The sequence below is a fragment of the Flavobacterium agrisoli genome, assembly GCF_016522065.1.
In the GTDB taxonomy this organism is placed as follows: domain Bacteria; phylum Bacteroidota; class Bacteroidia; order Flavobacteriales; family Flavobacteriaceae; genus Flavobacterium; species Flavobacterium agrisoli.
In genome coordinates this window covers 461371-519041 of sequence record NZ_JAEHFV010000002.1, presented here as the reverse complement: position 1 = coordinate 519041, position 57671 = coordinate 461371, and the positions used below count along the sequence as shown (strand labels likewise).

At 33.8% G+C, this 57671-nt stretch carries 53 protein-coding genes and 1 tRNA gene (1 of these 54 running past the window's edge); 24 read left to right on the top strand and 30 right to left on the bottom strand.

Features of this window, described 5'->3' with window-relative positions; translation table 11 throughout:
• The 6 genes from I5M07_RS07330 to I5M07_RS07305 all read right to left on the bottom strand — a co-directional run.
• Window positions 1-1474: the 5' portion of a helix-turn-helix domain-containing protein gene (locus I5M07_RS07330; protein ID WP_200105568.1), read on the bottom strand. It extends 797 nt beyond the left edge of the window; 1474 of the gene's 2271 nt are visible here — the first part of the coding sequence; the start codon lies at window positions 1472-1474; the stop codon falls past the left edge of the window.
• 128 nt (window positions 1475-1602) lie between these two features.
• Window positions 1603-2190 carry an OmpH family outer membrane protein gene (locus I5M07_RS07325; RefSeq protein ID WP_200105567.1) on the bottom strand — a complete coding sequence of 196 codons (588 nt, stop codon included), beginning with the start codon at window positions 2188-2190 and terminating at the stop codon, window positions 1603-1605.
• Between the two features lie 232 nt (window positions 2191-2422).
• The gene (locus tag I5M07_RS07320) at window positions 2423-3283 is read right to left on the bottom strand and encodes a class I SAM-dependent methyltransferase (RefSeq protein ID WP_200105566.1); all 861 of its coding nucleotides are present in this window, start codon (window positions 3281-3283) and stop codon (window positions 2423-2425) included.
• 131 nt (window positions 3284-3414) lie between these two features.
• Window positions 3415-5286, bottom strand: a complete 1872-nt coding sequence (gene mnmG, locus I5M07_RS07315) for a tRNA uridine-5-carboxymethylaminomethyl(34) synthesis enzyme MnmG (protein WP_200105565.1) — start codon at window positions 5284-5286, stop codon at window positions 3415-3417.
• A 175-nt stretch (window positions 5287-5461) separates the two neighbouring features.
• Window positions 5462-5881, bottom strand: coding sequence for an rRNA maturation RNase YbeY (gene ybeY, locus I5M07_RS07310; RefSeq protein ID WP_200105564.1), 420 nt, complete (start codon window positions 5879-5881; stop codon window positions 5462-5464).
• Entirely contained in the window at window positions 5868-9209 is a 3342-nt protein-coding gene (locus tag I5M07_RS07305) for a coiled-coil domain-containing protein (RefSeq protein ID WP_200105563.1), read from the bottom strand. The genes ybeY and I5M07_RS07305 overlap by 14 nt, the downstream gene beginning before the upstream one ends.
• Before the next feature lie 111 nt (window positions 9210-9320).
• On the opposite strand from I5M07_RS07305, the gene gltX reads away from it, so the two are divergent.
• Both gltX and I5M07_RS07295 read left to right on the top strand, forming a co-directional pair.
• Window positions 9321-10826 (top strand): glutamate--tRNA ligase, encoded by a 1506-nt coding sequence (gene gltX, locus I5M07_RS07300; RefSeq protein ID WP_200105562.1) that lies wholly within the window; start codon window positions 9321-9323, stop codon window positions 10824-10826.
• Between the two features lie 118 nt (window positions 10827-10944).
• Window positions 10945-11946, top strand: a complete 1002-nt coding sequence (locus tag I5M07_RS07295) for an SPFH domain-containing protein (protein WP_233621978.1) — start codon at window positions 10945-10947, stop codon at window positions 11944-11946.
• A gap of 16 nt (window positions 11947-11962) precedes the next feature.
• Here I5M07_RS07295 and I5M07_RS07290 read toward each other — a convergent pair whose 3' ends face one another.
• The 4 genes from I5M07_RS07290 to I5M07_RS07275 all read right to left on the bottom strand — a co-directional run bounded on the left by I5M07_RS07290 (window position 11963) and on the right by I5M07_RS07275 (window position 15542).
• On the bottom strand, window positions 11963-12214 hold the full coding sequence (locus tag I5M07_RS07290; RefSeq protein ID WP_200105561.1) for a DUF6327 family protein: 252 nt from the start codon (window positions 12212-12214) through the stop codon (window positions 11963-11965).
• A 2-nt stretch (window positions 12215-12216) separates the two neighbouring features.
• Window positions 12217-12567 carry a competence protein gene (locus tag I5M07_RS07285; RefSeq protein WP_200105560.1) on the bottom strand — a complete coding sequence of 117 codons (351 nt, stop codon included), beginning with the start codon at window positions 12565-12567 and terminating at the stop codon, window positions 12217-12219.
• A gap of 129 nt (window positions 12568-12696) precedes the next feature.
• Window positions 12697-13026, bottom strand: coding sequence for a YtxH domain-containing protein (locus tag I5M07_RS07280; RefSeq protein WP_200105559.1), 330 nt, complete (start codon window positions 13024-13026; stop codon window positions 12697-12699).
• A 395-nt stretch (window positions 13027-13421) separates the two neighbouring features.
• A complete protein-coding gene (locus I5M07_RS07275) occupies window positions 13422-15542 on the bottom strand; it encodes a glutamine--tRNA ligase/YqeY domain fusion protein (RefSeq protein WP_200105558.1) in 2121 nt (706 codons plus the stop codon).
• 99 nt (window positions 15543-15641) lie between these two features.
• Between I5M07_RS07275 and folB the strand changes: the two genes are divergently transcribed.
• Together folB and I5M07_RS07265 are read left to right on the top strand one after the other, a co-directional pair.
• Window positions 15642-16016, top strand: coding sequence for a dihydroneopterin aldolase (gene folB / locus I5M07_RS07270; RefSeq protein ID WP_200105557.1), 375 nt, complete (start codon window positions 15642-15644; stop codon window positions 16014-16016).
• A gap of 77 nt (window positions 16017-16093) precedes the next feature.
• Window positions 16094-16164, top strand: a tRNA-Cys gene (locus I5M07_RS07265).
• A gap of 789 nt (window positions 16165-16953) precedes the next feature.
• Here I5M07_RS07265 and I5M07_RS07260 read toward each other — a convergent pair.
• Genes I5M07_RS07260 through rnr form a run of 3 tightly spaced genes read right to left on the bottom strand, consistent with a single transcriptional unit; the run spans window position 16954 to window position 20516 of the window.
• Window positions 16954-17631: a LysE family translocator gene (locus tag I5M07_RS07260; RefSeq protein ID WP_200105556.1), complete on the bottom strand. Its 678-nt coding sequence runs from the start codon at window positions 17629-17631 to the stop codon at window positions 16954-16956.
• A 12-nt stretch (window positions 17632-17643) separates the two neighbouring features.
• Entirely contained in the window at window positions 17644-18312 is a 669-nt protein-coding gene (locus tag I5M07_RS07255; RefSeq protein ID WP_200105555.1) for a head GIN domain-containing protein, read from the bottom strand.
• A gap of 20 nt (window positions 18313-18332) precedes the next feature.
• Window positions 18333-20516, bottom strand: coding sequence for a ribonuclease R (gene rnr, locus I5M07_RS07250; protein WP_200105554.1), 2184 nt, complete (start codon window positions 20514-20516; stop codon window positions 18333-18335).
• A 108-nt stretch (window positions 20517-20624) separates the two neighbouring features.
• On the opposite strand from rnr, the gene I5M07_RS07245 reads away from it, so the two are divergent.
• The 3 genes from I5M07_RS07245 (at window position 20625) to I5M07_RS07235 (ending at window position 23387) form a co-directional block, all read left to right on the top strand.
• Window positions 20625-20858 (top strand): DUF2007 domain-containing protein, encoded by a 234-nt coding sequence (locus I5M07_RS07245; protein WP_200105553.1) that lies wholly within the window; start codon window positions 20625-20627, stop codon window positions 20856-20858.
• Window positions 20859-21621: 763 nt separating this feature from the next.
• On the top strand, window positions 21622-22053 hold the full coding sequence (gene rpiB / locus I5M07_RS07240) for a ribose 5-phosphate isomerase B (RefSeq protein WP_200105552.1): 432 nt from the start codon (window positions 21622-21624) through the stop codon (window positions 22051-22053).
• A 191-nt stretch (window positions 22054-22244) separates the two neighbouring features.
• Window positions 22245-23387: an ATP-binding protein gene (locus I5M07_RS07235; protein ID WP_200105551.1), complete on the top strand. Its 1143-nt coding sequence runs from the start codon at window positions 22245-22247 to the stop codon at window positions 23385-23387.
• On the opposite strand, the gene I5M07_RS07230 is transcribed toward I5M07_RS07235, so the two are convergent.
• Entirely contained in the window at window positions 23377-23652 is a 276-nt protein-coding gene (locus I5M07_RS07230) for a DUF1294 domain-containing protein (protein ID WP_200105550.1), read from the bottom strand. The two genes, I5M07_RS07235 and I5M07_RS07230, sit on opposite strands and share 11 nt — an antisense overlap.
• Before the next feature lie 54 nt (window positions 23653-23706).
• Here I5M07_RS07230 and I5M07_RS07225 point away from each other — a divergent pair, with 54 nt between their 5' ends.
• Genes I5M07_RS07225 through I5M07_RS07215 form a run of 3 tightly spaced genes read left to right on the top strand, consistent with a single transcriptional unit; the run spans window position 23707 to window position 26725 of the window.
• On the top strand, window positions 23707-25830 hold the full coding sequence (locus I5M07_RS07225; RefSeq protein WP_200105549.1) for a Tex family protein: 2124 nt from the start codon (window positions 23707-23709) through the stop codon (window positions 25828-25830).
• A gap of 20 nt (window positions 25831-25850) precedes the next feature.
• Window positions 25851-26156, top strand: a complete 306-nt coding sequence (locus tag I5M07_RS07220) for a DUF6922 domain-containing protein (RefSeq protein WP_200105548.1) — start codon at window positions 25851-25853, stop codon at window positions 26154-26156.
• An 8-nt stretch (window positions 26157-26164) separates the two neighbouring features.
• On the top strand, window positions 26165-26725 hold the full coding sequence (locus I5M07_RS07215) for a nucleotidyl transferase AbiEii/AbiGii toxin family protein (RefSeq protein ID WP_200105547.1): 561 nt from the start codon (window positions 26165-26167) through the stop codon (window positions 26723-26725).
• A 40-nt stretch (window positions 26726-26765) separates the two neighbouring features.
• Here I5M07_RS07215 and I5M07_RS07210 read toward each other — a convergent pair whose 3' ends face one another.
• From I5M07_RS07210 to I5M07_RS07175, 8 genes are all read right to left on the bottom strand, one after another.
• Window positions 26766-27779, bottom strand: coding sequence for a hypothetical protein (locus tag I5M07_RS07210; RefSeq protein WP_200105546.1), 1014 nt, complete (start codon window positions 27777-27779; stop codon window positions 26766-26768).
• Window positions 27757-29385 carry an FAD-dependent oxidoreductase gene (locus I5M07_RS07205; protein ID WP_200105545.1) on the bottom strand — a complete coding sequence of 543 codons (1629 nt, stop codon included), beginning with the start codon at window positions 29383-29385 and terminating at the stop codon, window positions 27757-27759. The genes I5M07_RS07210 and I5M07_RS07205 overlap by 23 nt, the downstream gene beginning before the upstream one ends.
• A complete protein-coding gene (locus tag I5M07_RS07200; protein WP_200105544.1) occupies window positions 29360-30880 on the bottom strand; it encodes a polyamine aminopropyltransferase in 1521 nt (506 codons plus the stop codon). Before I5M07_RS07200 ends, I5M07_RS07205 begins: the two co-directional genes overlap by 26 nt.
• Window positions 30873-31088: a DUF350 domain-containing protein gene (locus I5M07_RS07195; protein ID WP_200105543.1), complete on the bottom strand. Its 216-nt coding sequence runs from the start codon at window positions 31086-31088 to the stop codon at window positions 30873-30875. The genes I5M07_RS07200 and I5M07_RS07195 overlap by 8 nt, the downstream gene beginning before the upstream one ends.
• 207 nt (window positions 31089-31295) lie before the next feature.
• Window positions 31296-32498 carry a DUF4178 domain-containing protein gene (locus I5M07_RS07190; protein ID WP_200105542.1) on the bottom strand — a complete coding sequence of 401 codons (1203 nt, stop codon included), beginning with the start codon at window positions 32496-32498 and terminating at the stop codon, window positions 31296-31298.
• Between the two features lie 3 nt (window positions 32499-32501).
• Window positions 32502-32864 carry an S-adenosylmethionine decarboxylase family protein gene (locus I5M07_RS07185; RefSeq protein WP_200105541.1) on the bottom strand — a complete coding sequence of 121 codons (363 nt, stop codon included), beginning with the start codon at window positions 32862-32864 and terminating at the stop codon, window positions 32502-32504.
• A 127-nt stretch (window positions 32865-32991) separates the two neighbouring features.
• Window positions 32992-34389: a glycosyl hydrolase family 8 gene (locus tag I5M07_RS07180; RefSeq protein ID WP_200105540.1), complete on the bottom strand. Its 1398-nt coding sequence runs from the start codon at window positions 34387-34389 to the stop codon at window positions 32992-32994.
• Between the two features lie 138 nt (window positions 34390-34527).
• A complete protein-coding gene (locus I5M07_RS07175) occupies window positions 34528-34704 on the bottom strand; it encodes a twin-arginine translocase TatA/TatE family subunit (protein ID WP_200105539.1) in 177 nt (58 codons plus the stop codon).
• A gap of 209 nt (window positions 34705-34913) precedes the next feature.
• Between I5M07_RS07175 and I5M07_RS07170 the strand changes: the two genes are divergently transcribed.
• The 5 genes from I5M07_RS07170 (at window position 34914) to I5M07_RS07150 (ending at window position 41269) form a co-directional block, all read left to right on the top strand.
• Window positions 34914-35417: a peptidase gene (locus I5M07_RS07170; RefSeq protein ID WP_200105538.1), complete on the top strand. Its 504-nt coding sequence runs from the start codon at window positions 34914-34916 to the stop codon at window positions 35415-35417.
• A 1-nt stretch (window position 35418) separates the two neighbouring features.
• Window positions 35419-36909 (top strand): GH3 auxin-responsive promoter family protein, encoded by a 1491-nt coding sequence (locus tag I5M07_RS07165; protein WP_200105537.1) that lies wholly within the window; start codon window positions 35419-35421, stop codon window positions 36907-36909.
• A gap of 104 nt (window positions 36910-37013) precedes the next feature.
• A complete protein-coding gene (locus tag I5M07_RS07160) occupies window positions 37014-38696 on the top strand; it encodes a DUF6909 family protein (RefSeq protein WP_200105536.1) in 1683 nt (560 codons plus the stop codon).
• A 42-nt stretch (window positions 38697-38738) separates the two neighbouring features.
• Window positions 38739-39722, top strand: a complete 984-nt coding sequence (locus I5M07_RS07155; protein ID WP_200105535.1) for a UDP-glucuronic acid decarboxylase family protein — start codon at window positions 38739-38741, stop codon at window positions 39720-39722.
• Window positions 39723-39916: 194 nt separating this feature from the next.
• Complete coding sequence (locus tag I5M07_RS07150; protein WP_200105534.1) at window positions 39917-41269, top strand: exopolysaccharide biosynthesis polyprenyl glycosylphosphotransferase; 1353 nt, start codon at window positions 39917-39919, stop codon at window positions 41267-41269.
• Here the strand turns inward: I5M07_RS07150 and I5M07_RS07145 are convergent.
• The 3 genes from I5M07_RS07145 to I5M07_RS07135 all read right to left on the bottom strand — a co-directional run bounded on the left by I5M07_RS07145 (window position 41266) and on the right by I5M07_RS07135 (window position 44967).
• Complete coding sequence (locus tag I5M07_RS07145; protein ID WP_200105533.1) at window positions 41266-42450, bottom strand: glycosyltransferase family 4 protein; 1185 nt, start codon at window positions 42448-42450, stop codon at window positions 41266-41268. The two genes, I5M07_RS07150 and I5M07_RS07145, sit on opposite strands and share 4 nt — an antisense overlap.
• A 109-nt stretch (window positions 42451-42559) precedes the next feature.
• Window positions 42560-43645 carry a non-hydrolyzing UDP-N-acetylglucosamine 2-epimerase gene (gene wecB, locus I5M07_RS07140; protein WP_200105532.1) on the bottom strand — a complete coding sequence of 362 codons (1086 nt, stop codon included), beginning with the start codon at window positions 43643-43645 and terminating at the stop codon, window positions 42560-42562.
• Window positions 43642-44967: a phenylacetate--CoA ligase family protein gene (locus I5M07_RS07135; protein WP_200105531.1), complete on the bottom strand. Its 1326-nt coding sequence runs from the start codon at window positions 44965-44967 to the stop codon at window positions 43642-43644. Before I5M07_RS07135 ends, wecB begins: the two co-directional genes overlap by 4 nt.
• A 151-nt stretch (window positions 44968-45118) precedes the next feature.
• Here I5M07_RS07135 and purD point away from each other — a divergent pair, with 151 nt between their 5' ends.
• Window positions 45119-46390 (top strand): phosphoribosylamine--glycine ligase, encoded by a 1272-nt coding sequence (purD, locus tag I5M07_RS07130; protein ID WP_200105530.1) that lies wholly within the window; start codon window positions 45119-45121, stop codon window positions 46388-46390.
• Window positions 46391-46419: 29 nt separating this feature from the next.
• On the opposite strand, the gene I5M07_RS07125 is transcribed toward purD, so the two are convergent.
• From I5M07_RS07125 to I5M07_RS07115, 3 genes are all read right to left on the bottom strand, one after another.
• Window positions 46420-46875 carry a PIN domain-containing protein gene (locus I5M07_RS07125; RefSeq protein WP_200105529.1) on the bottom strand — a complete coding sequence of 152 codons (456 nt, stop codon included), beginning with the start codon at window positions 46873-46875 and terminating at the stop codon, window positions 46420-46422.
• Between the two features lie 3 nt (window positions 46876-46878).
• On the bottom strand, window positions 46879-47151 hold the full coding sequence (locus I5M07_RS07120) for a hypothetical protein (protein WP_200105528.1): 273 nt from the start codon (window positions 47149-47151) through the stop codon (window positions 46879-46881).
• 118 nt (window positions 47152-47269) lie between these two features.
• Entirely contained in the window at window positions 47270-47500 is a 231-nt protein-coding gene (locus I5M07_RS07115; protein WP_200105527.1) for a DUF6341 family protein, read from the bottom strand.
• 132 nt (window positions 47501-47632) lie between these two features.
• Here I5M07_RS07115 and I5M07_RS07110 point away from each other — a divergent pair, with 132 nt between their 5' ends.
• Entirely contained in the window at window positions 47633-48562 is a 930-nt protein-coding gene (locus I5M07_RS07110; protein WP_200105526.1) for a DUF6427 family protein, read from the top strand.
• Here I5M07_RS07110 and upp read toward each other — a convergent pair.
• Window positions 48557-49210, bottom strand: a complete 654-nt coding sequence (gene upp, locus I5M07_RS07105; RefSeq protein ID WP_200105525.1) for a uracil phosphoribosyltransferase — start codon at window positions 49208-49210, stop codon at window positions 48557-48559. The two genes, I5M07_RS07110 and upp, sit on opposite strands and share 6 nt — an antisense overlap.
• Before the next feature lie 108 nt (window positions 49211-49318).
• Between upp and I5M07_RS07100 the strand changes: the two genes are divergently transcribed.
• Both I5M07_RS07100 and I5M07_RS07095 read left to right on the top strand, forming a co-directional pair.
• The gene (locus tag I5M07_RS07100) at window positions 49319-49924 is read left to right on the top strand and encodes a DUF4254 domain-containing protein (protein WP_200105524.1); all 606 of its coding nucleotides are present in this window, start codon (window positions 49319-49321) and stop codon (window positions 49922-49924) included.
• A gap of 53 nt (window positions 49925-49977) precedes the next feature.
• Window positions 49978-50982, top strand: coding sequence for a glycosyltransferase family 9 protein (locus I5M07_RS07095; RefSeq protein WP_200105523.1), 1005 nt, complete (start codon window positions 49978-49980; stop codon window positions 50980-50982).
• Window positions 50983-51017: 35 nt separating this feature from the next.
• Here I5M07_RS07095 and I5M07_RS07090 read toward each other — a convergent pair whose 3' ends face one another.
• Complete coding sequence (locus I5M07_RS07090) at window positions 51018-52070, bottom strand: ferredoxin--NADP reductase (RefSeq protein WP_200105522.1); 1053 nt, start codon at window positions 52068-52070, stop codon at window positions 51018-51020.
• 124 nt (window positions 52071-52194) lie between these two features.
• Between I5M07_RS07090 and I5M07_RS07085 the strand changes: the two genes are divergently transcribed.
• From I5M07_RS07085 to I5M07_RS07065, 5 genes are all read left to right on the top strand, one after another.
• Window positions 52195-53658: a DUF5687 family protein gene (locus I5M07_RS07085; RefSeq protein WP_200105521.1), complete on the top strand. Its 1464-nt coding sequence runs from the start codon at window positions 52195-52197 to the stop codon at window positions 53656-53658.
• Between the two features lie 25 nt (window positions 53659-53683).
• Window positions 53684-54379: an ABC transporter ATP-binding protein gene (locus I5M07_RS07080; RefSeq protein ID WP_200105520.1), complete on the top strand. Its 696-nt coding sequence runs from the start codon at window positions 53684-53686 to the stop codon at window positions 54377-54379.
• A gap of 87 nt (window positions 54380-54466) precedes the next feature.
• Window positions 54467-57055, top strand: coding sequence for a type IX secretion system periplasmic lipoprotein PorW/SprE (gene porW, locus I5M07_RS07075; protein WP_317191316.1), 2589 nt, complete (start codon window positions 54467-54469; stop codon window positions 57053-57055).
• A gap of 2 nt (window positions 57056-57057) precedes the next feature.
• Window positions 57058-57465: a bactofilin family protein gene (locus I5M07_RS07070; RefSeq protein ID WP_200105519.1), complete on the top strand. Its 408-nt coding sequence runs from the start codon at window positions 57058-57060 to the stop codon at window positions 57463-57465.
• A complete protein-coding gene (locus I5M07_RS07065) occupies window positions 57434-57661 on the top strand; it encodes an AtpZ/AtpI family protein (protein WP_200105518.1) in 228 nt (75 codons plus the stop codon). The genes I5M07_RS07070 and I5M07_RS07065 overlap by 32 nt, the downstream gene beginning before the upstream one ends.
• Window positions 57662-57671: the final 10 nt, after the last annotated feature.

The following is a 57671-nucleotide window of genomic DNA, read 5'->3' as shown; positions in this document are numbered from 1 at the left end:
TTTCGTTTTTATCTTGGTTGCTGTACACCAGATTACGCCATTCTTGTGTGAGATTTATCCAATCAAATGTGGTTACGAGATAGTGGTGCACGAAATTTTTAGTTTCTAAATGCAGCGATTGTTTTAAAATTTCTGGCGATGCTTTGTGTAAAGCGTACTTCATCACTTCTTCATCATTGGAAATTCCGTTCATTCGCAATGGAGAAAGCAAAATAAGCCCGTTTAAGGAACGCAAACGCGAAAAAGCTACATACGCTTGTCCAGGTAAAAAAACGTTTGATACATCGAGCGCAGCTTTGTCAAACGTCAACCCCTGGCTTTTGTGCACCGTAATGGCCCAAGCCAGTTTGATAGGAAAGTGTATAAAGGTTCCTAAAATTTCTTCTTCTACTTCCTTTGTAAGATTATTAACGGTGTACTTAATGTGTTGCCATTCAAAGCGTTCCACCTCTATTGTTTTGTTTTCTTCGGGAAAGTGCACGTGGATTTCTTCGGTGTTTAGTGTTTTAATGATTCCCATTTTTCCGTTGAAAAAATTTTTATCGAAAGACGCATCGTTTTTTACAAACATAACTTGAGCGCCTACTTTCAGTTGTAAAGTAGCTTCGAGCGGGAACATTTTTTCGGGAAAATCGCCCACAATTCGCGCTTCAAACGAAACTGTTTTTGCTTTTAACTCCTGCAAAGCCTCTTTGTTAATGGCATCGGCTTTGTGATTGTGCGTGGTCAAGGTAATATATCCTTCGTTCTTTTTTAGATCAAAATCAGGTTGTACGTATTGGTTTAATGTGGCAACATCTGCAGCCGTAATTTCATTGTTGCGTAAGTTGTTTAAAATGGAGATAAAACGACTATCCGTTTGTCTAAAAATTTTGTCTAATTCGATATACAAAGGCGGGTATTGTTGTATAACATGGGCGTGGAAAAAGAATTTGCCTTGGTAATATTTGCGTAGCGTTTGCCATTCTTCGTCTTTTACCACTGGCGGCAATTGTAGCAAATCGCCAATAAACAGCACTTGTACACCGCCAAAAGGTTGCGTATTTTTCCGAACGGTTTGCAGCATAAAGTCGATAGCATCCAGCAAATCGGCACGCAACATACTCACTTCATCAATTACCAATAAATCCATATTTCGGATAACGGCGCGTTTAATACGATTCATTTTAAAATGCCGTTGCAAGGTCCATTTGGTTTCGAATTTCACTTTTTCGTGAAGCAGTGATTCGTTATTATTGGTCGGAATAAAACCTGAAAAAGGCAATTGAAACATCGAATGAATGGTAACACCTCCTGCGTTTAAAGCCGCTATACCCGTTGGTGCTACTACAACGGTGTTCTTATGGGTAGTCGAAATGATTTCCCGCAATAAAGTCGTTTTGCCCGTTCCGGCCTTACCCGTTAAAAAAATAGAACGTTGCGTTTGGTTAATAAATTGGAGTGTGTAAGCGGCGGCGGCGGTACTATCTTGCATGAGGCGTATAAATTAAAAACGAAACTAGACCTTAAATATATTACATTATTTGTTTGGTTGTAAGGCTATTAAATGGAAAAAGCCCAAATCATTATTGATTTAGGCTTTCTTATTGTGTGTAAACTGCTTTATTTTTTTGTAGTTGTAGAATCGGCAGGTTTATCAGCATCTTTCCCTTCTGCTTTATCCCCTGCTTTGTACTTGTCGTTCAATTCTTTGATGATTTCTTTAGTAATGTCGTATTTTTCTTCAGCATATAAAACGGTAGCAGCATCTCCAGTTCCGTATATGTACGAATACCCATTTTTCTTACCGTAATCTTTGATGAATTTTTTAACGCCACTCACTAACGAATCCATTTCAGCGCCACTTTCTTGTTGCAATTGTTGTGCTAATTGTTGTTGTGCGTAACCTAATTGTTGCTCTCTTTTTTGTAATTCTGCACCTCTTTTTTGCGCCCATTCTTGTCCGTTAGCTTGTGCTTGACTTTGAAAGTTAGCCGCATCTTGCTTAAAACGGTTAATTTCAGCTTGTAATTGTTTGCCTTTTTCTTCTGCTTGCGCTTTGTATTTAGCCTCTAAGTCTTTTGCCTCGGTGTATTCTTTCATTAAAACCGAAGTATCTACATAAGCTGTTTTTACTTCTTTAACTTCTGTTGGTTTGTTACACGCAACTACCGAAATAGAAAGTGCGATAATTACTAATGCTTTTTTCATTTTGAGAATTTCTAATTTTTATGTGTTTGACAAAAATATAAAAAAATAGACAGCATCGACATAAAGTTTAAAAAATGCGTCGTATTTTATAGTATCAATTTTAGTGATTGTAATTGTTATTTGTGATAAAATATAGTTATTAAGTTCAAATAACATAATTGTGTTTTAAGCCATTTTTAGAAAAAAGTAATGTTTCTTATTATAAAACACCTCATTCAGCTCTTAAAACGTTCTAAAAATGGTTTTTTTGATTTTGAATGACATAAATTAAGGACGAATACATACCGGTTTGCCTTGCTTTCCAATTTGAAAGTAATCCCACTCGAATGGCATTAAAATAATTTATTTTTCCTGATTTGTATTTTTCGGAAAGCAAACTCACATAAAAAGCATCAAACTTCATAGGAAGAACTTGCTTTACTTCCATTTTGACTTTTGAAAATAAGTTGGCAATTGCTTTTTTGGAAAAGTGCCAAAAGTGAATCGGCACATCGTAGGCCGCCCAATATTCTTTATAATAACATGCATCGTAGGATTTGAAATTGGGTACTGCCACAATTAGCGTTCCTGTAGGTTTAAGTAATCTTTTCAGTTCTTGAATTTGCAATTCTAAATCCGGCACATGTTCTAAAACATGCCACATCGTAATCACATCAAACGAATGGTCTTGGAGTTCCATAATATGCGATACAAATTGAATGCCTTTTGCTTTTGCAATTTCTCTAGCTCTTGGACTTGGTTCTACTCCCAACGTTTGCCAACCATTGTTTTTTGCTGTTAATAAAAAATCGCCTGTACCAGCTCCAATATCCAGCAACATTCCTTTTTGTGGCTGTTGCTTATTGATTAAATTTAATTTGTTTTCTAAAGCAATACTTTTTACTACATGATACGCTTTTTCAAAAAGTGACCTTTTATTATCTGTATGCGAAATATAATCTTCGCTTTCGTAATAACGTGCTAATTCTTCTTCGTTGGGTTGCGGACTGGTAAAAAGCATGTCGTTTGCTTCGTCATAATACAATTCGAAAACCTCTTGTGAAACCGAATGATCTTTAACTGTAAGGAAAAGTTTTGTATTGTCTAAATTCATATATTTTATAGAATGGTACTATTTTTAAAATTAATTCTGAAACCATTTTTTATTTTAGTATTCGGCTTTTTTCTAGCAAACAAAGGTGTTCGCACCGTAGTTTCACGTGGAACACCTTTTTTAAGAATTTCCTATCTTCCCATATAAATAAGTAATACCGAAATATCACTTGGCGAAACACCACTAATACGAGAAGCTTGCGATATGGTAACTGGGCGGATTTTTTTTAATTTTTGTTTGGCCTCGATCGACATCGATTTTACTTTATCGTAATCAAAATTTTCTGGGATTTTGACTTCTTCTAAACGTGCCAACTTATCGGCATTATTTCGTTCCTTTTCGATGTAACCCGAATATTTAACTTGAATTTCCGCTTGTTCTAAAATTTCTTGATCTAAGCTATTTTCATTTAGGTATTCTTGGACTTTTTCAAATTTCAAAATATCCTCTAAATCCATTTGCGGTCTTGAAAATATTTTAAACATTTTATCACCTTGTATAATAGGAGCTGAATCTTTTGCTTCTAAGATTGGGTTCGTCTCTGCTACCGTTACACTTGTTTCTTTAAAAAAAGCTACCATTTTTTCTGATTCATTACGCTTGTGTTCCATCCTTCTCAAACGTTCTTCAGAAGCCAAACCAATTTCATACGATAAAGGTGTTAATCTAAAATCAGCATTATCTTGACGTAACAACGTTCTGTATTCAGCTCTTGAAGTAAACATACGGTATGGTTCTTCGGTACCTTTCGTAATAAGGTCATCTATTAAAACACCGATATACGCTTCATCCCTTTTTAAAATAAAAGGTGCTTTTTCGTGCACTTTTAAATGTGCATTAATTCCAGCCATTAACCCTTGCGAAGCTGCTTCTTCATAACCTGTAGTTCCGTTAATCTGACCAGCAAAATACAAACCTTCTACTAATTTGGTTTCAAGCGTGTGTTTTAATTGTGTGGGTGGAAAATAATCGTATTCGATGGCATAACCTGGACGAAAGAACTTCACTTTTTCAAATCCAGCTACCGAACGTAACGCTTTAAATTGTACATCTTCAGGTAGCGAAGTGGAAAATCCGTTTACATACACCTCACAGGTATTCCATCCTTCTGGTTCTACAAACAGTTGGTGACGTTCTTTATCTGCAAAACGGTTAATTTTATCTTCGATTGAAGGACAATAACGCGGTCCAATACTTTTAATACGCCCGTTAAACATTGGTGAACGATCAAAACCCGATCTTAAAATATCGTGAACATCCAACGAAGTATAGGTCATGTAACACGAACGTTGTTGTGTTAGTGGTTTGGTTATATCCGAATACGAAAATTTATCTGGCTTGGTATCACCTTTTTCTTCATTCATTTTCAAATAATCTAACGAGCGGCCATCCACACGCGGTGGTGTTCCCGTTTTCATTCGACCCGCTTCAAAACCTGCATTTACTAAATCTTCTGTAATTCCGTAAGCGGCACTTTCCCCTGCTCTCCCTCCACCAAATTGTTTATCTCCAATATGAATCAAACCATTTAAAAAAGTGCCATTGGTCAAAACAACTGATTTGGATCTGATCTCAATTCCAAGCGAAGTTCTAATTCCTTTTACTTTACCATTCTCGATTATCAAACCCTTCACCATTTCTTGATAAAAATCAAGATTGGGTGTTGCTTCCAACATCAACCGCCATTCTTCTGCAAAACGCATACGGTCACTTTGTACACGCGGCGACCACATGGCGGGGCCTTTTGATTTGTTCAACATTTTAAATTGAATGGCAGTACGATCCGAAACAATTCCGGAATATCCACCCAAAGCATCAATCTCACGCACAATTTGCCCTTTCGCAATTCCTCCCATAGCCGGATTACACGACATTTGCGCAATGTTTTGCAAACTCATCGTCACCAACAATGTTTTCGATCCCAAGTTGGCTGCCGCCGCTGCCGCTTCTGAACCTGCATGACCAGCACCCACCACAATTACATCGTATTCTTCTAGAAACATTTGATTTGTTTTTTTTTAGACTCTTGGTTTTTTCAACCAAGTTTATTTATTTTATTATTGTTCCACGTGAAACACTACATCTTTTCGACTAGAAACATGAAAAAACCTAACCTGGTTTGGATTTCTAATGTTCCACGTGAAACAAATACTATATTAAATAAAAAATAGTTTTTAATTAAAGTTCCACGTGGAACAATTTAATTTTTTCTTCTTCTTTCTTTCGCATTAAATCAGCATCGGCTTCTGTTTTATCTTTGTAACCACAATAATGCAAAATACCGTGCGCCATAACTCGCAACAATTCTTCTGAAAAAGGAACATTAAAATCTGTTGCGTTGTCGCGTACACGTTCAACAGAAATAAAAACATCACCGTTTAATTCATTACCCACCGTATAATCAAAACTAATAATATCGGTAAGCGTGTCGTGATTGAGGTATTCTACATTGATATTATGTAAATAATCGTCATCACAAAAAATATAATTTAATTCCCCTTCCTTTTTATTTTCAGAAAGAATGATAGTCGAAATCCATTTTTCGTAAGCTGATTCGTTGCTTAATTCAAACGCTGTTTCGTAATTAAAGTTGACCATTTTTATTAAAATATTCTTGAACTTTTTTATTAAAATTCGGCTGCAAAGGTAGTGATTGTCTGTTTAATATTTCAATGCTATTTAAATAATCTAAAAGCGAAGATGGTAATGCTTTGGATGGGTTCGTAAAGTTACTCTTGTTAGTGTTTGATTCTCTTTTTGCATCCTCGCCCTGTTGTTGAACCGCATTTTCTAACTTCAGTAATTCTTGTTGAATTTGTAACGTGCGGCGTAAATTCTCATTTCTAAATCCTTTATTTAAAAGTTCTTTTTCTAATTGTTTCATTTGGTTAACCGCATTGTTACCGTTCGGATTCAACCCGTTTTTAAGCAATTCCTTTTGCAAGGCTTCACGCAATTGGACTTGCTCTTTGTAAATTTCAAACAATTCTTTCGCGTTTCCTTCTCCATCGTTACCCTCTCCATCCTTTTGAGATTGACCTGATTTAGATTTATTACCTTCGCCCTGTTTGCCTTCTTGCCCACTCTTTTTCATTCCGTCTTGTAATTGCGCTCCAATACCTTGCTGTTTTTTGATAATATCTGGCAATTGCATCCCGCTTTGACCGGGTTTATTTTGCGGAGTACCTTCACCCGAACCACTCATTTGCATTTGCATTTGATTCAATACATCACTTAAAAAATCGGCTAGTCTATTCGAAGCGGCCACCGCATATTGTTGGTGAGCGATACCTTTTGGAACTTGTACTTCGGTTAATGTAGATAAAGCATTGTCAACATTGTATAAAACATTCCCTATTTCTTTGGTAACCTCTTCACCCACTTTTGGATTGCGTAAGGATAATGCAAACAAACTATCATCAATATGTTTGAATTGCTGTTTGAGATTTTGTTGCACTTTTATATTTTTATTATAGGCCGAAGAACCCAATTTGATTTTTTTAAATTGCAACATAATGTCTTCCTGCGAAAAAGAATACGCTATTAAATTATCTAATATTTGGCGCAACATGGCCACATCCTCCTCTAACTGTTCTTGTTCACCGCCACTCATTCCTTCTTGTAACTCTTTACTTAAAGCCTTCATTTTTTTAGAAGCTGCTTGTTGGTTTTGCTTGGCAGAAGAAGCATTATTTTTTTGTAAATTAGAAGAAGCCTTTTCTAAATCCGATTTAATATCCTCCGCTTTTGAATCTGATTTTGGAACATCTAAAGGAGCTTTTAAGTCTTTATTGTCTTTTTGTAAATTTTGTAAATCCTCTTTTATTTTATTAAAATCATTATTAATTTCATTTTGTTTTTGAGTTGCATTGGGTGATTTGTCATTGGTAAGTTTTTCTTGTTGATTAGCCAGTTTCTGTAATTCATCCGAAAGTTGCTTTGCTTTTTGTTGCACATAATAGCGTTTGGTTAACTCCACTAATTGTTCCAAACTTTTGGATTGATTTTTGGAATGTTGTTTGAACGATTCTAATTTTTCAAACAAATTTTCATTGTTCATCTTCGTATTCAATTCTTTCAACTCATCCAAAAGCTTTTGGTTTTTTTCAATTTCCTTTTCAGTGTTATCCAATCTTTTTTGTAAACTTTCCAGGTTTTCATCCTTTTTGTCAACTTTCATTTTATCTAAATTCTGATTCAATTTTTCAGCAAATTGTTTCATCATTTGGTCCTGATTTTGCTGTTTTTTTATAAAATCATCAATCTTTTGTTTTTCTTTAAAATCACTTCCAGAACTTGATTTACCCAATTTATCTAATTTATCCAACTCCGAAAATTGTTTGTTTTGTGTCGTTAATGATTTGGAAAAACCATTCAATAGCGACTGCTGTTCTTCAAATTGCAATTGTCTTACTTCCGAATCGGTAGCCACTCTATCGGAAAAGACAGCGGACTTCGCACTTTTAAAATGGTGCGGTGAATCGTTATCAAAAACCTCAAAATAAAAATCATAATTTATTCCACTTTGAACAGGCAAATTACTGGGGAAAGAAAACACAAAACGATCGTAGTTTTCGTGTTTAACGGGTAATGTTCCACGTTTGGCAGTTTGTGGTTTGTTGTGTTCGTAATAGACAACTTGTAATTTGGATAAACCATAATCGTCAGACAATTGACCCAACAAATAACCTTTGGCTAGCTTTAAACTATCAGGAGCCGTTGTAATTTGAATCGTAGGAAACTGATCTTTTACAACAGCAAGCTGATAAGTCAACTTTTCGTAGTTTTTTACAGAAGCATTTGAAGTAATTATTTGATATTCTGTATTTTGACTAATATTTTTAGTCAAACTAAACTCATTTTCGGCCTTACTAAAAGAGGAAACAAGATTATTGGCTTTAAAATCAATTTTTTGAGTGGCTGCTGTCTTCATTTTCCAAGTGACGGTTGTACCTTCAGGAATTATGGCATTGCCCGTTCCTTTAATCCACTCTGATTTTCTTTTCAAATAACTCGGAAATTGCAACAACATATCAAAGTTAGCAATGGTCGGCACAGCAACAACTTCCAATTTATAATCGTTGGATAGTACTTCATTCGCTTCAAAATGGAACGGAATCGTCGAACTTGGTTTTGTAATTCGGTACTCGAAAAAACCTGGTTTCGTATTTTCCATGAAATAACTGGCATCACCCAAATGAATGGTAACATTCTCTGGAATAATTTTTCCTCTTGATTCCATCCTAATGACAAAATCTTTATCTTGTTCAGTTTGCAAAGACGTATTTAAAATTACAAATTCGAACGGGGCCGGCTTAGCAAAAGAAGCAGAATAATGCACTACTCTATTAAAACTTTGAGTCAAAATAGTATTGTTGCCCGAAATATAAAACATTAAAAAAATCAAAATCGGAATTAACGCTAGGGGTACAAATTTTTTATTTTCTTTAAAATTTATCGCAGCATTAAAAGGAATGGGTTGTAATGAATTTGCTTTTTGTTCGATTGAGGCCAGAACCAAATCGGATCCATTTTGATGCTCATTTAATTTAGACAACTGCAAAAAATTGAGCAGTTTGTCTTTTACATCAAAAAAATGGTTTCCTATAATTTTAGACGCTTCTTCATAATCGATTCCTTTTTGGATTTTAAACAATTTAAATAGCGGAAAAAGAATTAATCGCACCGCTAGAAATACTTCTACTGCAATAAAAATCCAAAAAAGCAAGGTTCGAAAAGCTGGAGATAGCCATAAAAAATATTCAACAAATAAAGTAAAAAGTAAGTACAACAATCCCAATCCTAAAAAAAGGATCATTCCTTTAATGAGTTCGTTGGTATAAAACTTTTTGACAAAATTTTCTAATTTGCTAAATATTAATTCGGTTGCGCTCACTTCAAAAATGTACTTTGTTATATAACCCATAAATGTAGTAATTTAAAACATACGTGCTACTTAAATATAAATTGAGATAAAGCACGAAATGGCAAGAGCAAAATTGCGTAAAGTCGTATCTTTGCGGCAAAATTTAAAAAAATGGCTAAGCAAGTTCGTGTGCGTTTTGCACCAAGTCCAACGGGACCTTTACACATTGGCGGTGTGCGTACTGCCCTATTCAATTATTTATTTGCCAAAAAAAACAACGGAATTTTTTATGTACGGATTGAAGATACCGATCAAACTCGTTTTGTTCCTGGAGCTGAATCGTATATTATGGAAGCTTTAGAATGGCTTGGTATTGCTCCAGATGAAACCGTTGGAAAAAACGAAAAATTTGGTCCCTACCGTCAAAGTGATCGAAAAGATATTTATCAAAAATATGCCAATCAATTAATCGAAACTGGTTGGGCCTATTATGCTTTTGATACACCCGAAGCTTTAGATGCACATCGGAAAGAGCATGAAGAACAAGGAAAAACCTTTATTTACAACCACCACAATCGTGAAAAATTAGACACTTCATTAGGGCTTTCTAAAGGAGAAACCGATAAAAGAATTGCGGCAGGCGAACATTTTGTTATTCGTTTTAAAACACCTGTAAATGAAACTTTGCATTTACAAGATATTATTCGAGGTGATGTTAAGTTTGATACTAATTTGTTAGACGATAAAGTATTATTTAAAAGTGATGGGATGCCAACCTATCATTTGGCCAATATTGTAGACGATCATTTGATGGAAACGACACATGTTATTCGAGGAGAAGAATGGTTGCCTTCGCTCCCACTTCATCATTTACTATATCGCGCTTTTAAATGGGAAGCACCCGAATTTGCCCATTTACCCTTAATTTTAAAACCAATTGGAAATGGCAAATTATCAAAAAGAGATGGCGATAAATTAGGATTTCCTGTCTTCCCTTTAGAATGGAAAACCGAAGAAGGAATTTCATCCGGTTACAGAGAAAAAGGATTTTTTCCCGAAGCAGTTGTTAACTTTTTAGCCTTATTGGGTTGGAATGACGGAACCGAACAAGAACTTTTTTCGTTAACCGAATTGGTAGAAAAATTTGATTTGAATCGTGTGCATAAAGCCGGAGCCAAATTTGATCCTGAAAAAAACAAATGGTTCAATCATCAGTATTTAATACAACAAAATGATGCGGATTTAGCCAAAGCCTTCACTCCTATACTGGAAGAAAAAGGCTTTTCAACACCAATTGATCTAACCACTAAAATTGTTTCTTTGATAAAAGAAAGAGCCCATTTTGTTACTGAATTTTGGGAATTAAGCGATTTCTTTTTTCAAGCTCCAGCAAACTATGACGAAAAAGCGCGAAAAAACTGGAAAGAAGAAACACCACAATTAATGAGTAATTTAATTTCTGTTTTAGAAAATATAGAAGATTTTACAGCTGCTACTATTGAATTGACTGTAAAAGAATGGCTGACACAAAATGAAATCGGAATGGGTAAAGTAATGCAACCTTTTCGTTTGAGTTTGGTCGGTGCTTTAAAAGGACCACATTTATTTGATATAGCTGAAATTATTGGAAAAGAAGAAACCATTACAAGAATTCAAAAAGCAATAGCTTCTTTATAAAAACAATACTACTAACTAAACAACGCCAAGATGCCGATACCGACACTTGGCGTTTTTTAATGTAATAAATCGAAAGAAAATTCGTAATTTGAGCCTTCTTAAACTTAATCAACAAATTATGATACCCTTATTCGTTATTTTATTCCTTGGTTTTATTGTATTGCTTTCCTCCTTTTTTACCGTCAAACAACAATCGAGTATGATTGTAGAACGTTTCGGAAAATTTCACAGCATACGCCAATCGGGATTGCATTTAAAATTTCCATTTATTGACCGAATTGCAGGACGTGTCAACTTAAAAATTCAGCAGTTGGATGTCGTAATCGAAACTAAAACCAAAGACAATGTGTTTGTAAAATTGAAAGTTTCCGTTCAATTCATGGTCATAAAAGATAATGTATACGATGCTTTTTATAAGTTGGAATTTCCACACGATCAAATTACGTCCTATGTTTTTGATGTGGTGCGTGCCGAAGTTCCTAAACTAAAATTAGATGATGTTTTTGAGCGTAAAGATGATATTGCCATTGCCGTAAAACGCGAATTAAACGAAGCCATGACGACTTATGGCTACAACATTATCAATACATTAGTAACCGATATTGATCCGGATATTCAGGTAAAAAACGCCATGAACCGAATTAATGCGGCAGATAGAGAAAAAACAGTAGCCGAATATGAAGCAGAAGCCTCTCGTATCCGCATTGTAGCCAAAGCCAAAGCAGAAGCAGAAAGCAAACGTTTACAAGGTCAAGGTATAGCCGATCAACGTCGTGAAATTGCCAGAGGATTGGTTGAAAGTGTAGATGTTTTGAATAAAGTAGGTATTAATTCACAAGAAGCTTCGGCCTTAATTGTGGTTACACAACATTATGATACCTTACAATCTATAGGTGCCGAAACCAATTCAAATTTGATTTTATTACCCAATTCACCACAAGCTGGTAGTGAAATGTTAAACAATATGGTAGCTTCGTTTTCTGCTTCGAATCAAGTAGGGGAAATGATGAAATTAGGAAATGACAAGAAACCTAAATCCAAACGCATTGAACCCGATTATAATGAAACGCTAGAATTAAATAAAAGCGATGAAGAACAAGAAGAGGAACAAAATGAATAAGAAAAAAAGAGGTTTTTTAACCTCTTTTTCTATTTATAAACCAACCAATTACATACGGAATGGCTCTTTGCAGTATTTTAGTATAATTGTTTGAAAAGTACTCGGTGTAGGAACCTATAAAATTAGAAACCATTTTATCAGGAGCTAAAGATTCTTTCGTTTTTTGTACGCTTAAAACCAACTTTTGATAATTGATTTCTTTTTCTAATTTAAGAATTTCGAGATCCTTTTCAATTTCTGCATACGAAGCGTATTTTTTCTTTTCCATATTTAGTCGTTAAAAAAGATTTCTGAAAATTTCTCTAAAATAGGCCCTTCTACCATTTTATCTTTGATAAGCGATAATAATAAAGTAACTAAAAGATACATCCCTCCTACTGCTAAAAAACCGTAAGTATAACTGTTAAACAGTTCGCTGAGTGCAAAAGCCAACGCTATTGAGGCGAATAACATCACCATAGACAAGCATAATAAAATTAACGTAAACTTGAAAATCAATGTGGTTGATTTCATTGCTACTTTAAAGCCCCATAATTTATAATAGGCCAAATGACTTTCTACATATTTTTTAGCTTGATCCTGAACATTATCGCCATGTTCTTTTAATTCTTCAAAGGCCATATCTATTGCTTACAATTACATAACAAAACAAGCACAAATTTCGTTAATTATGCTGAAATTTCTTTAAAATTAAAGAAAAATAGCCATTAATAAAACGAATTTTGTGCTTGCCACTATTTTTTAAAAAAATTATTTCTGGTATTTCGTGTTTTTAGATTTTAAATCAGCTAATTTACTTTCTAAAAAAGAAATCACTTCTTCTGTTTTGTAACTCATGTTTGAAAGCAAATCTTCGTAAGTTCCTTCTGCATCTTTTTTAACATGACTTAATTTTGATTTTAATGCATCAGTTGTAGCCGCTATCGTATCTTTTAAATTATGCGAAGTATCATCTAAACCTTCTTTTAATTTTTTACGGGTTTCAGATCCTTTTGCAGGTGCAAATAAAATTCCAATTCCTGCTCCGATAGCCGCACCAGTTACCAATGCTAATACTGTTTGTCCTGTATTTCGTGACATAATCTATAATTTTTAAATTGTTCACTAAAGTTACGAAAAAATAAGGATTTAAACTATTGGTTTTAAATTGATTAATATAAATTTAACAAGAATTAACATAGGAACTATATTATGATTTAAAATTAAAGGATTGAAAGATTGAAAGATTATAAAATCACTTAAAATTAAAAATAACATCTTCATACATCATTTTACGACTACTTCATACTAAAACTCATTATTATCTCTTTATATCAATTAAAAAAATAAAAACAATAATCGTATTCAAAAAGAAATAAAAAGCGTTTAAAATAAAAATATGAAGGTTGATTTTAATAAAAAAAATCAATAAAAAATTTAAAATAAATAGAAATAATATATAATAAAAAAAGCACTTCGAAAAGTGCTTTTAATAATTAAAATTTATTCATTAAATTTTCTAAAAATTCGGTTTCCCTTTCGGATGTACTCTTGGGTGGATTGTTTTGTAAATTTTCTAATTCGGGTTGAAGAGCCACTAAAAATGCAGCATTATCTAAAATCGCTAAATTTAGTAAAGCGCGTGAACGTACAAAAGTCGATTCACTTTTTAACGACATGCTGAATAACTTCATTATATCTTCTTTATTGTAATCGCTGAATTGTAAAAAAGCATATTTAATTAACAATTGCGCAAAAAGTAGCGAACTTTTATTATTGTTGATGTTCTTTTTAAAGGAATTTTGCAACAAACTATAATTCGAAATTCCAGCTATAGTAGCTCCAATATTTTTTCTAATGGCAATACGCTCTTCTCTCGTATTTACTTTAAAATATTTATTGATATCTTTTAATGCATTATTCAAGCTATTTTCTTCGCTTTTTCCTTTTTCGTCCCAAGAATCTTTCAAACCAACCGTCTTGTTGAATACTATTTTTGAAGCCGTTGTATCTTTATCTACTATAAAATAACCCAAACGTTGAAACTGAAACTGATCACCAGGTTGAACCTCTTTTAAACTTGGTTCTACATAACCCTTCGTAATTTGCAAGGAATTCGGATTGATAAAATCCAAGAAACTTTTTTCGGTATGACTGTCTGGTGCTTCATCCAAAAATAAGCGATCGTATAAACGAACTTCGGTTTCAATCGCATGTTCGGCCGACACCCAATGTAATGTTCCCGATACTTTTCGCTTGCTTGCTTCGGTACCGCTTCCACTCTTTGAATCAGCATCATAAGAAGCTATAATTTCTATTATTTGACCATTTTCATCCTTTATAACTGATTCTCCTTTAATTAGATAAGCATTTTTAAGTCGCACTTCTTTTCCAATTGTCAACCTAAAAAATTTAGCCGAAGCTTCTTCTAAGAAATCTTCTCTTTCTATCCATATTGTTTTTGAAAAAGGCACTTTTCTAAAACCAGCCGATTCATCTTCTTGGTTATTTTCGGCATCCAACCACTCCACTTCTCCATCGGGATAATTCGAAATGGTTAATTTAACCGGATCTAAAACCGCCATAACACGTGCAGCGGTTTTGTTTAAATCTTCACGTAAACAAAAATCCAATAAAGAAATATTGATGATGTTTTCTCGTTTTGCAACTCCGATGGTTTCACAAAATTTACGAATAGCAGCAGCTGTATAACCTCTTCTTCTTAAACCTGAAATAGTTGGCATTCTTGGATCATCCCAACCATTAACCACTTTATCTTGAACTAATTGTAGTAATTTACGTTTGCTCATTACGGTGTAGTTCAAATTCAAACGTGCAAATTCGTATTGATGTGGACGAACCGTGCTTTCATCATAAATTTGATCCAAAAACCAATCATACAATTCGCGGTGCATTACAAATTCTAATGTACAAATGGAGTGTGAAATTTGTTCGATATAATCACTTTCGCCATGTGCAAAATCATACATTGGATAAATACACCAATCGTTAGCAGTACGATGGTGATGGCGGTGTAAAATACGATACATCAACGGATCACGCATTAACATATTAGAAGAAGCCATATCAATTTTAGCACGTAAAACATGGGTTCCTTCTTTAAAATCGCCTTTTTTCATGCCTTCAAATAAGGCTAAATTTTCTTCAATAGAACGATTTCTATAAGGACTATTGGTTCCAGCTTGCGAAGGAGTTCCTTTTTGAGCCGCCATTTCTTCTGAAGATTGACTATCCACATAGGCTTTTCCTTTTTTAATCATGTCAACAGCCCAATCATAGAGTTGTTGAAAATAATCTGAAGCATAGCGTTCCTCCGCCCATTTAAAACCCAACCACTGCAAATCTTCTTTAATAGCATCTACATATTCTTGTTCTTCTTTAGCCGGATTGGTATCATCAAAGCGTAAATTTACAGGTGCATTGTATTTTAATCCCAAACCAAAATTCAAACAAATGGATTTAGCATGACCAATATGCAGGTAGCCATTTGGCTCGGGTGGAAAGCGAAAACGTAATTTATTTTGAGGAAAACCGGTTGCTATACTGTCCTCTATGATTTGTTCTATAAAATGGAGTGATTTCTCTTCTGAAGCCATATTTTTGTATATTTTTAGCAAAGATAAAAAAAAGCAGAAAGGTTTAGGCTTAAACTTAGGCTGTAGTACAATTAAAGTTATAACACCAACAAAATAAACATGAGCATCATTAAATTAAAAAATATCCGCACCTTTTCCTATCATGGTTGTTTGATTGAAGAGGGTAAAATTGGATCCGATTATTCGGTTAATTTGACCATTAAAGCCAATTTAAAAAAGTCAACTAAAACCGATCATTTATCTGATACTGTGGATTATGTACATTTAAACCGTATTGTAGTAGAAGAAATGGCTGTTCGTTCGCATTTATTAGAACATGTTGCCAAACGTATTAATAGACGTGTTTTAGACGAAATTCCGATGGTAGAAAAAACCATTGTTGAAGTTTCTAAAATTAATCCTCCTATTGGTGGCGATGTAGAATCGGTTACTATAAAAATGAAAGAAGTACGTAAACCCGATTATGGTTTATAAGGAGTTTTACAAAAATAGTTTTTAATTATATTTTGAACTTCGAAGAAATTAGTTACTTTTGCAGTCCATAACAATAAGGCGTCGTGGCCGAGTGGCTAGGCTGGGCTCTGCAAAAGCTCCTACTCCGGTTCGAATCCGGACGATGCCTCGGAATTAACCTCTCAATATGAGAGGTTTTTTTTTGAATAATTTTTAAAAAAAATTAGGTAAAGAAAAGCTTCGAATCCGAACGATAAATTGGAATTAACCTATCATATTGAGAGTTTTTTTTTTGAATAATTTTTTAAAAAAATTAGGTAAAGAAAAGGTTCGAATCCAGACGATAGATTGGAATTAACCTCTCAATTTGAGAGGTTTTTTTTTGATTAATTTTTAAAAAAAATTAGGTAAAGATAAGGTTCGAATCCGAACGATAAATTGGAATTAACCTATCAATATGAGAGGTTTTTTTTTTGAATAATTTTTTTAAAAAATTAGGTAAAGAAAAGGTTCGAATCCGAACGATAAATTGGAATTAATCTCTCAATTTGAGAGGTTATTTTTTGATTAATTTTTAAAAAAAATAGGTAAAGCAGAGGTTCGAATCCGCACGAAAGATTGGAATTAACCTATCATATTGAGAGTTTTTTTGAATAATTTTTTAAAAAAAATTAGAAAAGGAAAGATTCGAATCCGAATGGTAAATTGGAATTAACCTATCAACTTTGATATGTTTTTTTATATTACGTAAAAATTCTTCGGATCTAGACAGAAAATAGATATTTTACCTTTACATATCAATGTTTTGTATTCTATTATTTAAAAGAAATCGAAGCTATTTTAGCTTATCATATCTCCTTTTATTTTCATTATTTCAAGTGAAGCCATTCATCAATTAATAGCAATAAAAAAACCTCTTCGTTTATAAAGAGGTTTAATTTATTATATTGATTTGCTTTTATTTATCGATATTTTCAAAAGCATTTTTAACCATTTCTTTTTCTTTAGGAAACCAACCTTGGATGATTAAAACCAATCCAAAAACCATCAACACTACGCTTATTCCTTTTTTGATTTTTAAAATATTAGTTGGTGTCATTTTTGATTTTAATTGTTTAGCCAATACAATTTTAAGGCTATCAATGATTAAATAAGTACAAATTACGGTGGTAAAAAAGACCATCATTCGCGAGGTTTGCATATCTAATTTGGGTCCAACCGAAATAATTATAGCCATCCAAAAACCTAAAACTCCAATATTAATCACATTGAGTAAAAATCCTTTTACAAATAGTGAAGCGTAATCTCTTTTTAAAATATCGCGGTCAATGGCTTCGTCATCAATACGGACTTCTTTTTTTAATCTAACAAACGAAATTACGCCGTAAGCCAACATAATAATACCACCAAAAATAAATAAAGCAGGTTTATCTTCAAGGCTTTTAATTAAACGGTAACTTCCTAAATAAGCAATAGCAATAAAAAAAATATCTCCCAATACTACTCCAAAATCAAAAGCTATTGCAGCTCTGAATCCTTTGGTAATACTGGTTTCTATTAAAATAAAAAAGACAGGTCCTATCATGAAGCTTAAAAAAATACCCCACGGAATCCCTGTTAAAATATCATGTATCATTTAAATGTAACTTTATTCTTTTTCTTCAATTTTTCCACCTAAAACGGTTTTTTGATTGATTTGTTTTGGTTTACCATAAATGTAAATGGCACCTCCCGCATTTGTTTTGGCATCTACTAAAGTACTGGCGTTAATTTCCGCTTTACCACCAGCAGAAACGCTTACGGTTGTTTGGGAGGTTTTTAAATCTTTTGCTTCTAAAAAACCACCTGCACTCAAACTAGCGTTCATATTAGTAGCTGAGCCACTTGCATTTACAATTCCGCCCGAAACCGAAGTAACTTTTAGTTTTTCAACATCCAAATTCACCTCTACTTTAGCGCCTTCTTGTGCACTTAAATCAAATGCTGTTTGTTTAAAAACTTCTTTAGAACTGACAATACTACCTTCGTTTACATCGATAGTTTCAATGCGTTTAAAATACAATTTGATGCTCAAATTATTCCCTGAAAGTAATTTTGGAAATGGCATTCTTAATTTTAATTGTCCATTTTTGTTGACAATTTCAACTTCATCGCTTCTATCGCCTGTTATTTCGATTTTATTATCGTTACTATGAATCAATTGCACACTTAATTGATCAAAAACTTTTACTTCGTCAAAATCTCCTAATGGTTTATTGACTTGTCCAAAACTGAATTGTGCAGCTAAAATTCCTATTGCTAAAATGATCTTTTTCATACTTTTATCTGTTTTTTTTATTACTCTCCCGCTCTTCTTAAAAAATGAAAATCGAGTTGTTTTTTTACTAAATCGGCATTTTTAACCTTAACATATACTTCGTCTCCTAATTGCAAAATACGACCCGAAGTCGCTCCTACCATAGCATACTGCTTTTCGTCAAAAGTATAATAATCATCTTTTATTTCTCTAATTCGAACCATCCCTTCGCATTTATTTGAGACGATTTCTACGTAAATTCCCCATTCGGTTACGCCCGAAATAACACCCAAAAACTCCTCATTTTGATGGTCTTGCATGTATTTCACTTGCATGTATTTGATGCTATCCCGCTCTGCATTGGATGCCAAACCTTCCATGCTCGAACAATGCAAACATTTGGTTTCGTAAATTTCTTCGCTTACTGAAGCGCCTCCATCCAAATAAAATTGCAGCAAACGGTGTACCATAACATCAGGATAACGACGAATTGGTGAAGTAAAATGCGAATAATAATCAAAAGCCAAACCATAATGTCCAATATTATCGGTTGAATATTTGGCTTTACTCATGCTTCGAATGGCTAAAGTATCGATTAAATTTTGTTCTTTTTTACCGTTAACTTCTTCCATTAAAGCGTTTAACGATTTCGAAATATCACCTTTGTTTCTAAAGTCTATTTTATAACCAAACTTGGCAATTACCGTTTGCATGGCAATTAATTTGTCTTCGTTTGGCTCATCGTGAATTCGGTAAACAAAGGTTTTCTTTTGTTTGCCAATAAATTCGGCTACTTTTCGGTTGGCTAAAAGCATGAATTCTTCAATCAAATGATTGGCATCTTTAGAGACTTTAAAGTACACACCTTCTGGTTCACCGTCTTGATCTAAATTGAATTTTACTTCGACTTTATCAAAAGAAATTGCCCCATTTTGCATTCTTTTTTTACGAAGAATTTTAGCTAAATCATCTAGTTTTAAAATAGCTTCGGCAATTTCGTCTTTTACTACATACGAACTTCCGGTTATAGAAACTGCTTCCGAAATGGTATTTCCTTTCGTTTCAATAATTTCTTGAGCTTCCTCGTAAGCAAAACGCTGATCCGAATAAATAACTGTTCTTCCAAACCATTGGTTCACCACTTGAGCGGCTGGTGAAACTTCAAAAACGGCCGAAAATGTATATTTTTCTTCATTCGGTCGTAATGAACAGGCAAAGTTTGACAATACTTCTGGAAGCATCGGCACTACTCGATCGACTAAATAAACTGAAGTGGCTCTTTGATAGGCTTCGTCATCTAAAATAGTATCTTCTTGCAAATAATGCGAAACATCGGCAATATGGATTCCGATTTCAAAATTGCCATTCTCTAATTTCTTGAAGGACAAGGCATCGTCAAAATCTTTAGCATCTTTTGGATCGATAGTAAAAGTCAACGTATCCCGCATGTCACGACGTTTGGCAATTTCCTCTTCCTGAATTGAAGTATCAATTTTCTGAGCAAAAACTTCTACTTCTATCGGAAATTCAGCTGGAAGGCCGTATTCAGCCAAAATAGCATGAATCTCGGTATTGTGTTCACCCGGTTTACCAAGTACTTTTAAAACCACCCCAAATGGGCTGTCGGCTCGTTTTTTCCAATCTTCAATAGCTACCAAAACCACATCACCATTTTCGGCATCGCCCATTTTATCTTTCGGAATAAAAATATCGGTATACATTTTTGGATTTGCCGTTGAGACAAAAGCAAAATTGGGTTGAATATCAATTACACCTACAAATTCGGTTTTGTGTCTTTCGATTACTTCAATAACTTCACCTTCAGGACGTTTACCTTTTCGTCGGTTGTATACGTAAACTTTGACTTTGTCTTTATCTAAAGCGCGATTCAAATTATTGGTCGGAATAAAAACATCTTCGGTAAATTCCTCACAAATAAAATAAGCCGTTTTACGGCTCGTCATGTCAATAGTTCCTTCGTAATAATCTTGGCTAACAGCTTTAATTAAATACTTTCCAGGTTCGGATTCGATTAATTTTTTTTGAGAGGCTAAAATTTTTAAATCTTTGATTATTTGATTGCGACTTTTGGTATCGTCTACTTCTAATTTTGCCGCTATTTGTTTGTAGTTGAATGGTTTATTAGCATTTTGCGATAAAATTTTAAGTATCTTACCCGAAAAATCCTTATCATTTTTTATCGGCTTTCTAATTTTCTTACTCATATATCTTTTCTTATAAAGTTTAAAATTACAAAGAAGATATTATATATAAGATTTTAACGAGTATATTTATTAAAAATATAACTTTCGTATATTTATAAAAAAAAGGTCATGAAAGGCTTTAAAACCATTGCAGTTTTTAATTATCAACACGAAACGGTTGTTTTAAAACATTTGCTCGAGCAAGAAGAAATTCCGTTTTATTTTGAAAACGAAACCACCCTTTCTGTCGTTCCTTTTTACGCCACTGCTTTGGGTGGCATCAAACTCAAAGTACACACCACCGATTTTGAACGCGTTCAATCTATCATCGACAATTTAAACAGTCCACTTCGAATCGTTTAAATTTTCACTTTCCTCCTACCCTATAAAAAAATTTCATTTTTACACGTTTCAAAGTTTTCAACATATATTAAATACAACAATAAAAAAATTTTAAATTAAATTAATTTTTGATGGTTATTATAGCTTGTTAATAGGTGGTATAAATTTATTTTGAAAAGCATTGAAATGAAGTTTTAGTTAGTTATTGGGAGTTATTAACAGTATTATTTTAGGTTAAAGTATTTATTTTTAAGTCTTTTTAAAATGTAATTAACAATCGTTGAAAAGCAAAAATGATTTGATTTTGTAGATAAGTTCAATTTCGGTTTATTGTTAAAAATGATCCTTTTTGTATTGATAACTTTTCTAAAAATTCAAGAAACTTTATTAGGATTTTAAATTGCAGTTTTGGATTACGTTTTTTTTTAAAACATCCAAAAAAAAGTTCTCTTTTTCTTTGTGTAGTTATTAACATTTTCTGTTAATTTAAAGTTAACTGAATATCAACGAATTAAGTTTTACTATCAACATTCTAAAAAATTAACATTTAAAACTACTTATTGGTATTGATTATCACTGTTTTATTCATTTTTTATTTTTTTATTTTTTGCTAACTTATTGGTTTTTAGTTACATTATAGTTTAAAAATACATTATTTAGTTGTTAATTATTTAATAATCAATACGCTAGCTTTTTTTACACGTTAAATAAAAATTGGAAATAAAGTAGATGTAAATTTCTTTGGCTAAATTTGCACACACAACTTATTAATAATTGAAATCATATGAAAATTTCTATCGGAAACGATCACGCAGGACCCGATTATAAAAAAGCCATTGTTCAGTATTTAGAATCAAAAGGGCACGAAGTAACCAATTACGGAACCGATTCCGAAGCTTCAGTGGATTATCCCGATTTTGGACATCCAGTTGCCTCTGATGTTGAGAATGGTAAAGCCGATTTTGGAATTGTAATTTGCGGATCTGGAAACGGAATTGCGATGACGGTTAACAAACACACAGGAGTTAGAGCAGGATTATGTTGGACTAAAGAAATTGCGTATTTAACTCGTTTGCATAATGATGCTAATGTGGTGAGTATACCAGCACGTTATACGTCTATTCAACAAGCGGTTGAAATAGTTGAAACTTTCCTTGAAACTGCTTTTGAAGGCGGAAGACACCAAAATAGAGTTGATAAAATTGCTTGTCAATAATTTTTTTGGCGGTGCTTCGCACCAATAGTTATATGAGCTCAGTTATAAAACTGGGCTTTTTTCTTTTTTACTGACTGAATTTACATTAATTTAGTCAATTGACTGACTGAATTTACATTAATTTAGTCAATTGACTGACTGAATTTACATTTTTTTAATTAACTTTGATATTGATTTAAATTCCAACAACAATGAAAAGTTATTTAAAAAGAGCTGTTTTTGATAATTTCAGCAAAAAAGTTTTACCAAACAAAGTATTAATTTTGTTGGGGGCAAGGCGTGTTGGAAAAACAGAATTGATCAAGAATTATTTAAAAACCGTTCCCGCAGAAAGTTATTTACAACTTAACGGAGAAGATATTCACGATGCTAATTTATTGCAGGAGCGTTCTGTTTCAAATTACAAAAGACTTTTAGCCAATATAAATCTGTTAGTTATTGATGAAGCTCAAACAATACCAAATATTGGGTTAATTTTAAAACTTATAGTTGATAGTATTGACGGAATAAAAATTATTGCTACAGGCTCTTCTATTTTTGATTTGAATAATAATTTAGGAGAACCCTTAGTCGGGCGAAAAAACACCTTATATCTTTTTCCTTTGGCACAAATAGAGTTCAGTACAAAAGAAAATTACAAGCAAATCACTGAAAATTTAGAAGAGCGATTACTTTTCGGAGGCTATCCGGAACTCATTCAATATCAGGATTGGGAGGAAAAAAAAGAATATTTGAACGAAATTATTAATTCCTATTTGCTCAAAGATATTTTAGTTTTTGAAGGTATTAAGCAAGCTGACAAAATTTATAATTTATTGCGATTGATTGCTTATCAAGTAGGGAAAGAAGTTTCTTTGCAAGAATTAGGCAATCAGTTACAACTTTCTAAAAATACAGTTGATAACTATTTGGATTTACTTTCAAAAGTGTTTATCATTTTCAAAGTAGAAGGTTTTAGTCGCAATTTACGTAAGGAAATTGTCAAATCAAGCCGATGGTATTTTTATGACAATGGCATTCGAAATGGCATTATCAACAACTTTAACAGATTGGATTTTAGAAATGATGTAGGTGATTTATGGGAAAATTATTTGGCGGTAGAGCGTCTAAAAAAACAGCACTATCAAAAGATGCCGACCAACAATTATTTTTGGCGTACTTATGATCAACAAGAATTGGATTGGTTAGAAGAAAGAGGAGAAGTACTTGCTGGATTTGAGTTTAAATGGAATGAAAACAAAAAATCAAAAATTCCAACTGCTTTTGCAAAAGCCTATCCTGATGCTACTTTTGAAGTGATTAATAAACAGAATTACTTGGATTTTATAATGTAAATTTAAAATCATACCAGAAGTAAAAAATCAAAATTTGGATTGAAATTATTAACCAATATTTCAATAAATAAGATGTTTTCGAAGTTTTATGTCTGAAAAAAAGCATTCCCAAACCCGAACCAATTGTTCCGCCAATTGCTGTAAAAGTTAAAAGTACTTTTTCTGAAATTCTTCTTTTATGGTTTTTTGCTAAATTTTTATCATAGCCAATTAATATAAAAGCGATTGTATTAATGATTAAAAAAGTGTTCAATAAAATAGTCATTTAACTAAAATTAAGTTCCAAAGATATTATTTTAGCTTTTCAAAAAACTACAAAATGACCAACATACAATTCATCTCCAAGTCTGTTAATACAGCAGCAATACATATTCAAAACACCGTTCAATTATTACAGGAAGACTGCACGATTCCTTTTATTTCTCGTTACCGAAAAGACAAAACCGGGAATCTGGATGAGACTATTATTGAGCAAATTGCAAAATTGCAAAAGGATTATGAAACTATCGTAAAACGAAAAGAGGCGATTTTAAAATCTATAGAAGAACAAAACGCATTGACTCCCGAATTGAACAAAAAAATTACGGAGAGTTTCGATTTACAGGAATTGGAAGATTTCTATTTGCCTTTCAAAAAGAAGAAAAGAACCAAAGCCGATGTTGCCCGTGAAAATGGATTAGAACCTTTGGCAAAAATCATCATGGCGCAAAATAATGATGATGTTGACTTTATTTCGACCAAATATCTCAATGAAAATGTCATCAATGAAGAGGCCGCTTTGCAAGGCGCTAGAGATATTATCGCCGAATGGATTAATGAAAATATTTATGTTCGTAAGCAATTGCGTCGTTTGTACGAACGAAAAGCAACCATCACAACCAAGGTCGTAAAAACTAAAAAAGACGAACAAGAAGCTCAAAAATTCAATCAATATTTTGATTGGTCAGAACCGTTGACTAAAGCGCCTTCGCATAGATTACTGGCGATTCTTCGTGCCGAAAAGGAAGGTTTTATCAAATTTAAAGTCGAAGTGGATATTGACGAAGCCTATGATATCATTGATGAATTGGTTTTAAAAGGTCAAAGTCCAGCAACGCCACACGTGCAATTAGCGATCGAAGACAGTTATAAACGATTGCTAAGCCCTGCCATTTCTAATGAAGCCTTGCAAGAAGCCAAAGCCAAAGCCGATGCCAATTCGATTCAGGTTTTTGCCAATAATTTAGGGCAGTTGTTGTTAGCGCCGCCTTTGGGTGAAAAACGTATTTTGGCGATTGACCCAGGGTATAGAAGTGGTTGTAAAGTAGTTTGTTTAGACGAAAAAGGCGATTTATTATACAATGAAACCATTTATCCGCACGCGCCACAAAACGAAACAGCTATGGCGATGAAAAAGATAAAATCGATGGTGAATGCCTATAACATTGATGCGATTTCTATCGGAAACGGAACCGCTTCACGCGAAACCGAATTCTTCATCAAGAAAATCGCTTTTGATAAGCCGGTTCAGGTTTTTATCGTTTCAGAAGCTGGAGCATCAGTCTATTCGGCGTCGAAGATTGCGAGAGAAGAATTCCCAAATTATGATGTAACGGTTCGTGGTTCGGTTTCTATTGGGAGACGACTTTCGGATCCTTTGGCGGAATTGGTAAAAATTGACCCGAAAGCCATTGGCGTGGGGCAGTACCAACACGATGTAGATCAAACCAAATTGAAAGAGGAATTGGATTCGACGGTGATTCGTTGCGTGAATTCGGTGGGAATCAATATCAACACGGCGAGCAAGCATTTGTTGAGTTATGTGAGTGGAATAGGAGAGAAGCTAGCCGAAAATATTGTCAATTACCGCTCTGAAAACGGGCCGTTTGAAGATAGAAAACAACTCAAAAAAGTGCCTCGCTTGGGCGATAAAGCCTTTCAGCAAGGGGCTGCTTTTATTAGAATTTCTAATGCTAAAAATCCGCTGGATAATTCGGCGGTACATCCAGAAGCGTATGGAATTGTTGAGAAAATGGCGAAAGATTTGAAACTTTCGGTAAACGAGTTGATTGCCAATAAAGAGAAAACAGCTTTGATTAAAGCCGAAAATTATATTACGCCAGAAATTGGTTTATTAACTTTAAAAGATATTATCAAAGAGCTTGAAAAACCGGGATTAGACCCAAGAAAATCGGCCAAAGTTTTCGAATTTGATCCGAATGTAAAATCCATTTCCGATTTGAAAACCGGAATGATTTTGCCTGGAATAGTTAATAACATTACCAATTTTGGTTGTTTTGTCGATATCGGAATCAAAGAAAGCGGATTGGTTCATATCTCACAACTCAAAGCCGGTTTTGTGAGCGATGTAAACGAAGTGGTGAAACTCCACCAACATGTTGAAGTAAAAGTGGTTGAAGTGGATGAAGCTCGAAAGCGAATTCAGTTGACGATGGTGCTTTAAAATTAATTATCTTTGTTTTTATGAAGAAAAAAATAACCATAAATGACTTTTCTCCACATCTTTTTTGGGATGTAGATTTGTTTGGTTTTGACTTTCAAAAACACAAAGTTCATTTGGTTCAAAAAGTATTGGAATATGGTTTAATAACAGATTGGAACTTACTTAAGGAACTTTATGGCTTAGACCAAATTAAAGAAATTTCACTTAATTTAAGAAGTTTAGATGCTGTTACACTTTCTTATTTGGCAACCATATTCAACATTGATAAAACGGAATTTAGATGTTACAAACACAGACAGTTGTACCCGAACTTATGGAACTCCTAACGGAGATAATGAATGAAGAATTGTTTCGTGATTTTTATTTAGTTGGAGGAACATCTTTATCATTACAAATTGGTCACAGAAATTCGATAGATATTGATTTGTTTGGTAATTGTGAGATTAATCAAAATGAATTTATTGAAAAACTTAAAGAGTACGGAGATGTGATAGTTATTCAAAGCACCAAAAACATTTTGATTACTGAAATCAATGGAATTAAAGTTGATTTTGTAAATTATAAATATCCATTATTATCCGAACCAATCATAGAGGATAAAATCAGAATGTTATCAAAAATTGATATTTCGGCAATGAAGCTTAATGCTATTGCAGGACGAGGAAGCAAAAAAGATTTTATAGATTTATTTTTTTTGTTAAATGAATTTACTTTAAAAGAAATCATCGCTTTTTATCTTCAAAAATATTCTGATGGATCTGAATTTATGGTTCAAAAAAGTTTAACTTATTTTGAAGATGCTGATGACCAGTTAAATCCCAAAATGCTTCATAAATCTTTTAACTGGGAAGCCTGCAAACAAAAAATAATTCAAGAAGTTTTGAAATTGAATTAATCTTGGTTATTAATGGCTTAGAGCAAATACAGATTTATAATCATTTTTTACTTTTCCAAATAAATCCATCTAACATATAATGGGTAAATTGTGGCACTGTGAGTAGCGGTACCACTAAAAAATACCAACCCGAAAAATCTTTTGAATTTCCTAAAAACTGCTCATTCCAAACTAAAATTTCCCAAAGGTATTCTTCCGAAAAAGCAATAGAAATTAAGATTACTAAAAAGAGTAAAAGCCCTTTGAATTGTTTAAAATAATGTAATCTATTCAATTCTTCAGTTGATTTTTTATCGATTTCTTTTAGGTAAACTAAGGCTATGTAAGGGATTCCGTGAGAAACAACATTGAGTAAAGTAAAAACCAAATCGTTATTAAAATAGACGATTCCAAAAAACCAGGACATAAAAGTACCAATGATTATGGCATTTTTTGGTATATTAAAGTATTTGGTTTTTAGGAAGATATACAAAATTCGGATTACGTAAAAAAGAACAATTGCGCCATAAATCCAACTTAAAACTGTAATTAAAACTGGACTTTCGTAACGTATAAATTCATTTTCGACAAACCAATTAAATTTTCTAGGTGCCGATAAAAACCAATACAGCATTGGATAAAGTGTTGCAGTATAAATCACTAAATTATCAATCCAAGCCCATTTTTTAGACTCCTTTCGGGCATATAAACGCATAAAACCATATTGTTGTCGGATGAAGTGAAAAACAGCAATATAAGCCAAAACCGACCAAAAAACAGCACTTCCAAAAGAAAACAGAAACATTCCGATCAGCAAACATAAAATTGGTAGTCCAATCAATAACTTTTTCCTTTTCTGAAATTCATCAGAGACAAAATAGGTTTTGAATAAGGTGGCATAAACGTGGGCGACATCAATAAAAACAATTAGAAAAAGCCAAGTATAAAACGAATACTCCTCTTCGATTTCTTGGAGTTGACTTTGGAATAAAAACACTATGGCAACCACCAAAAAAGAGGGCGCTAATATAAACAGACTGTCTGTTTTTGCTTTATGAATCCAAGGCTGTTCCATCGATCATGGTATTTACTACGTTAATTCCTTGGTGAAAAGCTTCTTCAAAAATTGAGATTCCAGACAAATCGCTATGAGCAAAATAGATTTTATCAGCAACAGGTCGAGCGGCATCTTTTTTGGCTTGACCATAAATAAAACCAGGAACAGGACTTATCATTCCGTGTCCTAACAGATGAATTTCGATACTTTCAGTTGCTAATTCTATTGCTGGATGTGCTATTTTTAAATCATCAAAAACCATTTGTTTCCAATATTCTTTGGTTTTTTTGTACAAGTCTCTACGTGTTTTTTTCAAATCGGCAGATGAAAAACTATAGTAATACGTAATTACTTTTTTATCGTGAATTTGCTGTAACGATTGCTGTTGATCATACACATAACCCAATCCTTTGCAACCATAAATTACATTATCCCAGCACAGAGGAAAACTACCATTATCTCCCAAATCCGAAACCACTAAAGTCGCCAATAACCAAGGGGTATAGTGAAAATGCGAAGCCAAATCTTTTCGGTTTTCTAACAGATATTGGTTTACAAACTGTGGGGTTGCCAGCAAAATTTTATCAGCGGTTATGGTAATTGAGGTTTTTGTTTTATTGTCAAAAACTTTTGCTACAGCTTTATTATTGCTGATTTCAATTTGGTAAACTAAGTGGTTTTTTAATGATTTTCCTTTTACATATTTCTGCAAATGATGGGCTAATCGCGAGTTTCCTTCGGGCCAAGTGAGGACTGTATCTTGTTTGTTTTCAGAAGCATTTTGTTTTCTTCCGGCAAAATAATGAATGCCCGCATAGGCTGAAACATATTCGATCCCCAAACCAAAATCATCTTTACAGCAATAATCAATATAATTGTAAAGTGGTTTCGACGTAAAATGATTCTGCTCAAACCATTGCTTCATAGTGATGGAATCAAGTTTTTTTACCTCTTCATTTTGTGAAGATTCGGCAAGCGGAATCATAAACCAATACTTTCCCTGTTCATCTTTTTTGGTTCGAAAATCATCCATTAATTTGAAAAAACGAACTAATTCTTCATCTTCAGTTGGGGAATTTCCTTCCTTTGGAACCACGCCTTCCTGCCAATTATTTTTATAAAACAGGCGTTCATCAGGAGCAAAAGTAAGTTGGGTTTCATCAAACTTCGGAAAACCGTTGGAGTCGTAACCCAATATGATTTTTTCTTCTTCTAAAAATTGCAATAAAGCTTTATCTTCTAAATTTGGCAAAGGCAAATAGTGAGCGCCCAAAGGATATTTCGAATATTGATTTTCGCCATTAGATGAATTGCCTCCCAAATGGTCTTCCAATTCGATTATCAAAAAATCGGTAATTCCTCTTTTGGTTAATTGTCTGGCTGCACTTAAACCTGAAATTCCGCCACCAACAATCAAATATGGAATTGAAATTTCTTGCGTTGGTTTTGGAAAATTTTGAACACGAAGCCGGTGACCCAGTATGTGATTGGTCCCAGACAAACGTATCATTAACGTAATGACTTTTTCTTTACAGGCATCCAAAAAAGGAATCACGAGTAAAGAAGTTGCTATTATTTTGAAGAAATTTCTCCTTGAATTATTGCAATTTTCCCCATTCTTCATCGAAATAGCGTACTAAAATTTGGTTATCTAAGCGATTGATTTCGATGTCTTTTGAAATCATATCCTGAGAAAAATAATTGAAAGTATCGAACCTATAATTGTAAAAACGCAGGCCATTTACTTTTCGGTTTACAGTATTAAAAGTAGTTCCAAAACCATTAATGGCAATCGTAAAACCCCATTCTCCAAACGAAGGAACGTAGGCGTGATACGCATCAACTTGAGGAAAAACCTGTGCAACGGTTTTATTAATGCACCAAAACGATTTTGGCGCAAAATAAGGAGAAGTAGTTTGTATAACCGCCACAGCATCTGGATTCATTAGTTTTTGAACGGTGGCATAAAAGTTAAGCGAATATAATTTTCCCAAACTATAATTGGACGGATCCGGAAAATCAATAATGACCACATCAAATTTTTCTGAACAATTTTTTGCCCAAATGTAAGCGTCTTTGTTGTAAACAGTTACTTTTGGATTGTTGAGTGAATTATTATTAAAACCAGTCAAAATGGTGTTGGTTTTGAACATTCTGGTCATACCCTCATCCAAATCGACCAAAGTTATTTTTTTAACGGCTTGGTATTTCAAAATTTCTCTAACGGCCAGACCGTCTCCACCACCCAAAACTAAAACATTGGAAACATTTTTTGCCATCGAGAGGGCAGGGTGTACCAAAGCCTCGTGATAGCGGTATTCATCAGCAGAGCTAAACTGCAAATTGTTGTTGAGGTACAGTCGGTAATCGCTTTTATTATGGGTCAAAACGATTCTTTGATACGGAGTGGTGTTGGTATAAATGATATTCTCGCCGTACAGTTTTCCTTCTGAAAAAGACAAAATTCTATCAGAAAAAATAAAAGTGGCAAGCAATATTAAAAATGAGGCGATCGCTTTGGTTTTTAAAAAGTGTACTTTTTTTAATTCGTTTTTGAGTAAAAAACACAAAGCAATGGCGATGGAAACGTTAATCATTCCGAAAAACAACGAAGTGCCCATAATACCTAATTTTGGCACTAGAATAAGTGGAAATAGGATGGAGGCCAATAAGGCTCCGATGTAATCAAACGTAAAAACATTCGAAACCAAATCTCTAAATTCGACTTTGTCTTTGAGGATATTCATCAAGAGCGGAATTTCTAATCCCACCAGACAACCCGTTACAAAAACGAGGAAATACAATATAAATTGAAAAGAATATACGCTTTCGAATAATAAAAATAAAATAACCGAACTTAATCCGCCAATTAATCCAATCAAAATTTCAATTTCAACAAACGTATTGAGCATGTTTTTGGTCAGAAATTTTGAAAAATAAGAGCCAATTCCCATCGAAAACAGATAAACACCAATGATGAAAGAGAATTGTTTTACTGAATCGCCCAATAAATAACTCGCCAATGTTCCAGCAACGAGTTCATAAACCAATCCACAGGTAGCAATGGTAAAGACGGCAAAAAGTAGTAGGTATTCGAATTTTAAAAAATTTTTACCCATGAATTGCGGCACTAATAATCATGGAAATTCCAATGATAAAGGCTCCAAAAACAATTGCCAAAGCCACATTATTATTTTTTGAAATTTGTTGCCAAGTGTTTTCAGGAGTCAATTTTTCAATGATAAAATAAGCTATCAAAAGAATAGCAATTCCAATTATTGAAAAAACAATTGAAGCTAAAATGGGTCTCATAGTTATAAATTCCATAATATTTTGGTTTTAATTATTTGTGATAAAAACGGTTTACACTCGTTCGGTTGTTATTTGGTTTGTAATTTTCTGTCGATTCGCAATCGCAGATTTGGTTTCCCGACGTATTATAATAAACAAAAAGGCCATAGAAAAATAATCCTATTAGCAGAGCGAGGTAGTTATTTTTTATAAAAGGTATAATTTTTTCCATATAATTAGTTGTTATTCAGCCCATCTTCTTTCTTCAAAATTTCTTTCGAGATAAAACATTCCTACAACAAAAACAATCATAAATACAATGACTAACCAGACATTTCTCATTGAAGGGCTGGACCAGTTGGCTTGAATTTGTATCTTTTGATTTTGAATGTCTTCTGGAGCTTTCATTGGCGTAATGGCCAGATGGTATTTACCAGCAGCCACACCGCATATATTGAACTCTTCGGTTGGATTTCCTTCGGTCCAGTTTTCGCCATCCGTGTAACCGTGATAGTATTCGATGTCTTTGTTGGCATAAATTTCCTCGCCTGTGCTTTCATTTATCAGAGCCACTTGTACATTAGCCCAGGAATTATCAACGTTGGAATGTACTCTTACAGATAATGGTGCTGCACTTCCTTTTAAATCAAACGAAGAGGTTACGTAATCTTTCCGGATATATTGGTCAAAAAGAATTTCTGTATTCAGAACATTTTGTTCAACTCGGTCTTTATTGAGATACCAATTGGTTATAAGAATCAATACCGCAACACCGCAAAAGGTCAAACCTAAATTCCGAATATTGAATATAAAAGGCTGTACTTGCCCGATTCCTTTTTTGGATGGCAGGTTAGAGGTTCCAAAGGCTTTTTTGATATCATTCTTGGAAATGTGTTTTCCCAAAAAAGCGGTTTGCTCGTGACCAAATTTTTCAAAAGAAAGCATTAAAGGAGGGTTGATATATTCAATAAGTTCAATTTTATTGTAAATGTCAAAATCAAAAAAACCTTTTGCAGTCACTAATGTTGGATAATAATAATCGAATCGATCATAAGTTATATCTTCATGCTCAATAGTTAAAGGATGATTGCCTACTTTTTTATCAAATTCAATTTCGGTTAAAATAATCCAATGTCCAGCTGCTTCAGAAAGATATAAATAATTACCTTCTTTTCCTTCTAAAATATATTCTGTCCATTCAAATCCTCTGTTTTCTTTGATAAGAATTCCGGTTACAGTGTATTCTTTATCATCAAAAGTAGCGGATTTTCCAACATCAAATTTATCAACAAAGGGATAATATTGCCTTAGTTTACTATGAAATTTGAGTCCAACATCACGCGTATCTTTATAAACATAATTACAATTAGGGCAAGCAAAGGTTTCCACTTCAAAAGCAACCTCAAGTGTGGTAGTTTTATTACAATTAAAACAAGGAACGATCATAAACTATCGGTTAATTTCAAAATCTTTAATAATAGTTGCTTCAAAAAAGCGGATATATTCTTGAGCAATTTCACGTACTTTTTCCGAATTATCGACCATGTAATTGCATAAATAAATATCCAAAGTGAGTTGGTTAAATTCTGGCCAAGTATGTACACAAAGATGAGATTCTTTCAAACAAAAGGCAATGGTAAAGCTTTGGTTTTCAAAATCATGAATACTAAGCCCAACTTTTTCTAATTGGTATTTTTGAAGTATACTTGCTGTAAAAGCAACAAATAAATCACTACGGGTAAGTTTAGAAGTATTTGTGACTTCAAGTGTAAGTAATTTATGCAAGCCTGGCGAATAGGTTGGTGCTGTCATTTAAAAACTGGGGCAATCCAAATGTTAATATTTTATTAAAAGCGAATGTAATTAATTTTAATAAAGAAGAATAATTTCTTTTAACAAAAAGTAACGAAAGGATTTAAAGAAAAATTTTATGATTGATTTACTTCAAAATCACTTTTCTAGTAATAGTCTTAAATTCCTCAGTATCTATCTGAATGAAATATACTCCAGAAGAATAATTTGAAAGATTAATTTCAGTAGTTTCGGAGGTGACTTTTTGTTGTTTTATTAGGCTTCCTGATGAAGTAAAAACCGAAATTATTGATGCTTCGGGTGAATTTACAGTAAAATAATCTGCTGTTGGATTGGGATAAATCTTTACAATTGATTGCTCAATTTCAAAAGAATCAGCTGCCAAAGTTACAGTAGGAGGCAAATAAAAATTACCTGTTAGAGCCAATAAATACAAGGTTTTCAGCGTATGATTAAAATAACTGTTGGGTTCATTCAAATTCTTTAAATCAGTATAGGAAGCATCCAAATGCGTTTGATTATCACCACCCATTGCAGCACAGGCAAAAGCTCCAACAAAAGTAGCATTATGCCATTGTCCGCTAGCGGTTCCATTTTGGTTGTAACCGTCTTTGATATTAGAAGTCCCGCCCAAAGTCACTCGAACAAAATCAGATGATTTTTTGGAATAGGATTTGGCTTCTGGAGTGCCGTACCATAAATAATCAACTGCAATTCTCCAAGGAGTTCTGGCCGCATCATAACCGTAGTTTTTCCCTGAATTAGCGTAACCCGAAGCTTGAGACGAATAATTTCCAGAAGCATCGCACCAATCCGAAACCAAACTACCAACGGCTTTATTTTGAGTTAGATTATGATTGATTATAGTATAAGCTTTGTCGGCCACTTGATTCCAAAAAGTAATATCGTTAGTAAACGTTCCAAAAGAACGGTAATAGGCCGGAGCAAAGTAAGAGGGATTTGTTAGTTGACTTCCACCAAAAGCATCGCCGGGTTTTAAGACAAAAGTACTAGCTTCAACTTCATGATTTTTAATGGTAGTAATTAAGTTTTTAGCCTCATTTTTATACTTGATAACGCCCGCATTTGCCCATTGATAATCGGCAACAATTAGGGCAAAAGCAACATCTAATTCGGCATCAGTGGCGCCATTTGCGCCTGCAATTCCAGAGCAACCATTAATTTTCCAATTCATCACGCCATTTGCATTTACATTTTCTTTATAATAAAGCCAAAGTCCGTCAAAAAGCGTTTTATCCGCCATATAGGCCGATAATAACATGCCGTATCCAATTCCTTCCGAAACTGTTTGCGAAGGCGTATCAAATTTGATTCGATAACGGCCATTAGAGCAGGATTCTACAAAATTGGTTTTCCAAACGGAATAACTTTCCAAAGCATCTTGGCTATTTTTAGTAGTTGCCATTATACCATTTGCATACGTTTTATTGGCAGGAAATGATTGGGTTTGCGAATGCGAAATATAGCCGCAAAGGAGTAGGGCTAAGACAATTATTTTTTTCATTTTTATTGATTTGGGAGTATAAAAATACCTTTTTAGCACTACATTTCTCAATAAATTTTTAAATTTAAAAACAAAAAAAATCCAAACTGCAATTGTAAAAACAACAGTTTGGATTTTTAATAAAGAGTATTTAATTACTTACTCTTTCGAAGTATTTTCTTTTTTAGTAGTATCTTGATCGTCTTTAGCAGCGTTTTTAAATTCTTTAATTCCGCTTCCTAAACCTTTCATTAATTCTGGAATTTTTTTACCTCCAAAAAGCAATAAAATAACTGCAATTATAATAAGGATTTCTGTAACACCTAATCTTCCCATGATTAAAATAATTAATATGCCGTAGCCAATTGATATTTATTTAGGCAAAGGTAGGTAGAATTAGTTATAAACAAATGCAATTGCGCTCAAATATTTATTTTTAGCAGCGTTAAATATTTGATAAATTCTTATTTTATAGCATTTGATATTCCATTTCTAACGTTTTAGGACTAGTATAAATTAGTATATTTGCTTAGTAAATTATCACAATGTCCGACAAAAACAGCAAGAAAATACCCATCAAACATCGGTTGTTTAATAAACGCCGGTTGGTGATATTGAACGAAGACACATTTGAAGAAATAGTTTCGTTTAAACTTAATTTGATGAATGTTTTTGTAACGCTAACGCTCGGAGCCATATTTTTAATTTTAATTACCACATTTATTATTGCTTTTAGTCCGTTACGCGAATATATTCCGGGATATTCTTCGACCGAATTGAAAAAAAATGCCACCCAATTGGCTTTAAAATCCGATTCGTTGCAAACACTTTTACATCAAAATGAAGTGTATTTAAGATCGATCCAAAAAGTTTTAAAAGGCGAATTAGAATATGCGTCTTTCAATAAAGATTCTATTTTGGCAAGTGCCGAAGAAAACATTCCGTTAGAAGAAATGAAAGCAACACAAGCTGAAATGAATTTGCGAGAAAACGTTTCGAAAGAAGAAGCGGCAACTACAAAAAGCAAGACCAAAAAAACAAAAAAATAGCATGTCTATAAAATCAACTGCAGCCAAATTATTTGCCTATAAAATTTACTTTCAAACACGTGCTTGGGCTATGAAACCCGAGGAAACGCAAGCACAGGTTTTTCAAAGTTTAATCCGAAGTGCTACAAACACCGAATTTGGTAAAGACCATTATTTTGATCAAATCAAATCAGTCGAAGATTTTAGAAAACAAGTTCCCATTCGGGATTATGAAGATTTTAAATCCTATATCGAAAAAATTCGTTTGGGAGAAAAAGACATTCTCTGGAAAGGAAAACCACTTTATTTTGCCAAAACGTCCGGAACAACTTCGGGAGCCAAATACATTCCGCTAACCAAGGAGTCGATGCCGTTTCACATCGAAGCGTCACGAAATGCCATTTTGCATTACATACACGAAACCGGAAATGCTGATTTTGTGGATGGTAAAATGATTTTTTTACAAGGAAGTCCGATTTTGACCGAGAAAAACGGAATTAAATTCGGTCGTTTGTCGGGCATTGCAGCGCATTTTGTACCACAATATTTGCAACAAAACCGGTTGCCATCTTGGGAAACCAATTGCATTGAAGATTGGGAAACAAAAATTGACACTATTGTAGCCGAAACGATTGATCAAAACATGACGTTAATTTCGGGAATTCCGTCCTGGGTACAAATGTATTTTGAACGCTTGCAGCAAAACAGTGGTGGCAAAAAAATAGCCGAAATTTTCAAAAATTTTCAGCTTTTCATTTATGGCGGCGTTAATTTTGAACCCTACCGAGCCAAGTTTGAAAATTTAATCGGACGAAAAATGGACAGCGTTGAGGTGTTTCCTGCCTCTGAAGGATTTTTTGCGTATCAAGATACCCAAACCGAAAAAGGAATGTTGCTTTTATTGAATTCGGGTATTTTTTATGAATTCATCAAAGCCGATTCGTTTTTTGAAGAAAATCCCGAAAGAATTGGGGTGGGCGAGGTAGCACTTGGTGTTAATTATGCCATGATCATTTCCACCAATGCCGGTCTTTGGGGTTATAATATTGGCGATACCGTTCAGTTTACATCTTTAAAACCCCACCGAATTATTGTTTCGGGACGCATCAAACATTTTATTTCGGCTTTTGGAGAGCATGTTATTGGTAACGAAGTGGAGAATGCCATGAAACTAGCTATGGACGGAACCGATGTTCGCATTAATGAGTTTACCGTGGCGCCGCAAATTAATCCTATTTCGGGTTTGCCTTATCACGAATGGTTGATTGAATTTGAAAACGAACCAGCAGATTTAGAGCAATTTTCTCAAAAAATTGACGATGCCATGCGCCAACAAAATATTTATTATGACGATTTAATCACCGGTAATATTTTACGAAAAGTAGTCATTAGCAAAGTGGTAAAAAACGGTTTTCAGGATTATATGAAATCCATCGGGAAATTGGGCGGACAAAATAAAATTCCGCGATTAGCCAATCACCGCGAGATTGCGGATAAACTACAAATACTCTAAAAAAGAGGTTATTCTTAATCCAAATTTAACCAATGTATTTTACTAAATTCGCTTTACAAATACCGAAAGTTAGTATCTTTCTTTTGTTTTAAAATTAAAAAAATATGGCAGAAACCAAACACATATACCGCACTAGAGCGCAAGAATCATCGGCAGCAATTGAAAAAATGTACATTACAATGCGCCATTTATTTAATCGTGGTTTTTACAAACCAATGGGTGTTTCTGGCGATACTTTACGAGAAGCCTTATTGGCTTTACGTCCAGAAATTTACGGATTTATAGGCGATGAAAAAGTAGAATTAAACGGATTGCTGTACGTGATTGAACGTTTACCAATCGGAATTGAGCAATGCCGATTTATTAATTTAACTTCGGATGAAGGTTATTCTAAATCGCATTTTGAAGCCATTGTTCCACCCAAAAGAAAACGTAATTGTTACCGCATTGATGCTGAACAAATGAATGTGGAGATTACCCGAGGAAGATCGGATATTTATGATATTTTAACGCATTTGACGTTTATTTTTATCGAATCGCATAAAATTAAAAACCGTGTTTTATTAGATGATTCGGGCGAATTATCGCGCGATTGGTTAAAATTAGAAGCGGCCGTGCAACAAACCAAAAAACTCTCGCTGGTTGATAAAGAAATTGCTATTTCGCATGTTGCTAATGTGTTAGGTCGTGCTTTCGAAGAAATATTGGATATTTACGATGCATTTGCCTCAGAAAAAAATCCAGATCGCTTTTTGCATGTTATTTATTGGCTAGGAAAGTTAGCCATTGAAGAGGTTTTAGAAAACAACAAACGAACCATTACGTTTAGTCCGATTTTGAGAGAACGTTTGGGACATCATATTCACGGAGAAATTTGGGCTACGAATATCAAAGAAGTCCTGAAAGAACAACAACTTTTAGACCGTCCTATTCATGTTATTAGTGCCAATATGCACAGTGTTATGAATTCGCTTTTTGCAACGCCTTTGTTAAAATCAAAATTTAAAGGCAAAGCCGATTTTGTTATTTATGAAGAATTAAGCAAATCGGGTGCAAATGATATTCGAAAACAAGTAGCAACTTTGGCCGAAAAAAACGGAATGATTTTTTTACCCGACACTTCGGGGACGAATATCGATGTGCAAATTTTTGATACTGCTAAAATTGATTGGAGTCTAACGGCTTTTCCAAAAGCTAAAGTAAAAGAACCACAACCAGTAATTATTGTAATGGATTATGCTTTTGGAGAGCAAGCTTATGAAACGGTCGATGAGCTTTTAAAACCCTACAAAAAAGATACGTTGCTTAATGTACAATCGGTTTCGATTATGGGAAAAGCAGGAATTTTAGAAGGAGGAAAAGGAGATATTATGATTCCGACAGCGCATATAAACGAAGGGACGGCCGATAATTACTTTTTTGAAAACGAGCTTACGGGTGCTATGTTAGAAGGCAACGGGATCGACGTATACGAAGGTGCGATGGTAACTGTTTTAGGAACGTCGCTTCAAAATCGAGAATTGCTTAAGTTTTTTCATCAGTCCACTTGGGGTGTAATCGGTTTAGAAATGGAAGGATCGTATTATCAAAAAGCGATTCAATCAGCTTCTAAAATCAGAAAAAGCATTCCGAACAATGTTAAAGTTCGATATGCGTACTACGCCTCGGATAATCCGTTAGAAACAGGAAGCACCTTAGCTTCTGGTGGTTTAGGAACAACTGGGGTAAAACCTACTTATTTGATAACCATTAAAATATTAGAGCAAATTTTAAATGGTTCCAACTAACCCATTAAATGGGATAAATAAAAAATTATCCAAACGAATATTATGAAAAAAATACTTATTACCGGTGCTGCTGGTTTTTTAGGATCTCATTTATGCGATCGGTTTGTTCAAGAAGGCTATCATGTTATTGGGATGGATAATTTGATTACCGGCGATTTAAAAAACATTGAGCATCTGTTTAAACTAGAGCATTTTGAGTTTTACCATCACGATATTTCTAAGTTTGTACATGTACCGGGAGAGTTGGATTATATTTTACATTTTGCTTCTCCAGCCAGCCCAATCGATTATTTAAAAATTCCGATTCAAACGTTAAAGGTTGGATCGTTAGGAACACATAATTTGTTAGGTTTGGCACGGGTAAAAAATGCACGAATTTTGATTGCTTCAACTTCAGAAGTATACGGAGATCCTTTGGTACATCCTCAAACGGAAGAATATTACGGTAATGTCAACACAATTGGACCTCGAGGCGTTTACGATGAAGCGAAGCGTTTTCAAGAATCTATCACTATGGCATATCATACTTTTCATGGAGTTGAAACCCGAATTGTTCGTATTTTTAATACCTACGGACCAAGGATGAGACTGAATGACGGGCGCGTAATCCCTGCTTTTATTGGACAAGCGTTACGTGGAGAAGATTTGACCATTTTTGGTGACGGTATGCAAACACGTTCGTTTTGTTATGTAGATGATCAAGTGGAAGGAATTTTCAGATTGTTGCATTCGGATTATGTGTATCCTGTAAACATTGGAAATCCAGACGAAATTACCATTAAAGATTTTGCCGAAGAGATTATTAAATTAACCGCAACCAATCAAAAAGTGGTTTACCATCCGTTGCCTGTTAACGATCCTTTACAGCGACAACCCGATATTACCAAAGCAAAAGAAATTTTGGGTTGGGAACCCAAAGTTTCCAGAAGCGAAGGAATGAAAATTACTTATGAATATTTTAAATCCTTATCAAAGGAAGAGTTGTTGAAAGAAGAGCATAAAGATTTTTCTGATTATATTAAATAGTGACTTCAACGATTCATCATTATCCTGTTTCAAAAAGTATTAATTTTTAATAAATTAACTTTTTAGAGCGCATTCGTTTCATTTTATAACTAAAAAAGGGGATTATATTTTTATAAATACTGTATATTTCGGCATTTTGAAAAGGAGCTCAATTTTGATTTTTTTCATATCAAAACCAATATAAACAATACGCAATGCATACTAAGGCAGGAACATACTCCGGATATATTCGTCCATTTTCCTATGTAGCTGATATTGTAATACTTTGTCTTTTTGGTATTAATTTTATTATTTTTCCCGATTACCAAATACAACTGTATCTTACGTTAAGTTTTTGTTGGATTGTAATTGCGCTTCATTTAGGCTTTTATGAGGTGTATCGGTATACAAAGGTCATTAGCATTTTAAATTGTTCGGCCAAGCAATTTTTACTTTTTGGTGTTGCTTGTTTAGCGCTAGTTTATTTATTTACAGAAACGACAAGTTATATGACCGTTTTTTGTTATATGGCTAGTGTTTTTTTTACTGTTATAAGTCTCAAACTTTTTATTTTTTATTTTTTAAAAGAATACCGCTTGCTTTTTGGTGGTAATTTGAGAAGTGTTGTTTTAATTGGAAACGCCAAAAAAGTAGCGCCACTTCATTCTTTTTTTACTGAAAATTTAGAATACGGTTATAAAGTATGTCAGTCTTTTTCGCTTGAAAAGAATAACGATTTACAACTGCAAGAAGCACTTGATTATGTATCAATTCACGATACTGATGAGATATATTGTGCCATGTGCGATTTGAATGAAACTCAAATGGAACGTTTGGTTAATTTTGCCAATACACATTTTAAAACTTTAAAGTTTATTCCGGATGAGAGCCAAATTTTAAGCGGCAATTTTGCATTTCAATATTACGGTTATTTACCCATCTTAGCTTTACGTGATATTCGTTTAGATGAAAAGAATAACCAAATTGCAAAGCGGTTTTTTGATATTGTTTTTTCGTTATTAGTACTCGTTTTTATTTTAAGTTGGTTAACACCCCTTTTAGCTTTATTAATAATATTAGAGTCTCCAGGTCCTGTTTTTTACAAACATAAAAGAAATGGCTTAGGCAAACATGTATTTGAATGTTATAAATTTAGATCTATGCAACTAGTAGAGCAAGATGCTTATAATCCTGTTTCTAAAAATGATGTTAGGATTACCAAAGTTGGTAAATTTTTGCGGAAAACCAGTCTTGATGAGTTGCCTCAGTTTTATAATGTTTTAAGAGGTGATATGTCGGTAGTGGGACCCCGACCGCATATGTTGCTTTATACCGAACAATATGCTTTAAAGGTTAATAATTTTATGATTAGGCATTTTATCAAACCGGGTATAACAGGACTGGCGCAAACCCGTGGTTATAGAGGGGCTGTCGAAAAAGATTCGGATATTATCAACCGATACAAATATGATATTTTCTATATGGAAAATTGGTCTATTTTGTTGGATATAGAAATAATTTTGACCACAATATTCAACATCATCAAAGGAGATGATAAAGCGTATTAGAATGTTTTTTTATTAATTAAATATTTAATTTGAAAATCAAGATTAAACCGTTTTTTAGCAGTATCAAAAACTTTTTGCTTCATTATTTGTATTGTTTCTTTTCCTGTTTTTGATATTTCAATCAAAGCGTTATTTAAACTTTCAAAATTACCAACTTGGGCAATCCACCCTAAATTATTTTCTTTTACAATAATTTCGCCTTCACCGCCGCTAAAATAAAGAACAGGGAATCCCAAAGCACCATATTCAAATATTTTAGAAGGCACAGAACCATAAATTCTTGTTTTAAGAGGCACAAGTGCAATATCAAAAGATTGAAGCTTTTCGTGTAGAATATTTCGCTCTAACATTCCGTGAAAGAAGATTTTTTTCTCTGGATTTTGCTTAATCAAATTCTCGATTTGTGATTTCTCTGCTCCGTCTCCAAAAATATGTAATTCGATATTTAGATTTTGTAATTCGATATTTTTACACAATTCAAAAACACCTTGTGCTACACCCAATAATCCTGCATAAAATAGTTTAATAGGTTCATTTACATTCGATGTAAAATACATTCCAGTGGTTTGATGTTCGGGAAAATTGCGGTACAAATGACATTCTTTTTTTGGAAAAATAGAATGAATGTGAGTTATAATTTCGTTCGATTGACCGAAGATTAATGTGGCTTTCGAATAAATAGATCGTTCAAAAAACAATGACACTTTGTGTGATAAACTGTCTTTTTTCAAAGCATTTAATTCAACTGCCGCCAAAGGCCACAAATCCGAAACATTCAAAATTATTTTTTTACGCATTAGCGAAATAACCAAAACCGATACAAATGATAGCAATAAAGGAGGCGATTGAACGACAACTTTATGCGGTGTTTTTTTGCACAATAAATAGAAAAACAAAACAGAAGAAAACGACAAAACCGAAAGTGTTCTTTTGAAGATGTTTTTGCTGACACTTGGATAAATCCAAAGGCGTTTTACTGTAATATTTTGAAGAGTTTCGGTTACTGAAAACTTGCCTTTGTATTCCGGAAATAACTCTCCTTTTGGATAATTTCCCAACGGACAAAGCACAGAAACTTTGTAATTATTTTGATGTAATTTCTGGGCCAATTGCTCAATTCTATTAGCGGCAGCTCCTTTTTCAGGCGGATAATAATTCGATATGATGAGGATTTCTTCCATTATTTTGAACTCGTTAAACTGAATTTGTTTGTGTGTTTTTTGACACGAATTGGTAAAATTTTAGGCTATTATAAGTTCGTGTAAATTTGTGAAATTCGTGTTTAATCTTTTATTTTTGAAGTAGAATATCAATAATTCGTTCTGAAGCTTTTCCGTCCCAAAGTTCAGGAATTCCAGCTTTTCGTTTTCCATTTTTAAGGAATTCTCCAAATAATTTTTCTAAATTTTCTATTGAAGTTCCTACCAAAGTATTGGTTCCAATGCTTTGTGTTTCGGGTCTTTCTGTATTGTTTCGCATCGTAAAACACGGAATTCCCATAACAGTAGTTTCTTCCGAAATTCCTCCAGAATCCGTAATCACAGCAAAACTATTTTTGATGAGGTACATAAAGTTTAAATACCCTTGTGGCTCTACAAAAAGGATGTTTTTCAGTTCTAAATTCGTTTCACCTAAAATAGCTTTCGTTCTAGGATGAATTGGGAAAATTACTTTTTTACCGTCAGCCATTTTGTCGATTCCTTGAAGCAATTTAATTAAGGATTGTTCTTGATCCACGTTCGATGGGCGATGCAAGGTAAGTATGATGTAATTTCTAGTTTCTAATTCAAATTCATTCCAAAAAATCGGTTCAAAAATTCGATCTAAATTTTGGTATAAAGTATCTATCATTACATTACCAACAAAATGAATATTGGCTGGATCAACGCCATATTTCAATAAATTTTCGGAAGCTAAAGTTGAGGTTGTAAAGAAATAATCGGTAATGCTATCAGTAACAATTCGGTTGATTTCTTCTGGCATTGTCATATCGCCAGACCGTATTCCAGCTTCGACGTGAGCGACTTTTATGTTTTGTTTTTTGGCTACAATCGCACAAGCCATTGTCGAATTGACATCGCCAACGACTAAAACCAAATCACAAGGATTTTGTTGTAATTCTTTTTCAAAAGCAATCATAATAGCCCCAGTTTGTTCTGCTTGTGAACCGCTTTTTACTTCTAAATTTGAATTAGGTTTCGGAATATTTAATTCTTCAAAAAAAGTATCGCTTAAGTTTTTATCATAATGTTGTCCCGTATGCACTAAACGATAAGAAATAGTAGCCCCTTCGTTTTGCTTTTTTTCAATCGCTTTGATGATGGGTGCGATTTTGATAAAATTAGGTCTTGCGCCTGTGACTAAGGTGATTTTCATTCTGCTTTTTCTTTTATTAACGAAACGAATTGTTTCAATTTGCCGCTTTTGCTTCGTTCCAGTTTTTCTTTTCTAACGAATGTAAAAATCAATCCTTTTTCCAAATATAAGGCAATTGCGGCTTCAATTTTCTGAATTTGTGTCAAATTCAATTCTATTTCGCTCACATAATCAACCTCAAAAGTATTGATTTTGGTTTGTTTGATGACAAATTCTTTCACATTACCATTGTCTTCGATAATGCTTTTTGTTATGTAATAAAATGTTAATCCGGGCGCTTTTTTACCGCTGGGTAAAAGGGCAAAATCATTGGTTCGTCCGATTAGTTTTTTTAGAATGGGTTTTTGAGGCGTGCTTTTTTCGTCTAAGATTCCAATATCACCAATTTCGTATCGAATAAACGGATGTGCGGTGTTAAATAACGAAGTAATCACCACTTTTCCCTGCATTCCATACGGAACGGCTTGGTTGTTTTCGTCTAGAATTTCAACAAAAAGTGTTTCCGCATTCACCTGCCATTCGCCTTGCGGATTTTCAAAAGCAATCAAATCCAACTCCGATGCGCCATATTCGTTCACAATCGGAATTCCCAATTGATTTTCTAACAATATTCTATCGTTTTCAAACAACATTTCAGAAGTGACGATGCAAACTTTTAAAGTAGGACAAATGGATTTTAAAACGATGTTTTTTTGCTGTAAAAATTTGGCAAATAAAACAATTGAAGAAGTATAACCGTTAATGTAGTCGAATTTTTGGGTTCTAAATTTATCTAAAAATCCTTCTAAAATTGTATCTGATAAGTCAAAAACAGGAAATCGATACCGATGCGATAAAAAGTCTTTCAAACGTTCTTTTTGGTAACCGATAGAATCCCGTGGCATTCCGTAAAAACGAGCTTGATAGGAATGATTAAAATCGATTCCGTGCCAGCCAAAACGCAACATATTTGATGCCCAAGTTAACGCATGACTGTATTTGTCTTTGGCAAAAATAAAAGGCGTTCCGCTAGAACCAGAAGTTTTATTAACAAAGCAATTTTGCTTTGTAAACCCTTTTGATAACCGATTTAGTAAAGGCTGTTGTAAGTCGGATTTGCTTAAAACGGGTAACTCTTGCCAATTTTCGGGAACCGTTTCGCCGAGTACTTTTTTGTAAAAAGGATTATTTTGAAAATGAAAAGCAACGATTTTCTTTTTTTTTCGATCTAAAAAAGAAAGATAATCCGGCTCGGATAAATTTAAAATATGTTGCAGTTCAGATTTTGCCTTATTTATCGGAAAACCGTTGAGTTGCAAGGAAACATCAAAAAGAGCAAACATACCGTTACATTTTAGTCAAAAATAAAATAACAAGCCGATTTTACCACTACCCGAAGCAAGTTTTTAATATTAAATTATTTTTTACGCCTAAAAGAAATTATTTTTGTACCGTCTTTTAAAAGACCGAAAAACAATTAAATATATCGAAAACATGACAATTTTATTATTAGGTTCTGGAGGTAGAGAGCATGCTTTTGCCTGGAAAATGACACAAAGTGCCTTATGCGAAAAACTTTTTGTTGCACCTGGAAATGCCGGAACAGCTGCCATTGCACAGAATGTAAATATTAGTCCAACCGATTTTGAGGCTTTGAAAACCTTTGTACTTCAAGAAAAAGTAGACATGGTAGTAGTGGGACCCGAAGATCCATTAGTAAAAGGCGTGTACGATTATTTTAAAAACGACGAAAGTTTACAACATATTCCTGTGATCGGTCCTTCTAAATTGGGCGCCACGCTTGAAGGAAGTAAAGAATTTGCTAAAGAATTTATGATGCGTCATAACGTTCCTACTGCAGCATACGATAGTTTTACTGCCGAAACGGTAGAAAATGGTTGTGCTTTTTTAGAAACGTTGCAACCACCTTATGTATTAAAAGCAGATGGTTTGGCTGCCGGAAAAGGCGTTTTAATTATTCAGGATTTAGAAGAAGCCAAAACCGAATTACGAAATATGTTGGTGAATCAAAAATTTGGAGAAGCCAGTGCCAAAGTGGTAATTGAAGAATTTTTAGATGGAATTGAGTTGAGCTGTTTTGTTTTAACCGACGGGAAAAGTTACAAAATTTTACCGATGGCTAAGGATTACAAGCGAATTGGCGAAGGAGATACCGGTTTGAATACAGGCGGAATGGGAGCTGTGTCGCCTGTGCCTTTTGCCGATGCTGAATTTATGGAAAAAATCGAAACCCGAATTGTAAAACCTACTATAGACGGTTTTGTAAAAGACGGAATTGATTATAAAGGATTTGTTTTTATCGGATTGATAAAAGTAAATAATGAGCCATTGGTGATTGAATACAATGTGCGAATGGGTGATCCAGAAACCGAAGTGGTCATTCCGCGTTTAGAATCGGATTTAGTAGCCTTGTTTCAAGCAGTAGCCAAACAAGAGTTAGACCAGTTTGAATTGAAAATTGATCCACGAAGTGCTACTACGGTGATGGTTGTTTCGGGTGGTTACCCCGAAGATTATGAAAAAGGGAAAGTGATTTCTGGACTAGAAACGATTTCAGAATCCATTGTGTTTCATGCGGGTACTACTTTAAAAGACAATCAAGTGGTTACTAACGGTGGTCGTGTTATTGCAGTAACTTCTTTTGGAAATGATTTTAAAGCAGCAGTACAACAATCCTACGCTAATATTTCCAAATTCGAATTTGAAAAAATGTATTTCCGACGTGATATTGGAAACGATTTATAAAAGGAAAAGCTGCTTTCGAGCGGCTTTTTTTATTTAAAATCTTGATTTCTTCTTTTTATCATATCATATACTTTAATGCCATTGGCATTTGCATAATCAGATAGTTTCGTGTCAGAAGTTATAATAAAATTACATTTTTCGGCCAATTGTAAAATAAGCGAATCAGTAATGCCAATTTCTGAAAAATATTCAGAATTTATAGATTGAGAGGTTGATAAATAATTTTCAGTTGTTTTTTCTATCAATTGTTTTAAATTATTGATATAATGATATTTATTATTTCCTGAAAAATTGTTTAATAAATTATCTACTTCCGTCCAAATATTTGGAAGTACTATTAGATTTTCTATATTTTCAATGACTTTTATTAAATTATAGAAGTCATTTTTAGTGTAAAGCGACGTTCGTTTATGCTTTTCTATTAAGTTTTCGTCAATTAAACCGACAATTAGAACAACTAATGCATTGGTATCAAATAAAATCATAATTTATGGAGTATACATGTAAAAACCCTTAAATTCTTTTTTATCTGTTATTTTTAGTTTTTTATAAATTCTTTCATAAGGAAAATTTTGTGATAATTGCGAAAAAGGGGATGTTCCTTTATTGTTGTTTTCTGTTAGATAAGAAACAACTATTTCCCAAATATCATCGTTTTCATTGTATTCAGCTTGTTCTAATCTAAAATCAATAAAAGAATCAGGTAGTATATCTGATATTTCTTTTTCTGCAATTTGATAAAGTTCTTTTAAAGCAATCATTATTGTTTATTTTTTGAATTAATAATGTTTTATAAAATTAGTAATTAAAACAATTTCATTCAAAAAAAAGTCCCAATCAAATGATTAGGACTTTTTTGTATTTTGAATTCTGAAAAAATTATTTCAAAAATGAGTGTGCTGTTGTATCTTGGTTTTCGGTACCGGCATCATCAAAAATACGCAATTGTTTGATCCAATATACGATCGCACAGGCGCAGATAATCATAAAAATCCAGTTAATGGTATTGGCACCAAACCAAGTTTGAAGTTCTAAAGAACGTAAAAAATCAAGTGGAGCAAATAAAAAATCTACAAAAAGAGATTGTATTCCTTCAAAAAAAGCTTTCATAACTTATACTATTATTATGTTATTTATTGTTTTATAACGAATTGAAGTCGATTGTGAATCTTTTTCCAACAAGTTAGTTTCGTTTTTTAAACAAGTATTATATTTACAGTCACAAAAGTATAAAATATCCGTATGATTACAAGCATTTTTAAAAAATCTACACCATTAAATTATTCCTTAATCATAATTTTGATGTTGTTGTTCTTTTTTATCTACCAATTTCAAGATCTTTCTTGGTTTGGTTCGGTGTTTGGCATCGCAGAAAAGATCGGATTATTATTGCTTATTTTTGGTTCTTTTTTGTTAACCAATTTCATTACAAAAAAAAACGGACTCAGTAAAGACAATACTTACGTGTTGTTTTTTAATTTTTTACTCTTGCTTTTTTTTCCCGATTCGTTTAGTAAACCGAATATTATTTTAGCCAATTTTTTTCTATTATTGGCCTTGCGACGTTTGTTGTCTTTGCAATCCTTAAAATCGGCCAAAGAAAAAATATTTGATGCTTCGTTGTGGATTTTAGTGGCTTCGTTGTTCCAATTTTGGTGTATTTTGTTTTTAGTATTGGTTTTTATTTCCATTATTTTTCACGTTTCGGGCGATTATCGTAATTGGATTTTGCCACTTATCGCTTTTTTTACCGTCGGAACTCTTTTTTTGGTAGCAGCTTTAATTTTCAATATTGATATTCTTTCTTTTTATCAAAATAGAGCTTTAGTTTATTTTCGCATTTCCTATTTCACCAATAATGCCCAAAATTGGGCGCTTTCTATTTATTTTACCGTAACCCTGTTTTTTGTATTGTCGATGTTAACGACCTTGTCCAAAAGACCGTTGTTGCTGCATGCTTCGTACAAAAAAGTCTTGGCCTATTTTTTTATTGCAGTTTTGGTTTATCTCATTTCGCCAAATAAAAGCAACGATTTATTGGTTTTTACCGTAGCGCCATTAGCTATTATGGCAACAAGTCACATTGAATTTGTACAGCATAAAATTAACAACGAATTGACGTTTGCCGTGTTGATTTTATGTAGCGTAGTGGTCTTTTTTGCGCAGTTATAATTTCGTTCCGTACGCCAAGTCGCCAGCATCTCCTAAACCAGGGACAATGTATTTTTTCTCGTTTAAATGACTATCTAAAGCACCCACCCAAAGCTGACAATTGTCGGGCAATTGTTCTTGTAAATAAGCAATTCCTTCGGGTGCGGCAATCACAACAGCAATATGAATTTCGGTAGGGTTGGCATTCTGCATCAATTTGTTAAAAACAGCGACTAACGAATGTCCCGTGGCCAACATGGGGTCCACTAACAAAAGGGTTTTGTCTGTTAAAGCATTCAAAGCTTGGTACTCAACCAAAATTTCAAATTCGGCATCGCCGTTGGGATGGTGTCGGCTAGCAGATACAAAACTATTTTCGGCCGAATCAAAATAATTTAAAAATCCCGTGTGTAGGGGCAAACCCGCTCTTAAAATGGAGCAAAGTACCAATTTATTTGCAATTTCGGTAGTTTCTTTGATGCCGAGCGGTGTTTGAATTTGAACGGATTTGTATTGCAGTTTTTTGCTGATTTCGTAAGCCATAACTTCGCCAATGCGTTCGATATTTCGTCTAAAACGCATGCTGTCATTTTGAACGCTAGTATTTCGTATTTGCGCTAAAAAATGATTTAACACACTATTGTTTTCAGATAAATAATGAATTTTCATAAGCTGTATGCAATGCGCTAGAAGCTGAGTTTATTTAAACTTTACCAAATTTTTTAGAAGTATAAATGTATAAAAAGTATCTTTGTAACTCTAATTAAATAAAAAATCATGTTTTCTAAATTAGCTTATTCTGTTTTTGAGCAAAGTATCCAAGATTATCATCAATTTGATAACGTAGATCAACCCATCAACAATCCTTATCCAAAAGATAAATTTGAGCATTTGTTGTACTTAAAAAATTGGATTGATACGGTTCAATGGCATTTTGAAGATATTATTCGTGATCCGCAAATTGATCCGGTTGCAGCGCTTACTTTAAAACGAAGAATAGATGCTTCTAACCAAGAACGCACTGATATGGTAGAGTATATTGATAGTTATTTTTTGCAAAAATACAGTCATATTGTACCCAAAGCCAATGCCAAAATCAACTCCGAAAGTCCGGCTTGGGCTTTTGATCGATTGTCTATTTTGGCGCTAAAAATTTATCACATGCAAGAAGAAGTGAATCGCACCGATGCATCGGCAGCTCACAAAGATAAATGCCAAGAGAAATTAAATATTTTATTGGAGCAACGTTCGGATTTGTCTACCGCTATTGAAGAATTGTTAACCGACATCGAAAACGGAGATAAATTCATGAAAGTGTACAAACAAATGAAAATGTACAACGACGATGATTTGAATCCGGTTTTGTATCAAAACAAAAAATAATTTTAGCTTCGATTTTCAGTCAATTGTCTAAAAAAACTACAAATATTGCCGTCATGCGACTCTCTGCAATGGGAGATGTTGCCATGACGGTTCCTGTTTTAAGGGCGTTAGTAACACAATATCCCAATGTGAATTTAGTGGTAATTTCTAGACCTTTTTTTAAACCTTTTTTTAACGGAATACCCCATCTTACTTTTTTTGCTTTTGATGAAAAAAAAAGGCACAAAGGGTTGCTGGGTTTGTATCGATTATACCGTGATTTAAAAGTATTTCAAATTGATGCTTTTGCCGATTTACACAACGTATTGCGCTCTAAAATAGTCCGAAATTTATTTGCGTTGAGTGGCAAAAAAGTTGCTTTTGTTGATAAAGGACGACAGGGTAAAAAAGAACTTACTCGAGCTGAAAACAAGGTTTTCAAACCACAACCCAGCATGTTTTCCAGACATCAAAAGGTGTTGGAAGAGTTGGGTTTTCCTATTGATTTGCAAAATCCCATTTTTCCTGAAAAATCCGATTTAACCGATGAAATTCTGGCAATTACGGGCTTAAAAACAGAAAAATGGATAGGCATTGCTCCTTTTGCACAATACGATTCAAAGGTATATCCGCACGATTTGATGCAAGAGGTTTTGGTTGGATTGGCTGCGGAGGATTGCAAAATCTTTTTATTTGGCGGTGGAAAAAAAGAAAGCGAACTGTTAGCATCCTGGGCAAAACCTTTTGAAAATGTCTTTTCGGTGGCTGGAAAAATCAAGTTGGAACAAGAATTACAGTTAATAAGTAATTTGGATGTTATGCTTTCAATGGATTCTGGCAATGCACATCTTGCTGCTATGCTGGGTGTAAAAGTAGTCACACTTTGGGGAGCCACGCATCCTTATGCTGGATTTTTACCGTTTAATCAATCAATGGAAAATGCATTAGTTTCTGATCGAGAAAAATATCCTTTACTACCAACTTCGGTTTATGGAAACAAAAAAGTGGCGGGTTATGATGATGCTATGCGAACGATTCTTCCAAATTTAGTTATACAAAAAATCCAATCGCTGTTGTAAAAGATTGGATTTTTAAGTTTTATAGCAAGATGGTTTTACACATCATCAAAATCAACAAAAATAACATCTGAGGTAGGATGAGCTTGGCAGCTTAAAACTAATCCTTCGGCGATTTCGCTATCGGTTAAAATAGAATTTTTAACCATTTCGGCAGTTCCTTGGGTAATGCGACAAAGGCAACTGCTGCAAATACCTCCTTGGCAAGAATACGGGGCATCTACGCCTTGTTTGAGTGCTGCATCTAAAATGGTTTGTTTTTGCGACATTTCGAAGGTGACTTCTTCATCATCGACTAAAACCGTAATTTTGGTATGACCTTCATGATTGGCAGCGGCTTCATTTTCCTGTGCTGAAGAGGTAAAAAGTTCAAACTTAATGGCCGAATCTTTTACATTTTTTTCTTTTAAAATTCCGGTTACCGTAGTAATCATTTCTTCGGGACCACACAAATAGAATTTATCAAACTCTAAGGCAGCATGTTTGTTATTGAGCACATAATTAACCGTCGATTTTTCAATTCGGCCAAAAAGCGCATTTTCTACTTTGGCCTGACTGAAAACATAATGCACGAACAAACGTCCTACATATTGCAATTGTAAATCGTGAAGTTCTTGATAAAATATCGTGTCTTCCACGGTTTTGTTGTTGTAAACCAAAACAAAACTACTTTGTGGCTCGCTTTTTAAAACCGATTTTATGATTGCCATTACGGGCGTAATTCCGCTACCACCCACAAAAGCGGCATAATTTTTTTGTCTATCAGAATCGGGTTCAAAGGTAAATTTACCTTCGGGTTCACCTACTTCTAAAACGGCACCTTCTTTTAGCTGCGTATTGGCAAATTGCGAAAATAATCCGTTTTTAACCGCTTTTACCGCAATGCGCAATTCATCACTTTCTGGAGCCGAACAAATAGAATAAGCGCGTCTAATCTCTTGATTATCAAGTGTTAATTTTAAATTTACATATTGTCCTGCCGTAAATTTATATTCGTTTTTAAATTCGGCAGGAACATTAAAAAGGATGGAAACAGCGGCTGGTGTTTCGCGTTTTATTTCTTTTATGATTAGTTTTCTAAATGACGGCATAAGGCAAATTTTTGTGCAAAAATAAGTAACAACCACTAAAATTAAGTATGAATTGGGAATATTTTAATTTTGATGTAATATTTTCTTACATTTAGCAACCAATTTAAAAACCAAAACGTTAACTATGTTTTTCAAATTTATTTACCTCGAATGGAAATCGTTTTTACGATCGGCTTCCTTTGGAACCAATTTGGCTTTAAAAATTTTAATGGCCTTTTTAGTAATTTATTTTACCCTTATTTTTTTGGCTATGGGTGTAGGCGCCTTTTATGTGCTTAAAAAAATGAATTTAGAACCTTTGGTCACTGTCAATAAATTTTTGTTTTATTATTTGTTTGCCGATTTGGTGTTTCGACTTATTTTTCAAGCTATTCCTGTAGTCAATATCAAGCCGTTGTTGGTGATGAATATTCAAAAAAACACCATTGTGCATTTTTCGCTTTGGAAAACTTTTTTATCCTTTTTTAATTGGATTCATGCTTTTTTCTTTTTGCCTTTTTCGGTCGTATTATTGCTAGAGGGGTATGATGTTATTGGTGTTTTGGCTTGGACTTTGGCGATGTTCTGTTTTATTTATGCCAATAATTTTCTGAATTTGATTCTCAACAACATCGATAAATTATTTGCTGTTTTTTTTGTAATTGTTACCGTTTTTGCCGGATTGCAGTACTACGATATTTTTGATATAACCGATTATACAGGCACTTTTTTTCAGCAGTTTTATGAAAACCCGATTTGGATTTGCATTCCTTTGGTTATCGTTTCTGTTTTGTATGTTTTTACTTTTCGATTCTTCAAACAAAATTTATACTTAGATGCTGGTTTGGCTTTGAAACAAGAACAAGCAAAAACGCAAGATTTAAGTTGGCTCAATCAATTTGGAACAATTGGAACTTTTTTAAAAAACGATATCAAATTGATTATGCGAAACAAACGTTCTAAAACGACCGTTTTTATGAGTGTTTTGTTTTTATTTTATGGGCTCATCTTTTTTTCGCCCGGAATGCATCAACCTAAAGTTATGCATGTTTTTGCAGGGATTTTTGTTTCGGGCGGGTTTTTGTTTGTTTTTGGTCAATTTGTTCCGAGTTGGGACAGTTCTTATTACCAATTGATGATGACGCAAAACATTCCGTATCGCGGTTATTTAAATGCCAAATGGTGGTTGATTGTAATTGTAACGGCAATTAGCACCGTTTTGGCCTCGTTTTATATTTTTTTTGGATGGGAATACTACCTGATGATTGTGGTGGGTGCCATTTATAATATTGGAATCAATTCGCAATTGGTACTTTTGGGTGGTGCGTATACCAAAACGCCAATCGATTTAACATCGAGCAACGGTGCTTTTGGAGACAAAAAAGCCTTTAATATGAGCGCCATGTTGCTTACCATTCCTAAATTATTGGTTCCTGTTTTGTTATACGGTGTCGGATTGCATTTTAATAACGAAAACCTAGGACTTCTATTAGTAGCCTTAACGGGTATACTCGGTTTTGTGTTTCGCAACAAGGTATTTTCGTTTATCGAAAGCAAATACAAAACAGAAAAATATTCGACAATTGCCGCTTACAAACAAAAAAAATAATCTTTTTCAAAAAACGCAAATCACCATGATACAGGTACAAAATCTTTCAAAATCATATAACGGAAATATTGTTTTAAAAATTGATAATTTAGAAATTCCAAAAGGTCAGAGTTTTGGTTTGGTGGGTAACAATGGAGCCGGAAAAACCACTTTTTTTAGCTTATTACTCGATTTGATTCGACCAACAACAGGCTTTGTAAACAATAATGGAGTACAGGTAAATACCGATGAAAGTTGGAAATCCTTTACAGGTTCGTTTTTGGATGAAAACTTTTTAATTGGCTATTTAACGCCCGAAGAATATTTTTATTTCATAGGCGATTTACACGGACAAAACAAAGCCGATGTGGATGCTTTATTAAACGATTATGTAGAATTTTTCAACGGCGAAATTTTAAATAATAAAAAATACCTTCGTGATTTATCCAAAGGTAATCAAAAGAAAGTCGGTATTATTGCCACTTTAATTGGTCGGCCAGAAGTAGTTATTTTGGATGAACCTTTTGCCAATTTAGATCCAACCACAGTAAATCGGTTAAAAAAAATAATCAAAAAATTAGCCGAAAATCCCGATGTAACGGTTCTGGTTTCGAGTCACGATTTGCAACATACCGTAGAAGTTTGTGATAGAATTGTGGCCTTAAATAAAGGCGAAATTGTAAAAGACATCCAAACATCAACTGAGACCCTACAAGAATTGGAAGTGTTTTTTGCGGTTTAAATTTCGATATCTCGAAAAGAAATGTATTTTTACAGGTCATTATACTAAAAACTGTTTTTGTAAGTTTATTGATTAAATCGTTTTCCCTTGAAAATCAACGTTTGTAAATATGTTTCTTTGTCGGTCGTTGGGCTGGTTATAATGGCTTGTTCTACCAAAAAGGACACTTTTTTGGCTCGAAATTCGCATGCTTTGAGTACCAAATACAACATTTTATATAATGGTCAAATTGCTTTCGATAAAGGAATGCAAACGGTAAATTCGGCCGAAACAGATAATTTTTGGGAAATACTTCCGGTGGAGCGAATGTTGGTTCAAGATCCATTTTCGGAAGAGGCTAGAGTTAAAAATCCTGACTTTGAATTGGCCGAAACCAAAGCCACCAAAGCCATTCAAAAACACTCGATGAACATTGGAGGAAAAGAAAAAAACTTCCAGATGGATGAGGCCTATTTGTTGCTTGGAAAATCCCGTTATTACGAAGAACGTTTTATTCCCGCTTTAGACGCTTTTAATTATATATTGTACAAATATCCTACTAGCAGCAACATTAATACCGCACGAATTTGGAGAGAAAAAACCAATATGCGTTTGGGAAATGAGGCGATTGTAATTAAAAACATCAATCAGATTTTAAAAGATGTAAAAGTAGACCCTCAGGCATATGCCGATGCACACGCTTTGTTGGCAGAAGCTTTTTTTAATATCCAACAAAACGACAGCACTATTGTTAATTTACAAATTGCTGAAAAATTCACGAAAAAGAATCCCGAAAGAGCCCGTTATCGTTTTATTCTAGGACAGTTGTTCCAAGCAAAATCCGAGCGTGATAGCGCGTTAGCCTACTACCAATCGGTTATTGATATGAATCGAAAAGGTGATCGCAAATACCTCATTCATTCCTACGCCAAAAAAGCCCAATTATTTGATTATGAAAATGGCGATAAACAAGCTTTTGTAGAACGGTACAATAAATTAGTCGATGATCGCGAAAACCGACCATTTTTAGATGTTTTGTATTATGAAATGGGTGTTTTTTTCGATAAAACGTCCGACCAACAATCTGCTTTAGAATTTTATAACGCTTCTTTACAAACCAAATCAGCAGATAACTATTTGGTAGCATCCAATTACCGCAATATTGGAAACATGTATTTCAAAAATACCGATTATACCCTCGCGGCAAAGTATTACGACAGTACGTTAGTAAAACTAAATCCTAAAAGCAGGGAGTATGTGTATTTGGAGAAAAAGCGCCTGAATTTAGACGACGTTATCAAATACGAAGCTATTGCACAACAAAACGATAGTATTTTGAAAGTGATAGCCTATTCGCCAGAAGAGCGGACGAATTATTATCAAAAATACATTGACCAATTACAAGCAGCGAATGCCGAAAAACAAAAAAAAGCGGATGAAGATGCCGAAAAACAAGAGAATTTAGCCCGAAGCAATCCCGATGATATAGCAGCAGCCCCTACACCTCCTGGCTTTTCTACCTTTGGACCACCAACCAGTGCTGATGCTAAAAATGTATTTTATTTTTACAATCCGACGACGGTAGCCTACGGAAAATTACAGTTTAAGAAAAATTTCGGTAATCGTACGGCCGAAGGGCAATGGCGCACTTCATTAGCGAGCATTAACCAAGCACTTGCTGATGGAGAAGCCGATTCAAAAGAAAGACAACAAGCTTCGGATTCGATCGTAATCGAGCCAAAATATACCGTTGCCTATTACACGGATCAATTGCCAACAGATTCCGAAAAAATTAGCAGTCTTAAAAAAGACCGTGATTTTGCGTATTACCAATTGGGACTTCTTTATAAAGAAAACTTCAAGGAATATGATTTGGCTAGCGAAAAGTTAGAACAGTTGCTCGTTTTTCAACCCGAAGAAAAATTAGTATTGCCTACCGAATATAATTTGTATAAAATATATCAAATTACCAATCCGAGTCGGGCGTCATCAATTAAAAACCAAATTACAACACAGTATCCCGATTCACGTTATGCGCAAATCATCAATAATACAGCGAGTGCCGAAACCAATATGAATAGTGCCGATGCGGTTTATAAAAAGTATTACGAATTATACGAAGCCGAACAATTTAGCGTTGTGTTAGATACTATTGATGATTTGATTCGTGAATATTCGGGAGAAGAAATTGCTTCGAAATTTGAATTGTTGAAAGCCAATGCATTAGGTAAAACAAAAGGATTAGCCGCTTATAAAAGTGGGCTAGAAGAAGTGGCCACTCATTATCCGAATAGCGAAGAAGGAAAAAATGCCCAAGATATTTTAGCCAAACAAATTCCGGTTTTAGAAAAAATGGAATTTACGACCGTTGATGAAAAAAACTGGAAAATTTTATATCAAATTCCAGCAAAGGATGAAAAGGCGGTAAAAGAAATTGAAACGAAATTCAAGAAATTCTTGAATGATGAAAATTACATGAAATTGACTTTTTCGGTAGATCAATATAATGGTGAAACGGCATTTTGTGTTATTCATGCCATTAAATCGCAATCCTATGCGTATGATTTGGCCAAATTGTTAAAAGAAGATAAAAAATATAAAATTCAACAAGAACCCATCGTAATTTCGAGTAGCAATTACAGCATTGTTCAAATTAAAAAAAATATCGACGCTTATACAGCCTTAAAAACCCCTTAGCCATGTTTCAAAAATCGCCCAAACCCAGTACAGATGTTTTAGGAAAAACAAATCGAATAGTTGAAGGAACCGTAATTACAGGCGATATTGTTTCTCAGGCCGATTTTAGACTAGATGGTGAATTAATTGGTAATTTTACTTCGAGCGGAAAAATTGTCATTGGACAAAAAGGAAAAGTAAAAGGAGATATTAGCTGTCAAAACGCTGATGTAGAGGGCGAATTTGCGGGAACATTAAAAGTGGAAGAAACACTCAATGTAAAACAAACCGCGCGCATTGAAGGAGAGGTAATTACAGGAAAACTTTCGGTTGAACCTGGCGCGAAATTTACGGCAACTTGTAAAATGTTACGTGAAGTAAAAGAAGATCCTAAAAACAATGGAACAAAACCCAAACCCAAAGAAGCCTAGCAAGTGGTTGGCATTAGTTAGTATTGCTACCCAAATGGGAGTGATCATTTATTTGTTTTCTCGCCTGGGAATTTGGCTCGATGAAAATCACCCTAGCTCAAGAGTATATTACTTTAAACTTTTAGGAATGGTTGGTGTGGTATTAGCTTTATACAACGTCTTCCGACAACTTAATGATATAAATAAATCCAACTAATTTTTTTAAA

Excerpts from the sequence above, each read along its gene's own strand:
- I5M07_RS07210 (WP_200105546.1), bottom strand. The coding sequence starts at position 27,779 with ATGGAACAGCCTTGGATTCATAAAGCAAAAACAGACAGTCTGTTTATA.
- I5M07_RS07165 (WP_200105537.1), top strand. The coding sequence starts at position 35,419 with ATGTCTATAAAATCAACTGCAGCCAAATTATTTGCCTATAAAATTTAC.
- I5M07_RS07155 (WP_200105535.1), top strand. The coding sequence starts at position 38,739 with ATGAAAAAAATACTTATTACCGGTGCTGCTGGTTTTTTAGGATCTCAT.
- mnmG (WP_200105565.1), bottom strand. The coding sequence starts at position 5,286 with ATGTTTCTAGAAGAATACGATGTAATTGTGGTGGGTGCTGGTCATGCA.
- I5M07_RS07285 (WP_200105560.1), bottom strand. The coding sequence starts at position 12,567 with ATGGCCTTTGAAGAATTAAAAGAACATGGCGATAATGTTCAGGATCAA.
- I5M07_RS07190 (WP_200105542.1), bottom strand. The coding sequence starts at position 32,498 with ATGATCGTTCCTTGTTTTAATTGTAATAAAACTACCACACTTGAGGTT.
- I5M07_RS07305 (WP_200105563.1), bottom strand. The coding sequence starts at position 9,209 with ATGGGTTATATAACAAAGTACATTTTTGAAGTGAGCGCAACCGAATTA.
- I5M07_RS07070 (WP_200105519.1), top strand. The coding sequence starts at position 57,058 with ATGTTTCAAAAATCGCCCAAACCCAGTACAGATGTTTTAGGAAAAACA.
- I5M07_RS07100 (WP_200105524.1), top strand. The coding sequence starts at position 49,319 with ATGTTTTCTAAATTAGCTTATTCTGTTTTTGAGCAAAGTATCCAAGAT.
- I5M07_RS07275 (WP_200105558.1), bottom strand. The coding sequence starts at position 15,542 with ATGGCTTCAGAAGAGAAATCACTCCATTTTATAGAACAAATCATAGAG.
- I5M07_RS07255 (WP_200105555.1), bottom strand. The coding sequence starts at position 18,312 with ATGAAAAAGATCATTTTAGCAATAGGAATTTTAGCTGCACAATTCAGT.
- upp (WP_200105525.1), bottom strand. The coding sequence starts at position 49,210 with ATGAAAATTCATTATTTATCTGAAAACAATAGTGTGTTAAATCATTTT.
- I5M07_RS07280 (WP_200105559.1), bottom strand. The coding sequence starts at position 13,026 with ATGTCACGAAATACAGGACAAACAGTATTAGCATTGGTAACTGGTGCG.
- I5M07_RS07085 (WP_200105521.1), top strand. The coding sequence starts at position 52,195 with ATGTTTTTCAAATTTATTTACCTCGAATGGAAATCGTTTTTACGATCG.
- I5M07_RS07295 (WP_233621978.1), top strand. The coding sequence starts at position 10,945 with ATGATACCCTTATTCGTTATTTTATTCCTTGGTTTTATTGTATTGCTT.
- I5M07_RS07220 (WP_200105548.1), top strand. The coding sequence starts at position 25,851 with ATGAAGAAAAAAATAACCATAAATGACTTTTCTCCACATCTTTTTTGG.
- I5M07_RS07200 (WP_200105544.1), bottom strand. The coding sequence starts at position 30,880 with ATGGGTAAAAATTTTTTAAAATTCGAATACCTACTACTTTTTGCCGTC.
- I5M07_RS07205 (WP_200105545.1), bottom strand. The coding sequence starts at position 29,385 with ATGAAGAATGGGGAAAATTGCAATAATTCAAGGAGAAATTTCTTCAAA.
- I5M07_RS07235 (WP_200105551.1), top strand. The coding sequence starts at position 22,245 with ATGAAAAGTTATTTAAAAAGAGCTGTTTTTGATAATTTCAGCAAAAAA.
- I5M07_RS07160 (WP_200105536.1), top strand. The coding sequence starts at position 37,014 with ATGGCAGAAACCAAACACATATACCGCACTAGAGCGCAAGAATCATCG.
- I5M07_RS07260 (WP_200105556.1), bottom strand. The coding sequence starts at position 17,631 with ATGATACATGATATTTTAACAGGGATTCCGTGGGGTATTTTTTTAAGC.
- I5M07_RS07145 (WP_200105533.1), bottom strand. The coding sequence starts at position 42,450 with ATGGAAGAAATCCTCATCATATCGAATTATTATCCGCCTGAAAAAGGA.
- I5M07_RS07125 (WP_200105529.1), bottom strand. The coding sequence starts at position 46,875 with ATGATTTTATTTGATACCAATGCATTAGTTGTTCTAATTGTCGGTTTA.
- rpiB (WP_200105552.1), top strand. The coding sequence starts at position 21,622 with ATGAAAATTTCTATCGGAAACGATCACGCAGGACCCGATTATAAAAAA.
- I5M07_RS07180 (WP_200105540.1), bottom strand. The coding sequence starts at position 34,389 with ATGAAAAAAATAATTGTCTTAGCCCTACTCCTTTGCGGCTATATTTCG.
- I5M07_RS07175 (WP_200105539.1), bottom strand. The coding sequence starts at position 34,704 with ATGGGAAGATTAGGTGTTACAGAAATCCTTATTATAATTGCAGTTATT.
- I5M07_RS07115 (WP_200105527.1), bottom strand. The coding sequence starts at position 47,500 with ATGAAAGCTTTTTTTGAAGGAATACAATCTCTTTTTGTAGATTTTTTA.
- ybeY (WP_200105564.1), bottom strand. The coding sequence starts at position 5,881 with ATGGTCAACTTTAATTACGAAACAGCGTTTGAATTAAGCAACGAATCA.
- I5M07_RS07325 (WP_200105567.1), bottom strand. The coding sequence starts at position 2,190 with ATGAAAAAAGCATTAGTAATTATCGCACTTTCTATTTCGGTAGTTGCG.
- wecB (WP_200105532.1), bottom strand. The coding sequence starts at position 43,645 with ATGAAAATCACCTTAGTCACAGGCGCAAGACCTAATTTTATCAAAATC.
- rnr (WP_200105554.1), bottom strand. The coding sequence starts at position 20,516 with ATGAGTAAGAAAATTAGAAAGCCGATAAAAAATGATAAGGATTTTTCG.
- I5M07_RS07185 (WP_200105541.1), bottom strand. The coding sequence starts at position 32,864 with ATGACAGCACCAACCTATTCGCCAGGCTTGCATAAATTACTTACACTT.
- I5M07_RS07135 (WP_200105531.1), bottom strand. The coding sequence starts at position 44,967 with ATGTTTGCTCTTTTTGATGTTTCCTTGCAACTCAACGGTTTTCCGATA.
- I5M07_RS07215 (WP_200105547.1), top strand. The coding sequence starts at position 26,165 with ATGAATGAAGAATTGTTTCGTGATTTTTATTTAGTTGGAGGAACATCT.
- I5M07_RS07095 (WP_200105523.1), top strand. The coding sequence starts at position 49,978 with ATGCGACTCTCTGCAATGGGAGATGTTGCCATGACGGTTCCTGTTTTA.
- folB (WP_200105557.1), top strand. The coding sequence starts at position 15,642 with ATGAGCATCATTAAATTAAAAAATATCCGCACCTTTTCCTATCATGGT.
- I5M07_RS07120 (WP_200105528.1), bottom strand. The coding sequence starts at position 47,151 with ATGATTGCTTTAAAAGAACTTTATCAAATTGCAGAAAAAGAAATATCA.
- I5M07_RS07245 (WP_200105553.1), top strand. The coding sequence starts at position 20,625 with ATGAAAGGCTTTAAAACCATTGCAGTTTTTAATTATCAACACGAAACG.
- I5M07_RS07170 (WP_200105538.1), top strand. The coding sequence starts at position 34,914 with ATGTCCGACAAAAACAGCAAGAAAATACCCATCAAACATCGGTTGTTT.
- I5M07_RS07225 (WP_200105549.1), top strand. The coding sequence starts at position 23,707 with ATGACCAACATACAATTCATCTCCAAGTCTGTTAATACAGCAGCAATA.
- purD (WP_200105530.1), top strand. The coding sequence starts at position 45,119 with ATGACAATTTTATTATTAGGTTCTGGAGGTAGAGAGCATGCTTTTGCC.
- I5M07_RS07230 (WP_200105550.1), bottom strand. The coding sequence starts at position 23,652 with ATGACTATTTTATTGAACACTTTTTTAATCATTAATACAATCGCTTTT.
- I5M07_RS07090 (WP_200105522.1), bottom strand. The coding sequence starts at position 52,070 with ATGCCGTCATTTAGAAAACTAATCATAAAAGAAATAAAACGCGAAACA.
- I5M07_RS07195 (WP_200105543.1), bottom strand. The coding sequence starts at position 31,088 with ATGGAATTTATAACTATGAGACCCATTTTAGCTTCAATTGTTTTTTCA.
- I5M07_RS07110 (WP_200105526.1), top strand. The coding sequence starts at position 47,633 with ATGATTACAAGCATTTTTAAAAAATCTACACCATTAAATTATTCCTTA.
- I5M07_RS07150 (WP_200105534.1), top strand. The coding sequence starts at position 39,917 with ATGCATACTAAGGCAGGAACATACTCCGGATATATTCGTCCATTTTCC.
- I5M07_RS07320 (WP_200105566.1), bottom strand. The coding sequence starts at position 3,283 with ATGAATTTAGACAATACAAAACTTTTCCTTACAGTTAAAGATCATTCG.
- I5M07_RS07290 (WP_200105561.1), bottom strand. The coding sequence starts at position 12,214 with ATGGAAAAGAAAAAATACGCTTCGTATGCAGAAATTGAAAAGGATCTC.
- I5M07_RS07080 (WP_200105520.1), top strand. The coding sequence starts at position 53,684 with ATGATACAGGTACAAAATCTTTCAAAATCATATAACGGAAATATTGTT.
- gltX (WP_200105562.1), top strand. The coding sequence starts at position 9,321 with ATGGCTAAGCAAGTTCGTGTGCGTTTTGCACCAAGTCCAACGGGACCT.
- I5M07_RS07065 (WP_200105518.1), top strand. The coding sequence starts at position 57,434 with ATGGAACAAAACCCAAACCCAAAGAAGCCTAGCAAGTGGTTGGCATTA.